Source organism: Niallia sp. Sow4_A1, from assembly GCF_052116745.1.
Taxonomy (GTDB): Bacteria; Bacillota; Bacilli; order Bacillales; family Cytobacillaceae; genus Niallia; species Niallia hominis.
The window spans coordinates 1-57,671 of the sequence record NZ_JBQKKM010000012.1 but is presented as its reverse complement, the minus strand read 5'-3'; the positions used below and the strand labels follow the sequence as shown (position 1 = coordinate 57,671).

Annotated in this window: 38 protein-coding genes and 3 pseudogenes (1 of these 41 running past the window's edge); 7 read left to right on the top strand and 34 right to left on the bottom strand. The window is 32.3% G+C overall.

Annotation, left to right across the window (positions count from 1 at the left end; all coding sequences use genetic code 11):
• Both ACTQ5K_RS08905 and ACTQ5K_RS08900 read right to left on the bottom strand, forming a co-directional pair.
• Positions 1 to 1,553, bottom strand: partial view of a dynamin family protein gene (locus ACTQ5K_RS08905; protein WP_251630011.1) — the 5' portion only. 736 nt of this gene lie to the left of the window's left edge; the window shows 1,553 of its 2,289 coding nt (coding positions 1-1,553); the start codon lies at positions 1,551 to 1,553; the stop codon falls past the left edge of the window.
• A 1-nt stretch (position 1,554) separates the two neighbouring features.
• On the bottom strand, positions 1,555 to 3,741 hold the full coding sequence (locus ACTQ5K_RS08900) for a dynamin family protein (RefSeq protein ID WP_251630009.1): 2,187 nt from the start codon (positions 3,739 to 3,741) through the stop codon (positions 1,555 to 1,557).
• Positions 3,742 to 4,491: 750 nt separating this feature from the next.
• Between ACTQ5K_RS08900 and ACTQ5K_RS08895 the strand changes: the two genes are divergently transcribed.
• Together ACTQ5K_RS08895 and ACTQ5K_RS08890 are read left to right on the top strand one after the other, a co-directional pair.
• Entirely contained in the window at positions 4,492 to 5,025 is a 534-nt protein-coding gene (locus ACTQ5K_RS08895; protein WP_251630007.1) for a hypothetical protein, read from the top strand.
• Positions 5,025 to 6,908: an SH3 domain-containing protein gene (locus tag ACTQ5K_RS08890; protein ID WP_251630005.1), complete on the top strand. Its 1,884-nt coding sequence runs from the start codon at positions 5,025 to 5,027 to the stop codon at positions 6,906 to 6,908. The genes ACTQ5K_RS08895 and ACTQ5K_RS08890 overlap by 1 nt, the downstream gene beginning before the upstream one ends.
• Positions 6,909 to 7,607: 699 nt before the next feature.
• Here ACTQ5K_RS08890 and ACTQ5K_RS08885 read toward each other — a convergent pair.
• Together ACTQ5K_RS08885 and ACTQ5K_RS08880 are read right to left on the bottom strand one after the other, a co-directional pair.
• Positions 7,608 to 7,853 (bottom strand): hypothetical protein, encoded by a 246-nt coding sequence (locus ACTQ5K_RS08885; protein WP_251630003.1) that lies wholly within the window; start codon positions 7,851 to 7,853, stop codon positions 7,608 to 7,610.
• Positions 7,854 to 7,891: 38 nt separating this feature from the next.
• Positions 7,892 to 8,623, bottom strand: coding sequence for a DNA sulfur modification protein DndB (locus tag ACTQ5K_RS08880; RefSeq protein WP_251630001.1), 732 nt, complete (start codon positions 8,621 to 8,623; stop codon positions 7,892 to 7,894).
• 80 nt (positions 8,624 to 8,703) lie between these two features.
• Here ACTQ5K_RS08880 and istA (ACTQ5K_RS08875) point away from each other — a divergent pair, with 80 nt between their 5' ends.
• Complete coding sequence (istA, locus tag ACTQ5K_RS08875; RefSeq protein WP_251629998.1) at positions 8,704 to 10,206, top strand: IS21 family transposase; 1,503 nt, start codon at positions 8,704 to 8,706, stop codon at positions 10,204 to 10,206.
• Entirely contained in the window at positions 10,203 to 10,946 is a 744-nt protein-coding gene (gene istB, locus ACTQ5K_RS08870) for an IS21-like element helper ATPase IstB (protein ID WP_251629995.1), read from the top strand. Before istA (ACTQ5K_RS08875) ends, istB (ACTQ5K_RS08870) begins: the two co-directional genes overlap by 4 nt.
• Here the strand turns inward: istB (ACTQ5K_RS08870) and ACTQ5K_RS08865 are convergent.
• From ACTQ5K_RS08865 to ACTQ5K_RS08795, 15 genes and pseudogenes are all read right to left on the bottom strand, one after another.
• The gene (locus ACTQ5K_RS08865) at positions 10,929 to 11,234 is read right to left on the bottom strand and encodes a hypothetical protein (RefSeq protein WP_251629993.1); all 306 of its coding nucleotides are present in this window, start codon (positions 11,232 to 11,234) and stop codon (positions 10,929 to 10,931) included. The genes istB (ACTQ5K_RS08870) and ACTQ5K_RS08865 overlap by 18 nt on opposite strands.
• 226 nt (positions 11,235 to 11,460) lie before the next feature.
• A pseudogene (locus tag ACTQ5K_RS08860) lies at positions 11,461 to 11,715 on the bottom strand (transposase); the annotation flags it as partial.
• 36 nt (positions 11,716 to 11,751) lie between these two features.
• Entirely contained in the window at positions 11,752 to 12,522 is a 771-nt protein-coding gene (gene istB / locus ACTQ5K_RS08855; protein ID WP_341098841.1) for an IS21-like element helper ATPase IstB, read from the bottom strand.
• The gene (gene istA / locus ACTQ5K_RS08850; protein WP_441993823.1) at positions 12,522 to 14,075 is read right to left on the bottom strand and encodes an IS21 family transposase; all 1,554 of its coding nucleotides are present in this window, start codon (positions 14,073 to 14,075) and stop codon (positions 12,522 to 12,524) included. Before istA (ACTQ5K_RS08850) ends, istB (ACTQ5K_RS08855) begins: the two co-directional genes overlap by 1 nt.
• Positions 14,076 to 14,193: 118 nt before the next feature.
• A complete protein-coding gene (locus ACTQ5K_RS08845) occupies positions 14,194 to 14,559 on the bottom strand; it encodes a hypothetical protein (RefSeq protein ID WP_396953899.1) in 366 nt (121 codons plus the stop codon).
• A gap of 58 nt (positions 14,560 to 14,617) precedes the next feature.
• Positions 14,618 to 18,877, bottom strand: a complete 4,260-nt coding sequence (locus ACTQ5K_RS08840; RefSeq protein ID WP_251629696.1) for a hypothetical protein — start codon at positions 18,875 to 18,877, stop codon at positions 14,618 to 14,620.
• A 14-nt stretch (positions 18,878 to 18,891) separates the two neighbouring features.
• Positions 18,892 to 19,722, bottom strand: a complete 831-nt coding sequence (locus tag ACTQ5K_RS08835) for a DUF4007 family protein (protein ID WP_285846668.1) — start codon at positions 19,720 to 19,722, stop codon at positions 18,892 to 18,894.
• A 4-nt stretch (positions 19,723 to 19,726) separates the two neighbouring features.
• Complete coding sequence (locus tag ACTQ5K_RS08830; RefSeq protein WP_251629693.1) at positions 19,727 to 25,000, bottom strand: ATP-binding protein; 5,274 nt, start codon at positions 24,998 to 25,000, stop codon at positions 19,727 to 19,729.
• A 5-nt stretch (positions 25,001 to 25,005) separates the two neighbouring features.
• Entirely contained in the window at positions 25,006 to 26,514 is a 1,509-nt protein-coding gene (locus ACTQ5K_RS08825) for a hypothetical protein (RefSeq protein ID WP_441131639.1), read from the bottom strand.
• Positions 26,515 to 26,528: 14 nt separating this feature from the next.
• A complete protein-coding gene (locus ACTQ5K_RS08820) occupies positions 26,529 to 28,250 on the bottom strand; it encodes a hypothetical protein (RefSeq protein WP_251629689.1) in 1,722 nt (573 codons plus the stop codon).
• 83 nt (positions 28,251 to 28,333) lie between these two features.
• Positions 28,334 to 28,558, bottom strand: coding sequence for a hypothetical protein (locus tag ACTQ5K_RS08815; RefSeq protein WP_251629687.1), 225 nt, complete (start codon positions 28,556 to 28,558; stop codon positions 28,334 to 28,336).
• A gap of 241 nt (positions 28,559 to 28,799) precedes the next feature.
• The gene (locus ACTQ5K_RS08810; RefSeq protein ID WP_441131641.1) at positions 28,800 to 29,585 is read right to left on the bottom strand and encodes a hypothetical protein; all 786 of its coding nucleotides are present in this window, start codon (positions 29,583 to 29,585) and stop codon (positions 28,800 to 28,802) included.
• Between the two features lie 69 nt (positions 29,586 to 29,654).
• Entirely contained in the window at positions 29,655 to 30,608 is a 954-nt protein-coding gene (locus ACTQ5K_RS08805; protein ID WP_441131642.1) for a winged helix-turn-helix domain-containing protein, read from the bottom strand.
• A 583-nt stretch (positions 30,609 to 31,191) separates the two neighbouring features.
• Complete coding sequence (locus ACTQ5K_RS08800; RefSeq protein ID WP_311298483.1) at positions 31,192 to 31,452, bottom strand: IS3 family transposase; 261 nt, start codon at positions 31,450 to 31,452, stop codon at positions 31,192 to 31,194.
• 108 nt (positions 31,453 to 31,560) lie between these two features.
• Positions 31,561 to 31,764: a transposase gene (locus tag ACTQ5K_RS08795; protein WP_251629682.1), complete on the bottom strand. Its 204-nt coding sequence runs from the start codon at positions 31,762 to 31,764 to the stop codon at positions 31,561 to 31,563.
• 696 nt (positions 31,765 to 32,460) lie between these two features.
• Between ACTQ5K_RS08795 and ACTQ5K_RS08790 the strand changes: the two genes are divergently transcribed.
• Positions 32,461 to 33,339 carry a phosphoadenosine phosphosulfate reductase domain-containing protein gene (locus ACTQ5K_RS08790; RefSeq protein ID WP_251629700.1) on the top strand — a complete coding sequence of 293 codons (879 nt, stop codon included), beginning with the start codon at positions 32,461 to 32,463 and terminating at the stop codon, positions 33,337 to 33,339.
• 30 nt (positions 33,340 to 33,369) lie between these two features.
• On the opposite strand, the gene ACTQ5K_RS08785 is transcribed toward ACTQ5K_RS08790, so the two are convergent.
• From ACTQ5K_RS08785 to ACTQ5K_RS08730, 12 genes and pseudogenes are all read right to left on the bottom strand, one after another.
• Positions 33,370 to 36,711 carry a hypothetical protein gene (locus tag ACTQ5K_RS08785; RefSeq protein ID WP_251629680.1) on the bottom strand — a complete coding sequence of 1,114 codons (3,342 nt, stop codon included), beginning with the start codon at positions 36,709 to 36,711 and terminating at the stop codon, positions 33,370 to 33,372.
• On the bottom strand, positions 36,712 to 37,575 hold the full coding sequence (locus ACTQ5K_RS08780) for a DUF4007 family protein (RefSeq protein ID WP_251629677.1): 864 nt from the start codon (positions 37,573 to 37,575) through the stop codon (positions 36,712 to 36,714).
• A 65-nt stretch (positions 37,576 to 37,640) separates the two neighbouring features.
• Positions 37,641 to 42,839 carry an FtsK/SpoIIIE domain-containing protein gene (locus tag ACTQ5K_RS08775; RefSeq protein WP_251629676.1) on the bottom strand — a complete coding sequence of 1,733 codons (5,199 nt, stop codon included), beginning with the start codon at positions 42,837 to 42,839 and terminating at the stop codon, positions 37,641 to 37,643.
• Entirely contained in the window at positions 42,840 to 44,528 is a 1,689-nt protein-coding gene (locus ACTQ5K_RS08770; protein WP_251629675.1) for a hypothetical protein, read from the bottom strand.
• Complete coding sequence (locus ACTQ5K_RS08765) at positions 44,512 to 46,257, bottom strand: hypothetical protein (RefSeq protein ID WP_251629674.1); 1,746 nt, start codon at positions 46,255 to 46,257, stop codon at positions 44,512 to 44,514. The genes ACTQ5K_RS08770 and ACTQ5K_RS08765 overlap by 17 nt, the downstream gene beginning before the upstream one ends.
• Positions 46,258 to 46,885: 628 nt before the next feature.
• Positions 46,886 to 47,491 (bottom strand): hypothetical protein, encoded by a 606-nt coding sequence (locus ACTQ5K_RS08760; protein ID WP_251629673.1) that lies wholly within the window; start codon positions 47,489 to 47,491, stop codon positions 46,886 to 46,888.
• Between the two features lie 235 nt (positions 47,492 to 47,726).
• Positions 47,727 to 47,855 (bottom strand): terminase large subunit, encoded by a 129-nt coding sequence (locus ACTQ5K_RS08755; protein ID WP_251629698.1) that lies wholly within the window; start codon positions 47,853 to 47,855, stop codon positions 47,727 to 47,729.
• Positions 47,856 to 47,911: 56 nt separating this feature from the next.
• Positions 47,912 to 48,289 (bottom strand): terminase large subunit, encoded by a 378-nt coding sequence (locus tag ACTQ5K_RS08750; protein WP_251629672.1) that lies wholly within the window; start codon positions 48,287 to 48,289, stop codon positions 47,912 to 47,914.
• Positions 48,264 to 48,680 (bottom strand): phage terminase large subunit, encoded by a 417-nt coding sequence (locus tag ACTQ5K_RS08745; protein WP_251629671.1) that lies wholly within the window; start codon positions 48,678 to 48,680, stop codon positions 48,264 to 48,266. Before ACTQ5K_RS08745 ends, ACTQ5K_RS08750 begins: the two co-directional genes overlap by 26 nt.
• On the bottom strand, positions 48,637 to 48,783 hold the full coding sequence (locus ACTQ5K_RS08740) for a hypothetical protein (protein WP_441993825.1): 147 nt from the start codon (positions 48,781 to 48,783) through the stop codon (positions 48,637 to 48,639). The genes ACTQ5K_RS08745 and ACTQ5K_RS08740 overlap by 44 nt, the downstream gene beginning before the upstream one ends.
• 127 nt (positions 48,784 to 48,910) lie before the next feature.
• Positions 48,911 to 49,660, bottom strand: a pseudogene (gene terS / locus ACTQ5K_RS08735) (phage terminase small subunit).
• Between the two features lie 87 nt (positions 49,661 to 49,747).
• Positions 49,748 to 50,134 (bottom strand): hypothetical protein, encoded by a 387-nt coding sequence (locus ACTQ5K_RS08730; protein ID WP_251629669.1) that lies wholly within the window; start codon positions 50,132 to 50,134, stop codon positions 49,748 to 49,750.
• 273 nt (positions 50,135 to 50,407) lie between these two features.
• Between ACTQ5K_RS08730 and ACTQ5K_RS08725 the strand changes: the two genes are divergently transcribed.
• Both ACTQ5K_RS08725 and ACTQ5K_RS08720 read left to right on the top strand, forming a co-directional pair.
• Entirely contained in the window at positions 50,408 to 50,587 is a 180-nt protein-coding gene (locus ACTQ5K_RS08725) for a hypothetical protein (protein WP_251629668.1), read from the top strand.
• Between the two features lie 1,017 nt (positions 50,588 to 51,604).
• Positions 51,605 to 52,724, top strand: a pseudogene (locus ACTQ5K_RS08720) (IS3 family transposase).
• Positions 52,725 to 53,255: 531 nt separating this feature from the next.
• On the opposite strand, the gene ACTQ5K_RS08715 reads toward ACTQ5K_RS08720, so the two are convergent.
• From ACTQ5K_RS08715 to ACTQ5K_RS08705, 3 genes are all read right to left on the bottom strand, one after another.
• The gene (locus tag ACTQ5K_RS08715) at positions 53,256 to 54,182 is read right to left on the bottom strand and encodes a DUF4435 domain-containing protein (protein ID WP_251629664.1); all 927 of its coding nucleotides are present in this window, start codon (positions 54,180 to 54,182) and stop codon (positions 53,256 to 53,258) included.
• Positions 54,182 to 55,519 carry an AAA family ATPase gene (locus ACTQ5K_RS08710; protein ID WP_251629662.1) on the bottom strand — a complete coding sequence of 446 codons (1,338 nt, stop codon included), beginning with the start codon at positions 55,517 to 55,519 and terminating at the stop codon, positions 54,182 to 54,184. Before ACTQ5K_RS08710 ends, ACTQ5K_RS08715 begins: the two co-directional genes overlap by 1 nt.
• Before the next feature lie 1,026 nt (positions 55,520 to 56,545).
• Complete coding sequence (locus tag ACTQ5K_RS08705) at positions 56,546 to 56,815, bottom strand: hypothetical protein (RefSeq protein ID WP_251629660.1); 270 nt, start codon at positions 56,813 to 56,815, stop codon at positions 56,546 to 56,548.
• Between the last annotated feature and the right edge of the window lie 856 nt (positions 56,816 to 57,671).

Sequence of the window (57,671 nt, the reverse complement as noted above, 5' to 3'; positions counted from 1 at the left end):
TGCTGAACCTGTCCGATTTTTTCATCAATGGCATCCATTTTATCGCGAACCGCTTGGGTGTCTTCCTCAATCTTTTGCAACGATTCCTTCAAATAGGATAGCTCCGTATGGTCACTTTTTTGAACCATTCTTAAGCCGACGTTTACAGTTAAATCTAAATCACCTGTATTTAGTTCACTCGCAAGCTGTTCTTCATTTATGCGAATGTGCTCGACGACTGATCGTAAGACATTTCGCTTTATGAGTTTTATGAAACTTTCCGCTTCTGATAAATAACGAGACTTAATTCGTTCATTTAAGCGGTCAAAATCATTTTTGAACGTTTCAAGGTCCTCATAATTCGTTAATTGTGATTGAAGCTGTGATGATAGAAGATCCATCTTCTTTTCAAATTTTTCTTCAGAGCTATCGATCAAATCTCTTATACTCCGCATGATTGTTGCTTTTTCATCACTTAATGCTAGTTTACGAGAATCAATTGATTCGGTTAAACGTCCAATTTCTTTTTCTACTGCTAAAAGATCAACTTCACCCTTTACAACTGCTAGCTTATTTGTCAGCTGTTGAACCACATCTTCATAGAACCTCTCAATTCGATTCAATGGCTGTGAAAGTAATTCATTCACTTTCTCACCCTTCGTCAAATAATCCCATAAGCGATTCTCAAAAGAGACAATTTCAGAAGCTGCTAGCCATTCAGCCTTCTTCCTGTCATCCTGAGTATTCTCAGCAATCCTTGAGTTGAGCGCCTTTAACGCACTTACTGGGTATACTTTTGCATGGTCCTTTGACACATTATGATAAGGATTATCCTGCAATTTTTCCTCAATGGATTCAACTACTTCAGCAATGGTTTGCTCTTCTAAATTCACTTCATCAGAACGATTTGCCACAAAGAAAATACGATCAATAGATTCATAGACATCACTGATAAACTCAAACTCTGTGCGACTACCTGCACGATTAATATCAAACAGAAAAATACTCGCATTCGATCGTCTGATTTGCTTTTTCGTGATTTCATCATGCTTGATATGAAGTGATTCCATTCCTGGTGTATCAACAATGACAACACCATCTTCTAGATAAAGAGAATCAATGTAAATATTGACATATTTGATTTCCTCGACAACTTTAATTTTTTTGCTCATCTCTGAAACATAGTCCTCTAACTCAGCGAATGGCACCGATCTTTGACTACCATTTTCAAAAAAGATGACTGCCTCTTCTTTTTGCTCAGGATGCTGTGAGGCATGAACAATATAATTCACGGTAGCGGTGGTTGGCTGCGCTTTACTTGGTAGCACTTTTTTCCCAACAATCGCATTAATAAAAGTTGATTTTCCTGTACTAAATTCACCAATTACAACCAGTTCAAACCGGTTATTTGTAAGGTTTTCCTTTAAAACTTGAAAGTCATTAATACTCGCTTTTACGTCAATCAACTCTCCTAGCTGCTGATCGATTTCTTGTGCAAACAAATAATTCTCTTTAACTAAATTTGTTACCTTTTCAATTTGATTACGAAATTGCAGGCGTGTCGTTTGCTCCATCTTAAAATTCCCCCTCAAGTAAATAAGCGTGCTGTCCTCTTATTTCCTTTTCCTCTACTGTCACTCGTTCACGAACATGCTTCTTGATTGTTTCATTAACCTCTTTGCGATCATTACTTAAATCCTTGGTGCATTCCTTATACACGCCGGTTGCCTGTTGATTAAGAACAAGGTGAAATTCCTCAATGCATTTCTTTGCATATTCTCGGTATGATGTGTGCAGATCCTCCATGAGGTCAATCATCTGATCTTCACTTTGTTCCTCTAACTTCCGTACTTCTCGGTCATGCATTCGCTTTAAACGCTCTTCCACTTGGAGCTTTGACTGCAGGCTTCTGACAGAACTACTTAGCTGCTCAAGCTTTCGTTCATACGTCCGTTCAAGTGATTCTTTGTCCTTAATCCACTTTTGTTGCCTTGAATCATCTCTCCCAGTTCTTTTCACTGTTTTCGTCGAAAATAAATCTAGGATTTTACCAAGACCTTTTCTTGAAACCTCCTCATAATAGGTATAGGTTTCAACCTTCGGCATCGCACCTAAACGCCTTGTTTCGCGCTCAAAATCCTTTTGAGTAGTCGTCTGTTCATAGGATTTCTCTGCGATTTTCTCCGATAATTGCTCAAGCTTTTGTTCAGCTAACTTTGATTCCTTCATTCGGCTAGTTTTTTCTTCTTCAAGCTTAAAAATCGGCTGAAATCTTTTATCCACTTGATTATCTTGGTTTACTTTAAACTGAAACTGGCGGTTCGTTAATTCATTGACCAATCTGCTAAATCGCGTTTCCGCTTTCTTTTTTTTCTGATTCGCTTGCATGATAAGTTCAATCACGACCCGATTGCGTTTCGGCACATATTCTTCTAACAGCACGGTATCACGATGGACAATTTGAATGAATTCATTATATTTTTTATTGGCCAGTTCGTTAATTTCTTTGTTTAGACCAATTATTTGAATTTTGATGTTTTTTACAAATAGGTCCATATCCTTCCAGTCTTTTTTTAACAAAGCCATTAAGTTGTTCTTTAATTTCGTTGAGATTACCGTTGCTTCAGACTGGAAAGATGGCGATATTTGCTCCACCCACCCCTCTTTTTTGTCACTCATTTCCTTCACGATTTGCTCGGTTTCATTTCTCATATAGAGAAGCAGCCCCTGCTCTAATTCATCATACTCAAGACGCATTCGCCTTACGATGTTTTCAATTCTCGTTTGGATTTGCTGGCGTTGTTCTTGCACTTTCGATTCCTGTAACTGCTTAGCTTGGGTGGCTTCATCTATATCTTGTTCAAGTCGCAAAAAATCTTTCTCAATCGATGTTAAGAAATCCTGTTGATATTCTTGTTTTTCTATGTATTGAAACAGCTTCTCTTCCAATGCAAGAATGCCACTGTTCATGACTAATGGTTGATAGTGCTCCATTCTCCCCTTGAGTGCATTTTTTGAGGATAGTCCGTATACAACAGGAGTGGATTTCATGATGCTAATTTTTTCAATCTCCAAAGCAATTGATTGAAGGTGGGTTACATGTTCTTCCTTAGGAACAACATCCAACTGATTGACGACAAAGAATACCCGCTCTTGATATTGGTTTATATAATTTAAGAGCCTAGCATCTGAGCTAGACACCCCTCTGCTTGGCATCAGATATATGATCGCTGCCGCTTTTTCAATTTCGTTTTTTGTGTATTCAAAGATTCTCTCAGTAATCCCATTATCACCTGGAGTATCGACTAGACAAATATGCTCTCCTAATAACGGAATCGTCCGATACACCTCTACGACTTCTATATTTGCAGCCACATCCATCTGTGTTTGTAAAAGGGTGGCATACTTTTTTAAGGTCTCTTGATTTCCGTTCAAATCCACCCACTCGACCTTACCTTTTTTAAACTTAACAGCCGCCTTGTTGACGCGTGAATCCTCTTTTTTGACTGAAAAAATCTTCGTTGTCACTGCCGTTGTTTCTTTAACACTCGTTGGTAATAAATTGCCGCCCATTAACGCATTAATAAAGGTCGACTTCCCCGTACTAAAATGACCTACCACAACGATATTATAAATTTCACTATTCATTTTCGCTTCAATAAACTCGCATTCTTGTTCTAAAAAAACGTCTCCAATCGATGCTTCCTTTAACTTTGCTAACTTCTCTTTTAGGAGTAATCTTCTCTTGTTCAGACCTAGCATCTACTTCCTCCTAGCCATTTATAACAATTCACATATTCTGTAAATCTACTATAGTACTAATTTATAATAAAACAAAGTAGGATATATGTAATATTATTTTTTCAAATCTTGTGACCTATAAACTATTTCATTATCGGATGAATTTATAATTGTTTGAGAAAACGGTGCCTGTCCCCCGCTACGCTCTCACCTCTATTCAGTTATCAAAGAACAATTTTATACGTTCATTATACATATTCAAATGGACATGTCATGTACTTAAAAAAATCCCCAAAAATATATTCAATACTTCCAAAGTAAATCTTTTTACTTATATTGACACAACATCGATAAAAAATTTGTCGAAAATAGACAAAAAATAGGAAAAATGATTGATTCTTTTCCTTTTTTTGTTACTTGACATTAAATCTAAATTTTATTCTCTTCTATATAAAAATAAATTAATTTCTGATCTATAGTTTACAACAATATAAACGCCGCATATATACTGCTAGATGAATTCCCTTATCCTCAGCTCTACTGTGTTTTTCCAAATTTATCTATCTTTCATTTTAAAATTAGCACATTATAGTATAATAGACTTATAACTAATTAACTATTCATTAAGTAAAATACTTGAAGAATGGGATGCAAAGCTAAAAGGACTTCACCTCTAAAGGATAAGCCAACCAGCTTTCATTAGTTGAGATGTTATAGTGCTCTTTTTAAGCATCAATTTTTATTCTATTGTAAAGGAGTTAAGACAAAAAAATGAACGACTTATTTGAATTTTTGTTTAGGCAAATCCCCTCTCTAAGGACAATCCGTACTATAAATGCTCCAAATATTATTGAGGACATAGCAAACGAAACTGTTAAATCTAACATACAAGGAGTTTTGGGAGAATTAAATGTTGATTTGAATGGTCAGCATGTTGAGATACATAACATTGTAGTAGGAAACTACCAAATAGAAACAGATGGTGGAGTATTAACAGCCATGGATCGTTCAGGTGAAGGAGAAACATTCTATGAATTTGATCATGCCGAGGCATACTCTCAATCAGGCTTATTTGGTCAGGAGAACTTTTTTGATGCTGATACACATCAGTTAATTGGACAGAGTGGCATGGACGCACTAGGACAGACAACCATAACAGTTCCTTCTTCTTTTGATCTAGATTTTATGAATACAATAGAAGCATTTGATACCTTCTCTTCAGCACAAGACTTTTCAGACCTTGCCGACTTGTCAGATTTTCTTGATAATTCGGATACTTTATTAGATTTACTGGACCTATTCTAATGACTACTATTTTTCAAAATCCTGCTCAACAAATCATGACTATGGAAGAGAGGATCAATAAAGAATTAAACAAAGATGCTGCTGAAGAAATCCTCGCATACGCTGAAATAAAAACAGAGCAAAAATATCAACAAATTTTTAACATTCTAGTTAAACGGGTAGATCGTATCAACGAAATCTATACAACAGAAACTAATAGTAAACAGCAGTATCTAGAGCGGATGCAGCAGTTTTTGAATATTACAAATCCTGCTTATCTGTCAGATGAGCTCAAACGAACCCTTTTCTTCAGTGAAATTGAAAGAGAGTATAAACAAATATATGAATTCTTTTCTAAAACCGATTATGGGAAAGTATTTCTTCGATATAAATTTGATTCCAAAGCGTTAAAATCAATGCAAGGAGGGATTCTAGCTGATGTTCATTTAATCCAAAAAAGTTTAGAAAACTATGCCTCGGTTTATGCAGAGCATATAAAGGTGATGAAAGGGATTAAAGATTCAGCTGGGGCGAAAATAGCGTTCCGAATAGGAACTAAGGTAGTTGGAAGCCTTCTTCTTGGACCTCTTGGTTCTATTGCAGGAGGAGCACTTGCCAAAGCCATTACAAATGATAATAACGCTATCGTACATTCCTACTCTCAAGTTCTTAATGCTTGGAGCGAATACTTAGAAAAACTAGATGAATTCTTACTCAATCTGAAACTTCGCTATAACCATATCCTCCTAACTTTGGTTGGCGGCTTGTTTGTACGTGTCTCACAGGATTTGAATGTATTTGATGTTGGCATTAATAGTTTATTCTTAGAGGAGTATGGCATTCAATACGGCATAAAATTGGAAAAATTAGATACATATAGAGTTTGGATGCAAAAGACCACTGAAGGAATTCTATCAAAAATGAAAGAAGGAAACTTTCAAGCAGCCCTTAGAGGATCAGGTGAACTTTATTCGTATATTGATAACCATCCAGTCTTAAAGTTTGAGCTATACAGTAATAACAAAAGTTTCTTATATATGGCTTGTTTGTATCGCTTTGCTGCCATTGCCTGCTTTGCCAATACTAGTAAAAATAAACTAGAGATTGTCCATCAGCTCTTTACCAATCAAACATTATTATTGCAGGATGAAGATTTAACCATTTTAGGAGTACCCACCCAGCTTGAGTTAGCTACTTTTTCTGTTCGTCAATGGCTTTTACATAATGAACTCGAAACAAAGGCAAATGTTTTTCCTGACTTATTACTAAAACTGATTAAGAGATATAATACGATTGGGTATTACGAAGGGGAACATCCTAAAGATACTTTTATTAACTTCCTGCTTTATGTTGGTAAATATCTTGTTATTAAGCATAAACAAAAAAAGTACGATGCTTTAACTGAGGAGTATGGAATACCAATAACACAGGTAAAAGAAATTATTAACTTTTATCGTAAAAATAACAAAATTCAACAAGATGAGATTACAAAATTTTCAAAGGTACTGATTGGATCTGCAAGATTTTGGTCCATCCTTAGATTTCTTAAAAAACCAGTCTTTATTTCGTCACTTTTATCTTTCATTCTAATCATAACCGTTGTACAGACAAAGGATACTTGGACCCCACTTTTCAGTCATTTCTCTGAAAAAAAGGAAGCCCCGGTTACTCATACTCAATTAAACCCAAAAATGGAAGTTCTAACAGTGCAAGTAGCTATGGCAAATGTTCGCAGCACTCCAAATCTTAAGGGCTCTGTTGTAACTTCCCTTGTAAAAGGTCAGCATTATACTGTTCTAGCTAGGAAGAAAGATGATGAAGGCATACTTTGGTATAAAATAGAAACATCTTCAGATGTGTTTGGATGGATTAGCAGTAAGATTGTGAAGGTCGAAAAGCAATAAACATGATATTATTAGGTTTTTAATTAACCCAGTATTATTAAAAATATTAGAACTTTTTTACTCTATTGAAAATAAATATTCCGCATTTTCCTTTTAATGTAAGATTTGAACTTATTTTAGATTTAAATTGTATTACTTATTTTAGCCATTGATAGTTTTTTATAATTTTACAATTAGATTTTATGAAAGTATGGGGAGGGCGCCAGTATTGGCTGTCCTTTCTTTTACTTGTTATTTTAAATTGAAGGGAGATATCTTTTAATTTAAACAAACATTCACTAAAGTTTGTTCTCTACACAACAGTAGTACAACTGAACTTATAACAAAAAAGTGCATCAATCCTCCTTAGATTAATGCACTCTTTACTATTAAAGAAACACAAAGGTAACAGATACTCATGACGATGATCCTATTTATTCATAATAGTTAGAATCCTTATGAATGATATGGTAAATCATTCTATGTAACCAGGAAATTCAATGTGATATCTTATAAAAACAGTAGTGCACTACCATCTTTGAAATTTCACTTCACCCCTTCTGGTTATATGTTACTCCAATCATTTTATTGTCTTCACATCTTTATATTCATAAAAAGCCTAAAGTTTGATGCAAATCCAAAAACGTTCTCCATACCAATGCCCTACAAATAGCACTTAATTACTTAAATGTTCTTACACCTTGGAAAAAAGCAGTTTGATTACTTTTTATATTCGTATCCCAATTCGATAGCAATCGCCTTGACTGTGGAATTGATAGCTTCCCTTGAATTTAGTATTTTACTATTAGCATTGATAATTTTTCCTTTAAACGTTGGATTCTTTAGTGACCAATCATAATTCATTAATCTGTCGATTTCTTGCTCTGCTCTACCCGCACCATACTCGTTAAAGACATAACCTGCTAAACGAGCTATAACTATTATTCCTGTACCACTCGTCAACATAGATTCATTTCTTAATTTTGGAGTTTCTTCTCGTTTTTCTAAACATGACTTAATATAATATTCTTTAGTTTCATAAAAAATTGATAAGCCCTATTTGTAAATACATCCTTTTGACTGGAATCTTCTTTAACTATGTTGGATATTTTTTCTTCTCCATTGGATTGAGAATTAAAACCAGATACTTCAATTACAGCATTTTTTACATTATTAATTGTATAAATGTCCTTGCTATTTTTAGACACACTTGTTGCCAATAGTTCTGTTGTATCTTCTAAATAGTCAACCATTTCTAATAAGTCAGCTACAATACCTGCAAGAGGATCTCTTGTGTTAAACAAAGTATTTATAGAAGCAGTTGTTTGCTTAGCATTTTTATTTACATCAACAAAATCTTGCCTAATCTTTCTTACGCTTTCTTCTACAACTATATTTAATAATAAATGGCTTTCTGAAATACACTCTGGAGCTTCATCAGCAAGTTCTTGAATTGCAACAGAACGATGATTACCATCTAAGCACTCAAACTTATAATTAAGAGGAAGAAAAATTAGTCCAGCTACTGAGCCACTCAAGGAAAAATTATAATCAGTATCAGCAAATGTAAATGGTCGAAATGTAAGTTTTCCATAAGAGACAAGAGTGACAGGAGGAATAGTATATTGTTCTTCCTCTTTAATATAATTTTTTATATCATCTTTATGCTTTTTATTGTTTAATGCAAAATAAAAGTACAGACTGTTGCGAAGAATTCGTACATAGCATGAGTGCATAAAAAAAGGCTTGCAAGCTCTTCCATCACCCTCTACTGTATTAGGTGTCGAAGCCAATACAGATGGAGGTTTAAGAAAGGATGCTAGCAATGCCTGAAATACATTATATCAAACATTTACGAGAGAACGAAGACTTAAATATATCAGAGATTGCAAGAAAGACAGGAAAGAACTGGAGAACTATTAAGAAGTATGCGGACGGTGATGTCCATTCTAAAGATGTAACACAAAAAAAGCGTGGCATGATGTATGAACAAGGTTACGGGGAAATTGTGGATGATTGGATTGAAGAGGATTTTAAACTAAGGAGAAAAGAGAGAAGAACAAGCAAAAGAATATTTCAACAGCTACAAAATGAACATGGATTCAAAGGATCTTATCGTACTGTATGTGAATATATTCAACAGCGAAAGCCACAGATTAAAGAGTCAAAACAAAAACGATATGAACGACTTGAGCACCCTGCGGGTGAAGCACAAGTAGATTTTGGGAATATGACAGTTGTAACAAATGGAGAATACAAAGACATCAAAGTATTAATTCTTAGCTTTCCTTACAGCAATGCAGCATTTGCTTATCCTCTTCCAGCGGAAAATGGAGAGTGCTTTTTAGAGGGACTCAAGCAACTATTTCAACAGGCTGGTGGGGTTCCAACATATTTAAGAATTGATAATCTCTCTGCTGCAGTAGTAAGTATTGGAAAAGGAGATAAGCGTACATATACAGATGCTTTCTTACGCTTTCAGATGCATTATAATTTTGAAGTACAACCATGTAATCCAGCGAGTGGCCACGAAAAAGGCAATGTAGAACGAAAAGTTAGTTATACCAGAAATAATTGGTTTGTCACAGCACCCATTATGGAGGATTTTCTACAGCTAGCAGCATGGTTACAAGTTCAAACAGTGGAGGATCGAAAACGCCTCCACTATGAAAAAGAAGCATCCATTGAGGAACTTTGGCAAGAGGACAGGAGCTTTCTTAAGGTATTGCCGTTGGAGGACCTGTCGGTCTTTTCATTAGATACTGCCACAGTAAATAAGTATGGGGAGATTTCAGTGGACAATGAGCGTTTTGTCTTACGAAAAGCTCATATGAAACAGGTTGTAGTGGTAAAGAAAGAGTGGAATCAATTCACGTGCTTTACAAATGATGGAGAAGTGATTTACCAAGAATATCGTCCATATATGAATACAACAAGGCCTATCCCTTGGAATGAGATCTTAGGTGATTGGGAATTTAAACCTCGTGCTATGCGTTATTCACGGTTCTTTCCCTATTTACCCGAAAGGGTACAGGCATATCTTCTCTTTAAAAAGGAAGATAGTAAAAAAAGAATCACTGGGTTACGTCAGCTGTTACAAAACTACTCTCTACAGCAAATTCATGAACTTCTTCAGCAGGAAGAACTCTTAGAAAGAAGCCCCCATGAGCTTGGCTTTCTTCTAGAGGCTAAGAATATTTCTTATCCGGAAAAGTGGGATGAGATGCATACCCCAGCAATTCTAGTAGATTATGAAACAGACCTAGGCCAGTATGACCGAAAGTTATGTCCATTACTAGAAGGAGGAATAGAACGATGATTACAGGTACATTGAGAGAGGCTTGTAAAACATTGCATTTAGCTCATGTAATAGAATCCTATGATAATATCCCATTTAAGAGTAAGGAGCAATATTTAAGGGATCTATTAAACTTAGAAATTGAATCGCGTCAAACAAAGAAAATTGCACGCTTAATGAAAAAGGCCAAATTTCGTGAAGTAAAGTGGCTGAAGAACTATGAATGGGGAGAACAAATCAATTTACCAGTAACTGTGAATAAGGAGCAAATTTGTGATTTACAGTTTCTTAATGGGAAACAAAATCTTCTCTTACTCGGTTCCCCAGGAACCGGAAAAACACACTTGGCAACTGCTTTAGGATTAAAAGCATGTGAACTAGGACATGAAGTTCGCTTCTTTCGTGTAGCAGACTTAGTAGCGCAGCTAGAAGAGGCTCTCAAGCAAGGGACTTTATTGAGATTAAAGAAACAGATTGAGTCATGTGAACTACTTATTCTAGATGAATTAGGATACGTTCCATTCCAAAAGCAAGGTGCGGAGCTCCTATTTCACATTATTGCTGATTGTTATGAGCAAAAAAGCGTAATTGTTACATCAAATCTAGAGTTTGGTCAATGGAACCGTATTTTTGGAGATAATCGATTAACCTCTGCCTTGGTTGATCGTTTGGTTCATCACGCTCATATCATTGCATTTACAGGAGAAAGTTATCGCTTACGACATGCCCTTTCTTCTGTGATTTCAGAAGTAACTATTTAGAAAAAAAAGAGAACTTGCAAGCCTCTGCACTTTTCGCCGCATATTTTTGTACTTGCCGCTTGCAAAAAACAGCTTTTTATCTAAGAAACGATTTTTAATATCTGATTTAATTACTTCTTTTCCCTTCTTTTTTACAGATGAAGTTTTAATATGATTTAATGCAGTATAAGGTAGCGTTACCGCAAACCACTCACGCTTTCCACTAATATATTTTATTGCAGGCAACATGATGGAACCTGTTGGTACTCCTACATTTGGATTTATCGCTTTAATTGATTTGCTATTCATATATAATCATCCTCCAAATATTCTATTTGAGTAATGGATGAACTGTATTTTTTTAATTGCATATAGACGTAAGAACAGTCATAAGTCACACGTATAGTTGCTATGGCCATCAACTCTTTACGCTTTAAGAATATGTGCTATACGCTTATTTAGAACCATTTATTCTAAAGGTTATTCCATTGAAACTCGATACCTTTTTAGAAAACGACTCCTGCCCCCCAGTACTTTATATTATTCGCTTGAGATTGGCGGCGAATATCGCTGTGGCTCCTTGAATTTCCATGCCAAATAGACCCGAGGATGATGCTGTTTCATAGCCGTGTCTGTGTTTTAGTTCACTATTTTTCACTTCAATTTTATAGCGAGTTTTCGCTAGGTTTTTAAATTTTTCCGTTTTTCGAAATGCCTCCTGGTCTTTATGTTCCGTTGATTCGATGGTGACAGAATAGGACTTACTTTTCGCTCCTTCTTTATAACACCCTGTAACCGTCAAGTAGTTTTGAACACTTTTTGCTAATTAATTTTGAACACTTTCTCTTTCAAAAATTGTTGTTCTATTCTTTATTCTGTAGCTGTCATTTTCGTTCATTTGAATAACCTCTACTCTATGTAATAATCGGTCCAATATGGCTGTTGTAATCCCTTGGTCTCCCATTAATTCACCCCATTCTTCGGGGCCCTTATTGGAGGTAAGAATAATAGAACTACGTTCATAAAGATGGTTAACCAGGTGGAAAAATAGATTTGCTTCCCTCTGATCCATTGCCATGTACATTAAATCATCAATAATCACCAAATCCGATTCTTTTATTCTTTTTAACCGCAATTTTGATTTTGTAATATATTCTTCCGTTTTTAATAAGTGTATGAGTTCACCCATTGTTGAAAATGCTACTTTAAATCCCTTTTGAATGGCTTCAACTCCTAATCCAATTGAAATATGGGTTTTCCCTGAGCCTGGGGGTCCCAATAAAATTAGATTGTATTGTTGTTCCAGCCAATTTAATTCACTTAATTGATTTAATTGGCGTGTGCTAAGCGATATTTGTTCTTCTACATTAAACTCATCAAGTGTTTTAAAATATGGAAAGCTAGCCCACTTTAATCTCTTTTGAATCCCTTTTTCTTCGCGTTTCTTCATTTCATGCATAAGAAGTTCATGTAAAAACTCTTGATAAGTCCACGATGATTTCTCTGCGTGTCGTAGTAATATTGGCAGCTCTTCAGCGGTTTCCACCATCCGAAGATGGCGGAATTGTTCTTGTAATAGTTGTACAGTGCTAGTCATTATGAAACACCTCTCATAATTTTCGTGTAATATTCTATATCCCTTGTTACTGCTGTAGCGGTTGTTGCGGGGCTATTTCTTTTAGCTTCGAGAGAAGCAGGGGATTCTACATCTTTTTCTTCCTTTAATCGGGTCAAATGCTGTGCAATATCACGTAAATCGTTTGCACTCCATAGCTGTTCTTTTAGGCAAACCGCCAGGGCTTCCTCTATTTGAGGGCGAAAATGAGTAATGGCATATTGAATGACTTGGAACTGATCTCTTACATACCTTGGATACTGCCGGGTTACTTCATTGACAAATTTTAAAGCCTTTTCTTGATCTTTGAATTGACGAACAATAGTCTCTTTATATGCTTGAATTCCTTTCGAGCGATCTCTGGTGTGTTGACGGTTCTTTATCAACTCACCTTTCCCATGACATATCGGATGCTTTGCTAGTATTTCGCCTTGAAGGTCTGCTCGAATAATGAGTTCCTCGCCCTGGGTTTCTATGTAAACCGTATTATCACCTCTTGGACGATAAGTTCCTAAAGGAACCGAATAACGATTAGATTGATATCTGATAATATTGTCCTTATGAACAGCTCTTGTTATACTATTTACAAGGTTGCTTTCGAAAGAAAGCAGGGAGGAGACTGGCGTTAAGTGTTGCTTTTCGAGGGCGTGCACTTCTACTGGTCTCTTTTTTGTTGTGTGATGTACATTGTAATTTCCTGTCCTCTTCAACCATGCTAAACATTTTTCATTCCAGGATTCTAGATTTGGAAATACTCTGTGTTTTGCAAAGTTCCTTTTTACATATTTCACTACATTTTCTACCTTCCCTTTACTTTGGGGATCTGCCTTTCTACAGAGGTAAATTCGGAACCCTCGTTCCTGCTTATATGCTTGAAATTCCCCTGTTAAAATTATATCTCCGGCATTTTCACTAACGGTTATCAAATGATCTTGATCATAAACAATTTCCTTCGGAATTCCTCCAAAGAATTGAAATGCTTTTTCATGACAACGTATGGTATCCCTAGTGGTAAAAGGTCTATCAAGCCATTCCACATATTTATAACGAGAATTAGAGAGTACAAAGGTAATAAAATATAGTTTAACAGGCTTTTTTCCCTGATTCTTTACGGTTATTTCTCCCCAGTCGACCTGAATTTGTTGCCCCATCGGTAGTTCCTCCACAGCTTCATGATCACGTACACGAACCACTTTTGGGATGTGGTAAATATCCCTTAATTCACTAACATACCCCCGAATAGTACTACTTCCAATTTTTATTCTAGGGTACTTTTCCTTTAACCAGTCCTCCACCTGAGCAGAAGAAATATCAGGATGTTCCTTTAGCCAACTTAATATAAGTTCACGGTGTGTATCTAACTTTTTCTCCCTACTCCCAGTTGATAACACCCACTCGGATGCTTGATTAAAATTCATGCTTAAATACTTATAAACTGTGTTTCTAGAAATCCCTAATTTTTTTGCAATAGCTGCTACTTTAAATCCTTGTTCCTTTAATTGATGAACCTTTATAAACAAATGTAACTTTTCCACCTTTCAAATCCTCCAGTAAACTATGATGACATAAAATCATAATAGACTAACTGGTGGTTATTTTGATAAAAAAGTGTTCAATTCTATCTGGCGGAAACTGTTGATTTTAGTTTAGCAGTTACACACCCTTCGCGGAAAGGACAAACTTTACATTTTTCAATATCAAAAAGGCACTTGATTCTAGGATTTTTATCTTGATTCTTTCTCTCCTCATATTTTTTTGGATAGCCATATGGCCTGCCTTACACACATAAATACCTGCATCTTTATTAAATGCAAATTCTTCTTCTTTTGTTCGTTTCCCATGTGTAATATGAGGGTGTAATTTAGAAACAAGTTCCAGATTATTTCCTTTCGTATAGCGAATATTATCCTTCTCCGAGTAAGCTGTATCCCCGATAACGGTGTCTATTTTCATTCCTGTCGCTTGGCTTTCCTTAATTGGAATATAGGGGTCAGACCCTCCCCCTGGACATTTGTCCATACGGAGGGTCTGACCCCAGGAATTTTTAAGGAATTTTTAGATGATTTGGAACCCCTACTTAATTTTGTACTATAACTTTAGCTGTTAATTTCTCATAACAATATAATTTTTGTTCATCAGAAAGGTTTTCAAATAAGCTTATTACAGCATCAACTGACAACTCATTAAGTCTTTGGTTGACCAGTTGTTTCACATTTTTAAGATCCTCTTTAGTTGACTCACTCAAAAAGGTTGGTATAATTCTTGTTTGTTCTAACCAAGTAGAACAATCTGATGCGTCCCAATTATCTATTTTAGAATGAATTTTTATATTATTATTAACCCATTTCTCTTCTATTTGGTCAATTTTATAAATATAATTATCCTTTAAAGTTTCTAGTATTGGTGAAAAGTCAATATCAGATTCAAAATTTGACCACTTATCTTTTAAAATCTCAATTTCAGTATAAAGGTTTTTTCTGTTATCTTTATAATTATTTAGATTAGTAACTTCATTTAAAAAGTTTTGAATATCATTTGCAGCTTCTTCAATGCCTTCTCGATCAACATCATTAATAGATTTACTTAAAATGTTTTTGGCTTTTGAAAGGAATTCTCTACATTCTCCTACATTTGTTAGCTCAAACATCGAGTCGTAAATATCTGATATTTCCTGAGCCAAATTTTCGAGCATCTTTTCAATTAAATTAATACGTGATTCAACTTTGTCAAAAAATTCAACCATATACTTCTTGTCTGCTCTGTCATTATTAAGAAGTTCAAGAATTTCTTGACCTGAATTTTTCATATTTACCAATTCATCATAACCAGATGAATTATTTGGTTTATTATTTTTCAAAAAGTTTTCGACAGTTTCATTAATATTTTCTAATTGTCTTACAATATTTAAATTATCTAGAATATCTTGTAGCTTTGTTCTTAATTTACGACCTTCTTCTTTATATCCATATCTTGTAAATGAAGCAATTAAATGATTAACCCATTTTTCAAAACCGGATACCTGTGCATAACTGATACATTTTAAACTGCTTAGCCAGCCTTCAAATTCTTTTTCAATAATATGATAACATCTTTCTGTCATATTATTTGCTTCTTCAACATGGGCTGAGTTGTATACATACCTGGTTGAATCTTGAACTGAACCATCAATTTCACTGCAACCATCTAAAACTTCAAAGATTTTTTTAAAATCTAATTCTTTACTACCAACTGATAATTTTGACCTTAACTCGCCAAAAACACGTGTGTTTTTATCGTATAACTTTAAACCCTCTCTTAACATAAGTTCAAGGTTTATTACCTTATCTTCAAGTTCCTCTGGTATATCTTCTTCAAGTTTTAGCTGTTCAAATTCATTTGATAATTGAGGACATTTATCAATGTCGTTATTTCGTTCAACCTTGTTATATAGATTTATATAACGTCCAGCCAATTTATCTGGGTCAACTTTTGTAATTGTAGTTTCAAACAAAGAAGAGAAATCTACTTTTTTATCTTGAAAAACTTTATTTCCCCATTCTTCTAAACGAAGTCTTTGTCCCTCAATATCCACTCTAATCTCTATTTTTCTTTGTGTAAGGTAAGTAGCAATTAATAATGCCAAGGCAAAATCATTTATTCCATAAGGAGGTTTTTGGTACTTCTCAAACACTTTATCAATAGCGAGTCTATCATTCTCTTCTATCAGTTTGTCAATATCTTCATAAATTTTTCTTACTTTAAGATTCGTCGGTGAAACAAACTGGTAATCATTATTGAATATCCCCCATGAACCCATTCGTCCTTCAAAAAGTACTGTTTCGATTCTATTTTTTATTTCTGTTGTTTCTGAATGTATTAATTGAAATGCTGCACCGGATAATATAAGTCTTCCTATTCTTGATAAGTTCTTTTTAGCTTTACCTAATGATTTATTTGAGAACTCAGTAAAAGGAAATGGGATAACAGCATGATATAATTCATCAAATAAAGCATCAAAATAGAGTTTTGGTCTTTTACTTGCTTTTTCTAACCCTGTTTTTGTTAATATTATTCGTTTTGAAACTAGTTCATTAAACCTATCTTTAACAATTCCCTTGGCTTTATATTTAAAATCAGGAATAAACTTACTGTATTTAACTTTTTCTTGTTCTGTAAATAAGTTTGAAATTTGGTAGTCAGTTAGTGCTTCTGAAAATTTGTTTTCTTGATCATCTAAAGCAAAAAAGCCAATAGGCATCTTATCAAATTCAAATCTCTCTAATAATGATGAAATAGAAGATAATTTTTCACTCTCAACTAAAGAAGGTATATATAACCACACCAACTTTCCTTTAGGTTTATCCGGAGCAGTTGAGTATTCAAAATCGTTTTTTAAGTTTAAGAGAAATGATTTGTTAACATCATTTATATGAACAATTTGTTGTTCAAATTGCCACTCACGTGTACTAATTTGATTTTTTCTCCCAAATGATGTTTCCATTGTATCTAATGGAAGAATATCATTAGATATACTATCCAATACAAGGCCAATATTAATATCTAATTTTCTCCGCTTCGAAGATAACAATCGTTTAAAATCATTTATACCTGTTGCATCCGCTATGAAATCAAAAACATTTGCGGAATCGTCATAACTGAGCACACCAAATTCATGTTCAAGTTCGCTAACCACTTTATCAATTTCAGCTTCACTGAGATAAGTACTATATTTTAAAGCTTGTTTTGTTTCTTCAATAGATTTAGTTTTCAACCTGCCAATTCTAACTATTAAATTGGCAGCAAGTACTTCTTTATGTCTTTCATCAAACTTATCACCATATTTAGTGAGAATTTGATTGTATAGAATACAATATTCACTTTGTTTTCTACCCTCTTGTTCGGCAGCTAATAATTCCTTGAAAAATTCTGACCTTATAATTCTAGTCGCTGGTATAAGAGGTAAATCTCCAAACTCGTTTATGAACGTATTTCCATATTGCTCAATTTGTCTCTCTAAGAATGTTAATGAAGACCTTTGTTGGAGCCATGAAGATAAATTTGAAAGCATCCAGGAAGTCAATGGATGTAATGGAAATATACCTTCTAATACAACCTTTTTAAAATGGATATACGATCCCCAAACACTTGATGTTGTAGCCTGTGGTTGCCACTCAATAAAATCTTCATGAAATTGTTTCCATTCCTTATTTTGCTTTTCGAATTTATCTGCAACTAAATTTTTAAAGTTGCTTGAATCTTTTCTCTCAATTAAATTAGCAAAAATAGTTTCAAGGTTTGAAGAAAGGTGAATTTTCTCACTTGCTTCATATCGACCAATATATCGATTTATATTTGCAGTTCTATCTACACGAGTTAAATAAGATTTTAAGTCCGATTGAATAAAACCTACAAATACAATTTTATCCCCGCTATCTTGTATTGATTCATAAATTTGTTGTAAAGCAGAGTCTCCTGCTCTTGTAGGATAAGAAGAAGCAAATTCAATGTATCTACCAAATTCATCAAATAATACTATTACTTTATTAAATTTCCCTCGATCTCCACAAAGAGTTTCTGCAATCTTTGTTAAAACATCCCCCGCAGAAACTCCTTCATCCCATCGAATGTAAATTCCATTAATATGATAATATACGGTATTAATTACTTCAAATGCATCAGCATCTTGAATAATATTTTCAATCAAATAAGTTTTTAAGTCCTCGTATTTTTTATCATTAAATAATTCATTTGCATACTTATTATATAAATCGTCATAATTATCAAATGTATTATTAACAAAATTCTTTGCAATATCATATGATTTTGTTAAAGTCTTTAGAAAATCATCATTAACATTATGGAGTTTTAATACTTTTTGTGTAGCATTCAATACTTCGTAATTTAAGTTAAAATCTTTCATACCATTAAGGACTAACACTATATTTGGTTTTAATGAATGTGAATTTAATTCAGAAGCTACATTTTTGTCTACTTTTGTTATATTATTTAGAATAATCTTTTGAAGCTTATCTTCTCTACTAAATAAACTTGCAATAGTCACTGCTAGATGGGATTTACCAGTCCCGTAAGGAGCAATAGTCATAAAAAAATTTGAATCTGTACTATCGCCATAAAGTTTATTTGCAAGAATATTTGTAAATGATGCTGTATCAACTAATCTATGACTTTTAAATGTAATGTCATCTTCCCCAACCCCAAAATATTCAGGGCCATGAAAGACAAAGCTTTTAGATACTTCTTCTTGCTTTTCATAATTATAAAACCAATCAACCTGTACTGCACCATTAAAATATAATTCTTTTTTAAAGCGAATTATATCTTTTAATTGTAGTTGCATAAAAAAACCACTCCTTATATTAGAAGACTATATATTTTTGATAACAAAGATTTTGATGAAACTTGTCGGATGTATGTCACTGGAGTTAACTGAAGGTTTATTATTATTAACCTTTCTTCTTGAAGAATTTCTAATGATTCATCTAAGCTTGTATCATCCCATATAAAAGGGTTACCGAAACCTAATTCATTAACTAGCGTATCATAAGTAACCTCAGTTTGATTAGGTAATACAATTTCCCAGTTACTTAGTAAAAGATATCCATAAAGATATTTATAGGATCTGTCTACATGATGGGACTTAAATATGTATTTCCCTTCAACAATTTCCAATAAATTCAAATCTCCAAAACATCTATCTTCTGTATAACATGTACGAAAAGGAGTTATATTAACATCTTTTACTTTAAAAAATTTATTTAATGCTGATTTAAGAGAATTATTAGTGATTTCCATACCCTGATTTTTAACTACTTGGTTGAAAATAAATGACCACATTTTAGCCCTTGAGTTAAGGCGAGATAAGTTATAATGACACAAAACATTAGATAATTCTTCAATTAAATAAGGGTCTTCCTCACAAACTATTTTCCCAAGTGGAGTTAGTTTAATCCTATATTTAGAACCATCTTTTTCAACAGCTATTAGGCCCATTGCTTCTGCATAATTTATATGTGGAACTACTTTCCCTGATCTTTTACCAGTCGGTATTGAAGTATTTTGAGAAATTTCTTCTTTAGTAAAATAATTATTATTATTATTATGAATAGAAGCGAATTGCACTAGTTGTGCAATCGCTTCTTTTTCTGGAGCAAAAGTCTGATGAAAATTTAAAGGTAAACTCATGTTATCATATCCTTTCACTTAGAGGAGTTACATTTACTACCATAGGTGATATCCTTTCGAGATTACCACTTTGTCTTAATTCAGGTCCAGAAACAATACATTGACCTTTAGGAAGGTTTGATAAACGTTTTGCCCATTCCTTTTTCTTTTGCGTATCGGTACTTAGGAAAGAAGCTATATCATTTATTTCTGTTTCTGGAGGAGAAAAATACACCTTCTGGCTTGCATTTTGTAGCCTTTGAATTTCATCTTTATTTAATTGCCCTTGCATAAACTGGGTTGCATACCAACCTGACCAACCAAATTTTCTTCCTTCAGTCAGAATTTTTGCACTTGGAGAGTTTTCACTGTGATCGAGATTTTGAGCCTCATCTAGTATTACAGGGAAAGGTTTAGACTTATCTCCATGTGATAAGTTAAAATTCCATAAATCCCATAAAATGAATTCAGTAACTATTAATTGTACTTCGCGAGTAAAACCAGATAATTGAACAATGAAAACAATACCCTCTTTCTCCCTATGCTTTTCCCAATTATACTCTGATTCAGCATCAAAAGGATTCCTATCAATTAAAGGTTCTATTTTTGCTAAAACTGTTTTTGCATTTGTTGAACCATCAGCTTCTAACTCATCTTTCAGGTATTTGAGACTCATTTCGTCTCCATATTTTTCCAAACCTCTCATTGTTGCTCTATAAATTGCGTTTGCTTGTTGATCACCCATTCCTTTGTAAACTGCAGAAAAAACACTTTTCATTCTTTCTGCAACGTCTGTATTATCTTCCTCCTTAAACAAATCTTCATCTATTTCCTTCTGATTTTTCTTGAATGGATTTATTGGAAACTGTTTTAATTGAATATGAAATTGTTCAATTCTGTCTCCTAAACTTTTTTTAAACTCAGGTTCTAGCTTAGATTTCTTAAAGCCATCTGTATAATCAAAAATAATACTAGAAATGTTATTTTGCGCTAACTCAAGTAGCATACATTGCATAAAATACGTTTTTCCTACACCTGATTTCCCAGAAATTAATATATGTCTATTTTCTAGTTGAGGATGACCGTATTCCCAATAAATTTTACGTTTTGTCCTTTGTTCTTCACCTAAAAGAATTCTGATGTTTTCTAAACTAGTTATTGATTCATTTCTTCTTTCTACTTTTATTTCTCCATTATCTTTTACTCTATCAGTTTCATTATTTATTCCTTTTGAATCATCAGTAGAATTTTCATTCTCAACTGGGATAGCTTTTTCTTTATGTTTTCCTACTACTCCTGTGTTATATGGTTTATCTGTTTTTTTTGTTAAAGTATGGTCTTTTCTAAACTCTTTTTTTACTGTTATTACAGATGTATTTCCATTTAAATCATCTAAATTAATCTCTTTTAATTTATCTATATTTTCTTTCATGACAACATCGTTGCCCTCTTTATCATCAGCAACTAATGATAACTCTAGGCTTGAAGGATTCTCAAAAGAAATCTCGGTTCTTAAATTTGGAGGTAATAGTTGAGATTGTACATATAATTGTCCAAAAGATAAATGTTGACAATTAACACCAGTACCTTCAAGATTGAAATTTCTTTCCTCTATAACATTACTGTTATAATCTAACCAGTAAGTAATTAAATTGGTACTCCAGTTAATTTTGAATTTACCATCTAAGATTTTTAATAAGTGTTGATTTAAATTTAAATTTAAATTTGTATTTTCTTTTTCACTTTCAGAAATATTCATTCTTGAGAAAGCTAGCATCCGATAAAGCTGTGAAAACCAATACCTTCTGTTATATTCTTTAGAAGAAGGATTAAATTTATCCATTAAATGGACTATCCCATTACTTAACTGCTGGATTCCTTTATTAATATGAGCATCGTTGTATTTAGCCATTTTACACTCAATCAATGTTGCATCTATAATTACCATTTCTTCTTGAGAATGTTTATTAATTTCTATTTTCAGGAAATCAGGCCTGTTAGGTTCTCCATAAAACCAATGTTTGTAAGTATCTAACGAAATATAATTTTTAATTATTTCATTTTCGTTACTTATACTCATATCTAAACTTTCATATGACAATAAGCTTGATAAAAAGCTATGGATTTCATAATCATAAGGATTTAGAGCTTTCAATATTTTTAATCCGTCAAGTACATTTGATTTCTCAATACAATACTTTGCAGATAAATTGCACTGTTCATATGTCCAAGATGGAAAAAGTGCTTTAAGTCTTCGTGTTAATTTTTCCTTCAAATCCAATCTTACTTCCGGTCTAGATGAAATGGTCATATTTAACTCACCGAAGGTACCTTCACCTGTTGAGAAGCTAATTACATTTTTTTCATTTATAAAAGCTTTATCTAACCCAGAATCTAGTGTAACAAGCCATCTAGACTTTAAGTGAAGCAATTCAATTATTTCATTTATTTTTTCCGGAAGTACTAACCCTTTCTCGATTCTATAGGTATCTTTAACACTATAAGGTCTTTCTATCCAATGTAATAATTGTGTATGATAGTATGATGCTTCGAACTGCTTTTGGCTTATAGAGATGTTTTTTGTTAAATTCTTTTTTAAAACAGGAATTGGATGAAACACCATAGGAAACCTTGTTTCAGAAGGTTCTATAGATTTTTCACCTGTTCTTTCATAAATAATACCGCTAGTCTTTAGAATATTATCTAAAAATGTAATATCACTTTCAAAGAGTTGAGTCTCAATCTCGTCAATTAGAATTTCATCAAGATTAATATCATTAAAATATGTTTCGATATAAACTGGATCATGTTCAGTAAAAAAGTTATCCAGCCAGAAGTTTACATAGTTCCTTCCTTGGTTATAGCCACTTTTTGCAATTATTTGAAGCCTCAAATGTATTTTGTGATTAATACCGGCTAATTCGTTTACAAAGTTATGTAGTCCTGCAATTACTGGCTGTAGGTTTGTAAAATTTAAAAATGTAATTTTTATTGAATCGGTATGCGCTGGATATGTTTTAACGTACTCATTTATTTGTTCAGTTATTAACTTCGATAGAGCTGTATCAGAAATCATTTCTTTCGTATCAAAATCTTCATCAAAAACTAAATCCTCATCCAACATAGATTGGGTATTTAACGCGATGTCTGATGTTATTTCACCATGTAATGCAAAATATCCGAAAACCTTTTTTGGAATACGTGAATCATCTTTATCTGAAATAATAGTATCGACAGCAGAAATAATTGTTGACTGTTTTTCAACTTCCACTATTTTTTTATAAATTGTTGAAGTTGATACATTTTCATTATCAAATACTTCATTTATTACTATCCCTAATCCACGTCTTTGAAAAGATTGCTGCTCAATTATTTTCTCTAATAATGCAGGGTGATAAGGTGGTATTATAGCCCCTTCAAGCCTTAAAGAAGATAAAGCTATATCCTTATTAGATACTATATAAAATAAATTTGAAATTAAGTTTAAATGATCTTTTTCAACAGAATTTAGATCGTTAATAGATTTTGATATTTCTTTTGCAATCTTTTTATAGACATTAATAAATTTAAACGCATGGTCATTTTTAGCCGGATTAATCAAATTATATAAGCCATTTTCAAATAGTGAATTTATAAAACTTTCAAACGGCTTAACTAGGTGAATCATTTTAGAGTATATGATCCCGTTCCTTATATCTTCAGGTAAAGTAATTAGTACATTTATCAAGCTAATATTCATTCCGTTTAGTTGAAAATGAAATGATTCTTTGTCTGTACATTCAAGTAAGCCACCGAGACCTTTAATATAGAATATAGGAAGTAAAGGTGAATCTTGTCCTAGCTTAGTATTGATTTCTTTAAGGTGTATAAATGTTTGAAACCAATAGTCATTTGTATTAAATATCCACTTGTATTCATACTTTATATCTTCACCGATACGTATTTCAAAAATTATATTTGAAAGTTTTTGATTCGATGATGCAACATTTATATCTGTATCAGCAAATCTATTTATATCAAAGAACTCAACATCTTCAGAGTATTTAATGAACAATTTATCTTCTATTTCCTCATTTAGATATTCTAAAATTCCATTGGTAAACAAACACAAATTAGACCATTTTTCATATTTATCTTCATCATTGTTAAGTGTATTAGCAAAAGTAACATTCTTAACTAAAAACTCTAAACCTAGCTCTTGACCAATTGAAAATTTTTCAAGATTACTGTGTTCTTCCATTAATGTATTTATAATCATCTTAGAAAAGGCTTGAAGAGGTGCTCCGTAAATAGATGTAACTTTATCCTTTTTCGTCTTTTCTTTACTTATTTTTATATCAAGAATTTTATTAATAAAATTAAAATCCATTCTTGAAAGTTTAGGCCTAAGAATATCTACTTCTTTACCTTGAAAATAATCAAAAATCGCTTTTTTAAAGTCTTCAAATGAATCGAACTCCTTTTTTATTTGTTCCTCATTTTCTAATATCAAATCACTGTTATTTTGAACAAATTCTTCAAACTTTTTCTCTAGCTTAACAAATTTACTTTTGCTTAAACTATCTTTATATTCTGATCTATTGATAAACTTAGTTACCTTGGAAAGCAATTCAAATTTCCTGCCTTTTTTTAACTTAGTTAACTCTTTATCATCAATGGAATATATTGATGGTAAACCCCAATCAATCCATAACCTCTTAGCCAAAACATTTACTATATCTTTAGCTTCGAATATTGATTTACTTTTTAATTCTTCAACTATTTGACTTAACTTAAAAATATCCTTTGGAACTATTCTAAATAAAAGATTAAGAAAATTATTTATCATATTTACTTCATCTTTATCATCTAAGTCAATTAAATCTGAGAACCAATTAGAGTAATTGTCACCTAAACTGTTTTCAACAGCTTTTGGTGAAATAGTGAAGAAATCATTTAGTCCACCTTTATCCTCAACATTTTCAGTTCCCATTAGGAAAACAATTCCTGATAGTCCTTGAGTCCACTCATTTCTCCATTTAGTCATTGAATTTTCTTTATCGACGTAGTTATTTTCATAAAAATCGGAAATGAATTTATCATATAATGGATTTTCTTCGTATTCTTTAAACTGTTCAACTGAAAGCTTTGCAGTAAATTTAACATCTTTTCTTTCAGCCTTATTTTTGAAAATAGAACAAAGATTAAGATAAATAGATGGATGAACAAAATAATCTAATCTAAAGAGATGCCTATTTGATCCATTACTTTCTATTTTACTGTCTATTATTTTACTTATTTCGTTTATGTAAACGTTCATTAAAATCACCCCTTAAAAGGATTTTCTACAATTGATGTTGCATCTGATAAATCCCTTAAGAATCCACTGTCTTTCAAGGCTTGTTGAAATTTTTCTAAGTTTTCATCAAAAGGAGAAAAATCTAAATTTGGCTCTTCATTCCAATGTATCTTAGCCTCTTTTGGTCCAATAATTATTTTATAATGTTCATAACACTTCTCTAAAAAAGTATTTAGAAGCATTCTTTCCCCAGGTTCTATCAAGACAATTACTATTAACTTAATAAGGTCCTCATTAAAACTAAACCTCATATTTGCTCCCTTTGGGGGAACAATAAATTCGATATCTTTTCCTAGTTTTCTTATTAATCGATTGGTATCTTTCGATGCATCTTCATAAATATCTGGCTCAGATCTTTTTCTTTTTGCGTTTTCTATATACGTAGCAATATCAGCTGTATGAACAGCTCTAAATACATTTTCTTCTATTCTTAAATAAGATGAAGTAGCTCTTTTTCTTATTTGGCCATTTGGATTATTAGTTAGATCTATTATCCACTCCAGATTATCTTCATTTTCTAACTTTTCTGATGCCTGAAGACACATCATTCTCATTATCTGAAATATAATTAATGTTCCTAGAAGATCTATCTTTTCTAACGGATTTATAAGAGAATTTAATAAATTTCCCAGCTCCTTTACTGTATATACTGCTCGTTTCTTGTAATTGGCAGGAATCCACTCCATTGTCTTAGTAATAGGTGGACTTACTTCTGTGTGATTTGGGTAGTGATAATCTTCCCAAGAGCCTTGTAAAAAGTTAGAAATTATACTTAATTGGGGGATACCTTTAATTAATTCGCTTAAAAGTTTCTCCAGTTCTTCTTTTGATTCATTATTCTCAACTAATCCTTGTAGAACATGTAAATAATAAACTTCTCCACCTCGAGCCATAAAACTTCTTCTGTTAAATTCAAAGCCATAATCAACTTCGTCTAATTCATTTCCATATACTAAACTTTCCCGTTGTTCTTTACTCCCTATTGCTTCACTAAAAATCAGCTCTGGTGCAACAGGTAATAATGATTGCGCAAACCAGGACCGTTTCCCTATAATTGCATTAAATCCATAGAGAAGATCCTGAAGTATATCTAAAATAAAGTCTTTATCTAGACTAGTGTCTGAAATAGTAATTTTATTTTTTAAATAATCTCTATGATCATCAAGTGCATCTATATCAACATCAAACCTTTTATCAGGTTCACTTCTACTTAAAAATACAAATCTTTTTAATCCCATTCTTGGAAAGGGATAATATACAAGTTTTTCTTCTTTAAGATGAACCGGAAAGGAAAATCCTTCATCTTTTGTTTTACCCTCTGCACCTTTGTTCGAAATAAATACCAATAAGAATTCTAACAAATACTCATAGAAAGTCTGATCTCTAAATAATCTCTGTCCATAAGTTTGTATTTGGATATTTTGTTTTTTTACATTTTTATGGTTTCCCGAAGGAAAGACACTACTTTGCTCCATTATCTTCACCTCAACTATTCAACATACATTTCATTATTATCGACTTCAATAGAAATAACCTTCGGGCCAACATTTGTATGTACTAAAACCTCTGTCGTAATGATATCTGTATCATCATACCTATATGTCTCATAAATTCTAGATTTCATTGTATCAATACCGTGACTTAAAGAAGGATTTATTTTCGTAGACACAGCACCTTTCGAAATTTTATCCAAGTAATCCAATAACATAAGTGAAATAGAAAAAGTTTCATTGATTTTTGCAAATTTTATTTCTAAAGTAAAATGATTCTCATCCATATCAAAATTTGAGTATTTTGGTTCTTGACTTAATTTAATCTCTCTTTTTTCAATTTTCCCCTGAAGCAATTGTACATTTTGAAATCCGCTTCCTAATCTAACTAGCGGAAGGTAAATAACATCACTTACATTGTAGCCATTAAATGATCCAACAAATAGAAAATAAAGTGTTTTAGTTATTTTATTACGTAATACTCGAGTTTCACGCATCCCAATTTTTTTATTTCTAAAATGTAGGAAATCACTAAAAACAGGTGAGAAAAGACTACTAAATAAGCTAGATATAGACTCTTCATCATATTTACCAAAAAGGATTTGCATTCTCCTTAAAGCCTTTCGAAGCTCATATGGATCTTTTTCCGTTAGTAAGTTTAATGAACTATATGTATAATGTCTGTTATACTTTTCCCAAATAGGTTGAGCAATTTCACGTGCTTCATCTGTTAAGAATGAAAAATCATGTTTTACGAAAAAGGAATAATCGTTTTCTAATTCTTTTGAGTCCAATTTTAATTCTTGTAACTCTCTAATTGCCTTTATTTGATTTGCATCATCGTTGTTATTTATTCCAATATAACCAAAAAATAAGTTTGAAGAGTTATATCGAAATTTGTCTTCAAAGGTATAATCAGGTAAACCATTTCCATCTATATCACTACAAGATAAATTCCCGGTAATGGAAAATGAAAGGTGGGAAAGAATTTGCCTTACTGTAAGCCTTCTATCATTTTCAAACATCCATCTATAAAAAGCACTAATGACATGATTTACATTTTCGATATTACCACTTAATGTTTTATAGTTACTATAGACAGGGCATTTGGTACTATTTTGACATTCTTGACAAGGCTCCCACAGATCTTCTTCAAGTAGATTGTTAAATATTTTTGGTGCTAAAATGACATTATCAATACGGGCCATATTAATAAGAAGTATCTCGTTTCCTGCAACTTCTGTTTCAGTTCCATCATTGTTATCCATAAGTTCTAATAATTTCATTTCTACTTTATCACTATTATAAATTCTCTTAAAAGTATTCAGTAATGGACCTGTGTTAGATACAAGAATCGACGAATTCCCCTCTCCTTTCATATTTAGAGATTTCTTTAAAAGTTTATTTTGTTCATCCTCCGATAGTTCACTCATATCTTTTACATAAAAAAGAGATTTGGATAACTCTTCAGAATATATTTCATCATGTATTTTAAGGTCTTCATTGACTTTAATTAATTCAAATTGTCTTAAAATTTGATAAACTAAACTTGTTTTTCCGTCTCCTGCATGACCAGTCAGAATAATTGAAATAGGTTTTTCTTTTAATTTTTTTGCTAAATAGCCCCCTAGATTTCTTTCAACCCTTATTTTTTCATAGAACGGATTTGTAACTTGAGCTTCTGCTAACGCGTTTTCATTCGAACTATTTGCATTATTCAATGAATTTAAATATGAAATGTATTCATTGTCCATTTAATCCACCTCAATCTGATCGTTTATCCTTACATTTATAGATATTAAATTTATTCTTCATTGGCTTTGAGTTCCTGCCTTTTTCTTTCGAAGTCTTCTTCGGCTGCATGTTTCCATTGAGCTTCTAAAATCATATCAGACCATATATCTAGCGGTAAATTTGTTTTATTATATAGTTTTAACAACAATTGTTTTAATTGAATATCATTATAAAGACCATCGTAATAGTCTAGATATATAGCTTCAAGATTTTTGCTAATTTCTTGGATTTTCATTATTTCCTCCATAAAAATTCCAGTTGATAGTTATATTTTACCATAGATAAACTTAACATTAATAGTCCATAGTCTTTCAATAAATCATTAGCCCATTTTTATAGAAAAATACGCTCCACTTATAAAAAAACTTTTATTTTAAATATTTCATTAAGCTATTTATCTGAGTAAAGAAATGCCCCCTATAATTGAGACATTAGATTAAAAGGAAATAAAAGTTTATAGTGGCTACCCAGTTCTTTTACCTAACAAGCTCTCTCATCCAATCTATAAGCCCTGCATAGTCCTCCTCTAATACAAACCGTTTCCCTATTTTTTTCATTTCACCATCTCTTTTGAATGTTTGGTTCTTTAGTTGGCGAATTTCGTCTGCGTGTTTCTCTATGACAACTGCCATTTGTACAGTATCTTGGTAAATTTTATTCATGTCCCAGCATTCGTTTGGTATTTTTTCTGCAATGATACTTGAGCCAGATTGGTTGCCAAAGTGTACATTCCATTTGTAATGAAGAACACATTTAGTAAAATATTTATCTTGAATGACTTTAAACCAAGCACCCTGGAATACACCGGATAATTGAAAATTTGGTGAATAACGGTGATGACCGTTGCAGCCGGCTAATGTTGTGACGCCTGCTAAGTTTAACATTTTTACCATCATTGAAACTTGTGGATCTAAGTCTAATGCATTTACTTTAATGCCAAATCGTCTTTGTGCAAATGCTCTCCAACGGTAATGGTAACCTTCCATCCTAACTGGAAACTCCTGACCACGAACATTCATAATTTTTTTCATCATTGAAATAGGTAGACGGTTCAACAAAACTTGAAATTTGTTACTATCAACCCAAAATGTTGGAATGTTCAAGTTGCTTAGTAACTGACACACCATTTCGATATCCTCTTTAGTATTTTCTTTGGTTAGTACGATATTGTCGTTTTTCATTACAATAAACAATCCTCTCATTTGTAATGCCTCTGCTACACGCTCTGTTCCATTCATTAATTCTAATTTCATTAAGTTCATACTTATCATCCTCCTGTTTTCTTTGTACCCTAAGTATAAATAAAGACCAGTTACTATTTCGTAACCAGTCTAACGGAGGACAACGGATTGAATGTCAGATCTCCATACGTAACCATCATTTGTTGTGACTAACACGGACTCTGCTATATCTTCACGTCCCATTGCTTGTGATACCTTTTTTCGGATACTTGCTATGTACCTCTTTACCGCTGAAGCACTTACTTTACGATCATCCCATACAGATTCTTCAATTCGCTTTTTCGGGCAAGATGTCATCGAATGATCCATTAAATAACCGAGAATTTCTGCTTCTTTTCGCTCCAAACGAATATCATCTTTTATAGCACGAAAAAATTTATTTTCCTTTGTTAAATCTAATACCACACATTTCCCATCCATCGCATCGTCTATAACAGCCGTATAATCTTCTCTTGAAACAAACTTTCTTTTTTCATTTATCTCTTTTAATAAAATAGGTTCTCTGCGATTTTCTTTGATTCGATCAGAATATAATTCAATAAACCAGTCATGATCCGTATGTACATCTAATTTCCTTGCTTCTTCGAACAATTTTAGTGATTTTGAAATATACCCAAGTCTTGCATAACCAAGTGCCAAATTACAAAGTAGTTTAATCTGTTTGCTGCTGGTTATTCCTTTTTCTAAAGCTTCATTGCCATAAAATAAAACCGCTTCCCATCTTCTTTTTTCCTTAGCTAATACGAAAGACAAATGGTAAAATGCATCTGGTTTATTCGGTGCATGAATAGTGGCTAATCGCAATGTTTCATAGGCCCTAAGTTGGTTTCCTTTTTTTATTTTTTCGTCACGTCCTACTTCTAAATAAAGTTCAGAAAGTGTTATGGAATAACGAGGTTCCCTCTTATCCATTTGAATAAACTGTTTGTACAGTTCCACACCTTCTTCTAGCCAAGCATTGCGCTCTACACCTTCATCCAATCCATCACGTTCAAGCCAGTTATCCTCCCAATCTAGTAATTCCTCAATCGTATTTATTCTCATCCTAGTCACACCCTTTTATAGAACTTAGAGAAACCCACCTAAGAAAATTTATCAAAAACATCCATTTTAAATTTAATTAGCATAATCAATTCTTTCAAAATGAGGTTCACGTAATGTTAAGTGAATATAATCAAAGTATTCTGAATTACGAAAACGCCACCATAAGCCTGTGAAAGAAGCCCTTTTATTCATTGGAATATATAATATCTGATTAGTAGGGTTAATAATGGTATGGACAGTCTCCTTTTTTAGCCTTTCTGTTGGAAAATCTATAGCTAATTTAATTCCTTTTTTGAAGAAATATCATTTCAACTAACTTTCGTTACAGGCACATCTATGCCCCTTCAGATTATCGTTCAGGCAGTATAGCTTTTATCCTTGTTCACACTGTTTTATCTCGCCATTCAGTCGTGATTTGGTCAGCTGATCAACTTATGGCTTTACTGGCATGCTATTTTCTCCTTTGACTTTTGTCTCTGGATAAACCAGTTGATAACAGAAGTTTTGGTATTATTCTGCTGCATTGCAAAGTCCAGATTCATCAATAATCCCTTATGGGCGCACTGTACGTGATATCCGTTACCTATGACTGATTGGGTTTACTTACTTTAAATTGTCGGTCTAATATATTTTCACTGACTGGATGCTTATGTCTAGAGTTTGTAGTAGCCTTGTATTTTTTGATGGTATAAGACTTCCAATTATTCTTTGTCATGATACGAGAAACGGTTCGTTCACTTACCTTCATGCCACGTTTATTCAAGGTTTTGGCAATTTTAACACTACCATATCGTTGCTTAAATTCTAGTTGGGGATAACTTTTCCTGCTTTTTTCGTTGATCACTTTTTGGCCGGTTTAGCCACTTAAAGTAGCCGCTTTTCGAGACTCCCAGAATCATGCACATCTTCTCCACTCGGTATAGGGAGCGATTTTCATAGATGAATTCAAACTTTACCGAGGGCTTTTCGCGAAGTAGTGCATCGCCTTTTTTAAGATTTCATTTTCCTCTTTTAGATCACGTAACTGTTTTTGTAAAGCTCTCATTTCCGCATCAGGATTAGAAAATATTTGTGCTGCTTTTACTTCTAGCTGCTGACCAAACTTCTTGATCCAACCATGCAAAGTATTCGTATTTACGCCTGTTTCTCTTGCCACTTGTGCTACTGATTTATTGTTTTCTACGATATACTTTACCGTTTCTTTTTTAATGTTTCATCATAACATTTTCCATTTCCTCTAGCCATTTAGACACACCTCATTATAGTTTGTATTTCTATTATAACAATCTGTGTCTATTTTTTAGTCTAGCATCACAATATTTTTTGCATCAAATCCTAAGGTGAAATTTCTATATCATGTTTAATCAGTATATATACTATCTTTATTGTTTTTATCGACATATTAAGTTAATTTTTTACAAGATTAACAATCCTTCCATGTTATTACTAATGAAATACCTATAGATTTTTCTATATAAATCCCTTTTATTTTTTCAACATAAGCACAAAAATGGTCAACCTCTTTTCCTTGCGCTGATTATTACTGCTTAATAGGGGATTGTTCACGAAGACCGATCCTTTATGTCGATTTTATAAGTTGGATATATATATAAACAATATACAAAAACATTAAATTACTTTATCTCACTGCCCTTTATGCTCGGTAATGGCTTTAATTTAATTTTCTACCACTTTATTTCAATTTATTAATCTCTTTTTTTGTTAAATCATTCTACAAATAAAAACAATTTTTTTCAAATTCTACTAATATAAATGTTATAATTAATTGTATACTAAAAAACAAATTAAGAATTGTTTAACAGCCATTCAGTGAGGTGCAAGAAAGTTGAATATGAATAACGTTAAAACACAAAAAACATCTGATCGCTCTGCCTTAGGTGTTTTAAAAGCTGGTACTAATTCAGCAGAAACTAGTCGGAAAGCAATTCACGTGGCTATGTTTAGCGGCGGTGCATCTTCTGCATACGTTGCCTATCATATTGTTCAAAAGTACGGTAAAGAAAACTGTGTGTTATTTTTTACTGATACACTTTGGGAAGATGTTGATAACTATCGCTTTATGGAAGAAGTTGCAGAATATATTGGTATGGAGATTACCACACGTATTGATGGCCGGACACCTGAAGAAGTTTTTCATGATGTTCGTTTTTTGGGGAATTCTCGTATGGCAAAATGTTCAGAAGAACTGAAGGTAAGACAAACATTGATTTATCTTGAGGAACTTCGTGATGAGCATAATTTCGAGCCTATCCTTTATTTTGGTATTGGTCCTCATGAACAGCATCGTGCAATTAATTTACAAAACTTTTATGAACATAATCCAATTGAGCCAATTGAAACACGTTTTCCAATGATTGAAACATATAAAGAAGATTTAGATACAAAAGAAATAATACGAGACGAGTGGAAAATTGCTCTTCCTCGCATGTATGGTCTTGGTTTTTCTCATGCTAACTGCGCGGGACGCTGTGTTCGAGGTGGTCTTGGTCATTACGCTTTACTTTATAAGGTATGGCCGGACCAATACGCTGAACAAGAGGCTATGGAAGAACGATTCCGCGAAAAATTTGATAAAAATGTATCAATTTTGAAACGAGACAGTCGTGCTTTTACATTAAGAGAATACCGTGAATTAATGGAACGTGACGGTGTTGAAAAATATCTAAACGAAAAAGACGATACCATTCCTTGTGTATGCTCTTATTCGTAAAAAAAGCTCATCCACTAAGGGATGAGCTTTTTAGCTTTCTAATTCAGTTAGTAGTTTATAAATAATAAATTTCACTTCATCAGGAGAAATTGTTCTTCCACCATTTTGAATAATTCGGCTTACGTTGCTGTAAATTGTTTTTCCTTTTATAGACATCTCTACTTCTTTAATCTTCATAACTGTTTGATCACCCGTTACAATTTTCACCACTTTATCGTCTTCATGAAGTACTGTTAATTGTTTAATAGCAGAAATAAATGAATCGTAGGTAATATCAGACCAGTCCTTCAAATTAACGCCAACAGTTTTCTCAATCAAGTAAGTTAACCAATCTTCTGCTTTATTTACTTTCTTAATTGTTTCTGCTAGAACAGGATTTTCTTTTATTAGAGACGTGTTCTGCTTTTCCCATTCATTCCATTTTTCAACAAACCAAGTATCAAGTACTGTTTCTTCAATTTCTTTTCTTACGTTTATTAAATGATTTTCTAAAACTTGTTTAATGACAATGAGTTCTTGTCTTCCGCTGTCTTTTAATACTTTTTCAATGCGGTACGCAGCTTCTAGTGGATCTGTTTCACTATGACGAATTGCTTCTTTAAAAAGAAGAATATCTTCCGGTTGCATACCTGTAATTTGTGTAAATCGAGGCAATTTTCTAAGCCAGGACGTTAGAGAATCAAATAAAACAACAGGTTGAACAGCTAATTGCCCTTCAAAAAAAACTTCATTTAATAACTTTAAAGTATTTAATGTTTGTGATGAAAGTTGATAAATTTCATATTCATAAAAATCTACTCCCTGATCTAATACTTGGTACATTAGTTCAGCATTCATTTGACTGACATAAAAATCATTTGCATAAAAAGCCATTTGATCCCAATAATCCTTCAATAAAGCTGTTACTAAAATTGGGACAAGTGGACCACGCATACCAAATGGTTCACGAAGCAAAATATTATATAAATCTGTTATTTTCCCACGAGGATGTTGCTGAACAAACTCTTTTAGCCGTTTTCTCATCAAAACTAACTCTTTATTTTCTAAGTGATCTAGAGCGTAAAAGTTATAATTTTGATTTTTTAACAGCGTAGCATAAATTAAATAGTCTGGACCAAAACCTGTGATAGAGAATTTTCCATCAAATGCAGGATTGATTAATTCACTTAAAATCGAAATGGCTGCTTTTTTCTGCATGCTAGTTACACTACTTTTGTTAAAACCTTCATTCCTTACTTCTAGCGTATGCGGAAATCTTGTATACATCCATTTACTTATAAACGATTCTAAATCCTCTTTTGAAGTGAAAGGCGATAATTCTTTGCCATTAAAAATCCATTTAAGTGCCTTTTGATCAAATTTTTGCAATGGTTGTAAAAGCTGTTCAATATCATATTGTGCATTTTCAATTCTAATTTCTATCTCTGATTTTAAATTTTCATCTTGTTGCAAAAGTTCCTTATTGTCTAACAACGCATGTAGCACGATGAAATGGTCAATTTTTTCTTGAAGTATCTCTACATCAAGCGATGGAATACAAAAAAGAATATTTTCTTTTTTCTCTTCTTTTATTGTCTGCACTACTTGGTTAAATTCTTCATTGTCGCGATATAGTACGTAGACCAGTAAGCCATCACCGATAGAATGTACAGTAGAAAGTTGTTCTTTCCAGCTAAACTTTGCTTCAATATAACGAGTCATACTTTTATCGCTATTATAAGCAAGGGGCAAGTAATATTTATTCAAAAAAATACGATCAATATACTCAATTCTTCTTAAATCGTTAATAATAGTTGATTGCTTGTACTCATTTAAAAGAGCTTCAAATTCTACAAGAGAGCCACTATAAAGCTCATATGAATTAGCAAATCGATTAAAGCGAATTAATTTAGTATTCGTTAACTCGTTTACTGCTCGTTCGATTTCTTCTAGAGATAATCCTAAAGCAAACTGTAAGAATGATTTTGTAATCGGAAACGGTCGATTCACAATATTAATTAATGTCACAAGTTTCACAATTCGTTTTGCCTCTATTATAAGACGATAACTCATTGCCATACGATAAAATCGAAGTTCTTCTATTAAGTAAAAGGTTGACTCATCCGGATAAAAATAATCAAATAATTGATCAGCATAGTACCAACTCGAAATTTCGGAAGTCCTTTCATTGTCTGCTAAAAAAGTGTATAAAGTTCGTTCATTTTGTCCTAAGATATTAGACAACGTAGGCAATAAACGGATGGTTAGTGGATGAATTGGCTGGCATCCTTCTATGATTGCTCCATCAACTTCTGAAGATGTCATATCTGGAAACAAATTGTGTTTCAATATTTCATTTCTTAGGTAATCGAAATCCTCTACTAAAAATAAATTGCCACCTTCTGCTGTTCTTACGCTTTCTAAGATTTTAAAGGCTGACCGGTAAAACAAAGCGGGATCGCTTTCTAAACGATGGTCAACAAATCGTTTTTCTACTCTCTCGAGTTCAGATTTTGATAAGTTATTATTAGATGAAGCATACTGCCTCAAACCAGTATGCGTTATAAAAAGTAAGCCTAAATTTTGTATTCTATTCGAAATTTCGGCTAAATCTTGAAGTCCTTGCATTGTTTGATAAATGTTTGATTGATTAACCGTTTGTAAAAAACGACCGAACTCATCATATACAAGAAATATACCAATCTTTTTGGCTTTAAGCTGCTTTAAAATGTATTCTAATTGCTCTAAAAAAGACACATTACTTTCACTTAAAAACACAGCACCTGACGTTAGATGCGGATACATTTTTTTAAATTCAACAATGTATTCCTCGTCCCCTGTTTTAATTTGAGAAAGCATTTCAGGCAAAAGGATATTAAGACGATTACAGTATTCTTCTAAGCGTTTGTAAGTTTCTGGATACTCTCTTTGCCACAAAGAAACCATTTTTAAAATTTGTTCACTGTCGCCCTTTAGAGATATAGATACATCCTGCTCTTTTATTTGATTGATAACTGCTTCTAAAACAATTTGATCAAAATCACCAGACTTTCCAGTGATTGCAACTGGAATCCATTTTAACTCTTTCTTATTAAAAACTTCAGTTAACATTTCATAGGACTCTGGGCTAACCATTTTTACATTTTGTAGAAAATCCTTTACTTCTTTACTGTTTTTCCGAGCCGAAATTAAAGAAGCGGTTAATGCCCCCACCATTGATTTTCCGGCTCCATACGGACCGACCATTAAATGTGCTTTTTGCTCGTCATTCAAAATTCCTTTTAAAATAAAAGCTAAAATATCGATTTGGTTTACGTTAGGAACAAATTGCTCAAAAAGCTCTGCTTGTCCTATATCATACATAACGTTAATACTTGATTTAAACTTTGTCACTTATCTCACCTCTTCTTCATAAAAAGCTTGAATATAGGTGATAGGATCAATTTGCTCCTTGATTCGTACAATATCCAAACGATTAGTTCGAGTAAAAATAATTGGAAACTGTTTTTGCATTTCTTCAATTGTTTCCACAATCGAACTTCTATTCAAGTTGTAAACTTTTCCCCATAATTCCGGTGCATTTACTAAATCATCAATGCTTATTTCATATACATCATGTTTTTGAGTGTAGATCAACAAACTAGCAAATAACAACTGATAGTTCTTTGCATCAACTAATGGCATTTTTGTATAACTAGTCCGAAGTGTTTGAACAATTAACCCTAATTCTTCAAATGGGCTTTTTATTACATCTTCCGGTGTAGCATTTTCAAAGTTTTTCATTAGATAAGTTAAAAATAAACAATCAATATCTCTTTTTAAAGAGTTAGTAGACACTAGTTTGTCTTGCGTATTTTTAACCCAAGCTTCTAGCGCTTCTAAAACTGAATTTCGGTCGAAAACATCTTCTTTAAAATAGTTGAAAAACCAATACCATGTTGTTGCTATTTTTTCATTAGTAGTTAAAAAGTAATGTAACAGTCCTATTGTAAATTTTTTTTGCAAGTGAGGATCATAATTTTCTACTATTAATCCAAAATCTGTTAAATGTTGTTCAGTTATAGAACTTTTTATATCCTTCATTACATTTGTAGCATTCATCCAATGGCGAACAGATTTCGCCATGTTTTTCCCAATTCCGAGACGCTCAAAATGATCATCTTCATAAAAAAAACGAGGATTTTGTTTTACCTCGAACATTCCTTTATGAAGCCACTGAGGGCGTAAATAAAAGCTCTGATGTTGTCCAAATCCCATATTATGTCTACCACCTTCATGATAAAACGAATTAATCTCAAAAGAGACTAATTCGTTTGGTCTTTCTAATTTTTAAAATAATTCATTAAAGAAACAAACGCTTCATGATGAAGAAACGGACTTTTTCCTCGCAATGGATCGCTGTTTTTCTTTAACAAGAAGTCTCCTTTTCCCGCTAAATTCTCAGCACCACTTGTATCTAAAACAACATTCGAGGCTACTCCATCTGTTACTTTTAAAGCAAGTCGAGCCAGTAAATTGTTTTTAATTGTTGTATTAATAACTTCTGCTTTAGGGGACTGTGTGCAAACAATCATATGCAACCCAGCTGCACGTCCTTTTTGACCAATTCTAGAAATCATCGTTTCAATTTTTTTCGCCAGCTCTTTATCTTGAAGCATAAAATCAGCAAATTCATCAAAAACGATTACAATACGCGGAAGCTTTTCTTCACTGTTTCCTTGTTGTTCTGTCATATCGTTATATTCTTTCAAATTACGAATGTACTGCTTACTAAATAAAGTATACCGAGCTTCCATTTCTTCAACAAGAGTATTTAAATAAATAACTGCTTCTTCAATATTTGTTAATACATGACGTGTATGCTTAGTACCTTGAAATGGAATAAATTCTACTTGTTTTGGATCAATAAAAACAAATTGAAGTTCTGAGAAATCATACAAACACATCAAAGCAAAAACAATTGAATTCAAACTAACACTTTTACCGCTTCCTGTTGATCCAGCCACAAGCATATGTGGTTCTGTACCATTGAAATCAACAGTCATAACATTATTTAACGGGTCAAGTCCAACTGGAACAATAAATCCTTCTGTTAACTTTTCTTCTGAAACTTGTTCTCTGACAAGGTGCATAAACCGATCAAAATAAACAGTTTCAGGTTCTGGACGGTTAATATCAATATTGATTCCATTCTTATCATTAAATACAGTAGGTGCAGAATCAATTTTCAACCATAAAGCCATGTCTTTTGCTTTTTTCTCAACAGAAGTAATACTTTGGTTAGGAGGAATATTACCAATCACCCGAATAACGTTAGCACCAACAAGCGTACGATCTACTGTTAATTTAATGTTATTCAAATTGAATTTCGTCCGAAGAATTTGTCCATATTGCCTGCCTAGCTCTTCATCGGCTTTTGTTTTCTCCCTATCATTTTCAATCGTTCTCACACTTTTTAAAGCTATCCGTTCAGGATAACAGTGTTCTTGGTCACCATCAGTTGAAGGAATAATAACAGCTGGTGGATTTACTGGCATTCTAAGGTCATTTCTAGAATCCTCTTCGTCTTCTGTAGGATTTTTATCCTCGATCTCGTCATCTTTGTCACTATCTTTTATTTCTTCATCATGTTTCACGATAATATCTTTTTCATCAAGAAATGCCTCAAATGAAACAGACTCTTCAACCAACTGACGATTGGATTGCTCCGGTTCTTCATTTTCAGCTTTTAACGCTTCTAATATATAAGAGCGTGTAAATGTTTTAGTTACAATATCATTATTTTCTAATACATCTACATAATGACCCAATTCAATTTGTTCCTTAGTTTCAAATGGAACATCTTGTGAATAGATATACGCATTAATCTCTTTTTCAAATAAAAATTGCACATTTGTATTTGAATTATTTTTTAAGTTTTCTAATATTGCTAATTCTTTTTTATTGTATGCTCTTGTTTCTATCAACAGCTTGATAATCGTACCAAGCCTCATTTCTTTATCAACGGCCACCATTTCAAAATCAAAAAAAGTTTTCAACACTTTTTCGCCGCTTAGTAGCTGTTGGGCTGCATCAGCTACTTCTATTTCATAGGAATTGAAGTGAACTAATTTTAGTTCAACTAACTTAAAAGAAATCAAATATTTTTCTTCTTCTGGATTATATTGTATAGATACCTTAAGTAAATCAGGGCGTTTCTGGTTTCTGCGGAACCAATCAAGTTCATCACACATACACCAAAGAACTACTTCATTATCTTTTACATTTTTTTCACGCAAAACGGTTAGGTAAACAGATAAAAGCTCATGAATAAATTTCCCAGGTCCTAGCGATCTTAAAACAGAACCACCGGATAATTGCTTTACCTGATGAATTACATCCCGAACGACACTTTCATCAATAGCTTTAATTGATAAAAGATCTTTTAATCGATTTGATAACCGTTCATGATAATAATAATTCTCCGTTTGATCCATAAAACGCTTAATTGATTCAGATGAAGAAACAAGCACTTTTACTTCTTCTTTTCCTTTACGATCAATATGATATCTGATAATATTTGCTTTATTTGTCACTTGGCTAACAAGCATTGGATCCATATATTTATCATATGTAACAACCCAATTGAATTTTTCATGAACTAAATTGTATAAAGCATTTTTTTCCGTATGAGTAATTTGAATATGTCCTCTCAATACTTGAGTAACATTGCTTTCGCTAACAGTAATACCACTTTGCAAAACATATTGTAAATCATAAAAGCGCTGCAATAACAAAGGCTGACTATCAGAAATATAATTGATTAATCTTGTTCCTTCTTCTGAAGACCGGTAACCTGTTTCATCAACAAATTTCCAAGCTGTATCTTCTAAACGGCAAGTTTTTAACGGACGCTGATGAAAACTTTTTGGCACATTTAAATTATGTTTTTGACCAAAATAATCCACAAAAATGGCAATATCAAAATCAACCATTGATTTTGTTAGTGTTTTTTCAAGATTTCTCTCAGAATGATGAGGCATCACATTAATTTCAAGCTGAGGCAGTCCTCCTAATAATGGAAGAGGCGTAATATACTCTTCTTTCGCACTAAGCCATTGATTTAACTCATCATATAAAACAGCTGCTTTTGATGGACTATGCAGAGTGACATTTAATTTTTTGATGTCCCCTTTTTTCAAAAGCATTTCAATTGCTTTTTTAACATAATCCAAGTTTGTTACATAGAGGAATAAAATATCTAAACTGTCTGCAGCATATGGATAAATTCGGACATAATCTTGTGCAATCTTTGACATTTCATTAGCAAAGTTTGCTGCTTGATTTGAATCACTTTCTTTCAATTCCTCTATGACATACATACCTTGTCCATAAGCTTCTTCTTGTTCAAAGAAAAATACATTTTGATCACCGGTAGACAAATAAGCTGGTGCTAACTGAGAAAGCTTATTTTGTTCATATGCTTTGTATTGCTGAATGTCTTCAATCGTCCGGGCAGGATTAAGACCATGAGAAGTATCAGAAAGGTTTTCAATTAACTTGCCAAAATGCACAAGCTTGTATCCATATGCAATAAAACGTACTGGATTAAAAATCGAAATAATTTGTTTTGTAATTTTCTTAACGCTCGATAAGTTAGTGCTTTCTGTGAATTCTACAACACCCATTTTATTAAGAAGACCATGCACTTTTCGAACAGCTTGAACATCTGAATACGTGTTTTTTAAATATTCCTCTATTAAGGAAGCTGTCTCTTCAAGTAATTGTCTTGTCCAGCCTTGTTCAATAGAACGTTGAACCATAGTTAAATACTGTTTATTAAAAGTTGAAAAAGCCTCAATATGAGGAATTAATTTTCGATCACTTAACTCACTTGCTGCTTTTATTTCTTCCAATTCTTGTTCAAAAAATTTCGTGTTTTTTTGCAATGAATCTATTACCACATACCCAAGTTTTCCATTATGAGCAATCTCATCATAAAAATCAAAAAAGCTATTGTTCTCTATTTGAAAAGCTGTAGTTTCAATTTTAAAATTAGTAGAATCAAGCTTTTCTTCATTCCTCATTAAGTTAATATCAAATGATATGAGTTCTGGTAATTGAGTAGCTTCTGAATCTTCTTCATTAATTTTCTCTATTATAATGTTATTCGATAATAACGAAATTGCTTGAAGATGATAATTTAAAAAATCCAAGTATGCTTTCGGTACTACTTCTTTTGATGTTTTTGAAATTTGAAAAGAAAGTTTCCCATAAAAATCTTCTTCCTCAACTTTTTCTATCATAACTAGCATTTCCGAGAATAAACCTTCTAATAATCCTACATACTCGGAAGGATTTTCAAGCTTGTTTTCCACATTGACAATAGATTTAATGATTCCTTCACGTTCAATATGATCGGCAAACTCTTCGCGAAAACTCCGAACTGCTTCAAGGTCTTTTTTTTCTAAAACTGCTTCTACACCCGCATCAAACTCTTGTTCTTTTTTCCGCTTTTCTTTTTCTAAATGTTCAACTTCTTCTCGCGTGCTAGCTTGTTCAATTTTTTCACTGTAACTTGTTAACATACGATCACGAACATTTATAAGTCGATTCTTGATACCAGTAGGAAATTTAAAATTAAATATTTTTTCAGCAGCAGAATAAGGAACTTCTAAAAAGTCTTTATTTTGCTGGTACACAAATTCAGAAGCTTTTTCTAAAAGCTGTGCCTCTTTCCCTTCAAACAAATCCCATACGTCACTTATATAACCATTTTCTTGTTCATTTTGAATAAACAAATCTACACTTATTAACATTTTCTCAGGATCTAAATAATGAACATTGCTTTTACGTAAATGACTAAGTAAGTAATTTTTTTGAATTGATTTTTTTAAAATCGCTTTGTTATCTGTGCGAATTAAATCATCTTTAAACAATCTTAACTGATCTAAAGACAGACCGATTCTTTCTGACATCAACAAATGGTTTGCTTGTAGAATAACTTTTTCTAAGAAGTTTAGCATCAACGACAACTGAGAGTCCGTTACAGTTTGATAGACAGATAAAAATTGGAGCAGTTCATTGACTTCAGACACGGATAAAAGATCCTTATTCGTCAGCATGTCAGAAAGAGCTCTAAAGCCTTGCTGTGATAAAAGTTGTGATTCATCCACGGAAACAATATCTTTTAAACTTTGAGCTTCTGGTGTTTTTTTATTCATTAGCAGGATAAGTGCTTGTCCAGATCGAATAAAGTTACGAAGCCACACACTTGTTTCATGACTTTGACATGCAAACCGTTCAAATCCATCAATAGGAGCAACTGTTTTAATAACCGGATCATAGGATAAAGCAATTTCAGATTGCAATTCGTTTATGGCATTCAAAATTGCTGGGCTATATTCATTACTAATATTATTTATTTTTAATAAAACTTTTTCTGCGTTTTTTGTTTTGTTTTCTACTAGATACGATTTAATATACTCTGCTATCCAGTAACCTAGAAGGAGCTGTTTATTAATTGATTGTGTTGCATCCATCTAATATACTCCTCCTTCTTTTGCCATGTACGGGTTTCTAATAAGGGCTGTTGCATCAGAATATTCCTGTAATAAGCCATTTTGTTTCAATTTTTGCCTTAATTTTTTTTCATTATTTTCAAAAGATCGCAAATTCACACCTTCTCGTTCATACAAACCAGAACGTTTTGCTTCTTCCGTCCCAATAACAATATTGTATCTCTCATATAGCTCAACCATAAAGTCATGAAAATCCATTTTTTCTGCTTGTTCTAATGTTGCATATACAAGGCTACATAAAAACTGATCAGACAGCACATATCTTGCTCTTACTCCAGGTCCTGTTGTAATAAATCCTCCATCTCTTGCTAGAGTTCTTGTGATCGGAAGCTGCTTTTTTGCTAACTCATCACGTGAAAATTCAATAATTTTTAATTTTAGCATTTTTATTGCTTGTTGTTCATCAGGATTTTGAATCGCTTGAATCAATGCTTTTTTCTTTGTTCCATGAACCGACTTGTACTCTATTTGCTTTAAAAATTCTTCGTATCTATCTTCTTCTTTTTTAGCTTGACTTTGCCCAGCTTTTTCTTTCCATTCACGCAGTTTTTCTACTGCCGTTTCCTCAGGAAGCAACTTGCTTAAACGAACCTCTGTATAAGCGTCAAACCGTTTTTGAATAGATGTTTCATGCTTACTATGTGAATCTTGAGCTAGACGCTTTACATGGGAATCCTGACCATCTAAACAATCAATAAAGTAAATGTTTTGTTGTTCACTTTCCTTTTCCGCTTGATAAAGCATATACCGATGCAATTGAAAACAAATAAGCGATGTAAGAAGCCCGAATAACTCATATAAATCAATATCTAGTTGTAACAGCGCATTGAGTTCTACAGCAAAATGATGATAGATTTCTAAGTTATTATCTGGAAGCTTAGGATATTCTCTTGTTTTATAGTTAGGAATAATTCCTTCTAAAGAGGGATCCTTAATAAGCGTTGCTGGATTTTGAGGATGCTTTAAATCAATTTTATAATCGTCTCCTAAATTCTCACAAATACGATCTACTACGCCTGTAATACTTTTATTTTGACGCATAATTGATTTTAATCTGGATTCAATTTTTTTTCGTAATTCTATATCATTTTCTGTTCCATATGTAATCATTAAATAATATAGTTCTCCACCTCGCGCAAAAAAGTTACGTTCAAAAGCCGTTTTTTTACTTTGTTTATTTGTTCGTAATTCGAAGTAAAGAAGAGACTCGTGCAATGGAAATAACATTGTCGCATACCAGGATCGATTTAGCATTTTCCCACTAGAAGTGGTCATTTGAACGGTTAAATTTTTAAAAAACGACTGTAAATCCTCAAGTTCTGAAGAATCTATCCCTAAGTCATCAATAATATCTTTTTTTCTTTTTTCATCAAATTCGACATAATTAGAAGAATCATCTTTTGTCTTAGCGCCTTCTTTTGATCCTTCAAAAACAAATTTTCTGAATTCCTCCATTTTTTTTCGAGCATAGTATTTGTTGCCAAACTCATATTCAGTACCAGCCATAATATTTAAAAACTCAAGCGTATATTCAGGACCGCGCTGACCATCTTTAAAACGATGTCCCCAAATTTTTTCAGAAATTTGACTAGAAAATTGAATATTTTCTTTTGCGGCTTCCATCTCATTCACTTCACCATTCATATTCATCTTCCTCTTCTTCCTCTTGTTCTGTCTCATCATCAGTTTGAATTTGTATTTCTTTTAAAACAAATGCTCCGTGAGACGTATCAAATTTTAAAATTTTCAACACAGAACCTTCAGTCTGACTTAAAGAAATTAACTTATTTCTGAAATTATTTAACAATATTTCAATGTCTTCTTTTAAGACATTAAACATTCCTCCATTTGCTAAACGAAGTAAGTATTCAAATGTTAAGAGGTTAATGTTTAATGTGACACCTTTAATTTTCATCGTGAAGTAAGATGCCTTACGATCTAAATTTAAATCGCTTGGTGAAACTTCAAACCTTATATCTCCCGAATTAATAACATCATGGACAAATAAATTTTCAGAAGTAACATATAGAGCATGAGAAGGAGAATAAACCAACCTCTTAGAAAAGTATGTGTTTACTCCTGATACTAAATCTCTTTTTATATCTAACGACATTTTTTCCGGTGATTTTAAAATATCAAGGAATATTTTGCGATAGCGATAAGGAACTAACTTTTCAATCGACTTGCTACTTTTATACTCAAAATAATACTTTCTACGAAGACGAGGCAACCATTTTTCCGCTATTTTTTTTCCTTCATCTTCATCAGAGCGGTAATTCAAACGGTATTTTCTTAACTCTTCATAAAAATATCCATATTCCGTATCAATACTTTCTCCAAACAGTTCCTGATGTGAAAGGCTAGTTTCTTGATTAGATAAATCGCCATTCATAATAAAGTCATCAATCATAGAATCTGATAAATACCCTGGGTCAAATGCTCTCATTTCTTGAATTCCAGCAATTTCTTCAAAAACTTCTTTTGCAATGTTGTGCCCAAAAAAGTTTTCATAGTATACTTTTTTTGCTTGTTGTTGCAGTTCTTTTGAATCCGAATTATGAATATCTCTGCAATATAAACCGCCTGTATGTGTATAAGCTAGATGAATAAGCAATTCTCGCATTGTCATATGTCCATGTTTACCATCTAAAGAACGATACACACCTAACAGGCGACCAGCTGTTTTTTTAGTTGAAAGCGCCCGATGATTATGATTAATAATGCACTGTTTTTGTTTATTACATCCTGAACACACTTGCCAATTCTCTTCCTGATTCCATTCACTTATAATTCGTTGTGCATAAACAGATGAAGAAACATGAAGTAAATTAAACACTTGTAATTGATCAAACTGCTGCTTATGTATTGGTGAAAATTGTGGAATGATAACTTCTTTAAGATTTGTCAATTCCGGGTATTTTGTTAAAAAATATGTAAGCTTTCCTTCATTAGCAGCAATTAAATAATAAATTTTCGTCAAACTATGTAATGATTCTTGCAATCTTTTTAACTCTTCAAGGATTATATGATCCTGTAATTCTGATAAATCTTTAATAATCCTAATTGTATAATTATTAACAACAAACTCGTCAATTCCACTTTCTGGCCACCCTTGAAAAGTTTTTTTAGAAATTGCTTCATATACATTACGGCATATACGTGTTTTTCCATCACCTGCATTACCAGTAATGATGACAGAACGAGGTGCTTCTTGAAATATATTGATAATTTGTTGATTTATATTTGTATCAATATTGTATTGAATAGTAGTAGTATGTTCATCAAAAATTTTTGAATAATCTGCAGTCGTTAAGTCATACTGTTGCATGAAGTTCACAAAAGGATTTATCTTTTTTTCTAGTTTTTCAACTTGTTCCATTTTACTTTCACCTCTAGTTGGCATATCCACGATGTACATACCAAATAATTACATTTACTATTTTTATATTACTATCTTACCATATAATCCCGTAATTTTCCTGCTCTTTTGTGTGATTATTTCCAAAAAAGACTGAAACAGGTATTATTCTAAGTTCCCTAGTGGAACCGTGAATAATAGTTATTTTCACCTAACAAAGATGGCAGAAAACCAATTGTTTTAAATTCTCTAATTTCTTTTCTTTAAAAAACAAGGTTAGCTATGCCAACCTTGTCTACAGTCTGAAAACTTGATATATTATTTTTTTCTTTTACTTGCTATATTTTAGATACCTAGAATGATATTAAAAATTAATAGTTACTGAATTTATTGATTTATGTACTTATTCTAAATATTTTTTAATATTGAAAATAATTCAATTTTTCTGTCTAGTCCCATTTCCTCTAAATTATTTTTCAACCTGCTTTTTGTTCTATAGCATCTTTTTGGATAATGTTATTCTTTTCTTTATAAAGTTGACCTTTTTACCGCTATCACAAATAGAGAACACGGTGTTATTTAATTAATTACATCATTATTTGTACATTCCTATTAACTTTTCAAATTTCAAACCAATATTGCATTTATTTTAATACGATTTTCTTGTTATATTACTTCCTGTACCTGCAAAATACTCATTTTTATTTCTCAGTCCATCTATATTTGGACTATGGAAATATTTAAATTTATCTGCTGCTATAAAATCATTCTTTTTTGCTTTCTCAATAATTTTATGAATTATGTTTCTATCTTGGCTTGATGAAGATAGAGGATTACGACTTGTCACAATAATGCTATAGTACATCCCTTCTAACTCTTTGCTTATAAAAGTAGACGTTGATTCAATGAAAATATCACCGCTTAAAATTTTTGTAAATGGTAAATCTAAAAATACTGTCCAACTTACCAATTTATTTTTAGGACTAAAACCTATTTTTAATACATTATGAGGTAACTCCTTAATCACTAACCTATCCGGAACATAACCAAAGGAGAATTTTATATACAAGTCTTCTGCTAACTTAATAAACCCTTTATTATTAACTTTAAAATTTAATGTAGAAATTAAAAGTCCTGAATGATCTTTACTTGACAAAAAATCCAATTCCTCATATTTCAAAGCAACTTGTAAACTATTCTTAACCTGGTTCCAATTAATACTTAAAGGTGAATTCTCTTTTGTATTATTGTGCATTAATTAATCTTCCTCCCCTTACTATTTACACATTAGTCAATTGGATAAAATTTCACAAGAAAATTATACACTAAAATAATAGTATAATAGTATAATAGTCTGAATTTTAAATTTTCTAATCATTTCAACCATCCCATTTTGATTCACTCTCATACACCTTAACATCATATTTTTTGAAAAATTATTAATATTTCTCATAACATGATTACGTTTTTTCTATTAATTAGATTAATTTTCATAACGCATCAATTAAATAGTTGTATTCATCAATTGGTTTATTGATAAACTTACCTTCTTTATTTTTATCCCATACATAATTAGCTAATTCCATAGCAAAGTTTGTACAATTTGGGTGAACGTAAATGGTAAATTGCTGCAGGAACTGAATACCTGCTTTTACACTGTCCGGTCCTTTTTCAGCTAGCTTAATCTCTTACGTACACCATAACGCCTAATCTCTTCAATACTTTTCTTTTCTGCTGCATCAGCAATAATCATTTCCTTGCTATAACCCATTCTTATAACCTGTTCAGCTATTTCATTATTTATTAAGCCCTTCTCATACATTTCATCAAATAGATAAATCTCTCTTGCTTTAACATCGACGAGAGCACATGATAATGTACTTGGGTCCACTGTAAATCCAAAGTCCATACCAAAAGCAGATTTAATGCCAGATCGCTTAATAATTTCATTTTTATCGAATAGTTTTTCATGCCAATTGGTGAATATAGCACCTTCGGCAATTCCCCATTCTCCTAAGCCTTCTATTTTATAACGTCTTGGGTTGTTCTCCAAATAATACTCTATCATCCTCACCAAGAAACTCATTACACATGTAATTGGTTGTCATGGCTAGAGTATTATCTACTTGAACGTCAAAGAATCTCCGTTTAAGCCAGTGCTTTTCATTCCAGGAATTAAAGCTGATGCTGATCTGCTTGAAGTAACCAGGAGGCAATTCACCGCGGATAGACATATCCACTTTGTCAAAGTCATCCTCATTTAATATTTGGTAGGCTTCTTCAAACCAAGCAAAACACAAATAACCCACTTCAACCGTAATAGAGGTGATACTCATCGGGTCATCTAAACCACGAAAAAGTATCTTCTGGCCAGTAGGTTTATACCTTATTTCTAATGGACTAGTTGTACAGTGAAATAAATGCTCCACTCCCAGCTGTCGCATTGCCCATTTCAATATGAGCGTAAGTAGAATCCTTATGATCCTTGAACACTTTACGAACAACCAATAGATTATATAGCAGATACTCAATTATCCTATAAATCATATTTAATGCTGTTGTTGTAGATTTTTTTGAACCACGACCGCCTTTAACTACTCGGTAACGCCCTTTATAGTTCCAGTACTTCCCGTATCCCTTACCAACAACTTTTTTCAAACTTATTTTGATTGGATTAGTCATCATCATTAAGATCGTTCACAATCATCACACTCATACCAGTATCACCATTGTTAGAAGAGGCCTTAACTTTTTCAGTATCAGCTCGAATCTTATCCATTTGCAGATTCATCATTTCTAATCTCATACGTCTTTCATCCGCTTCACCTGCAATTGTCACAAACTGTTTTATTAAGGATCTTAACTCTCCCATTGCTCTTGATTGTGCATTTAAGAAAGTAGCGTGGCGATCCCATGCAAACTGAAACTCTTCTTCTATAACTGTCTGTTCAACACCGCCACCCTCTTCTTCAGGGCGTGGATAATATTCATATTTAGTTTTTTTCAACTCTTTAATCATTTCATGCTTATCCTGCACCAGCATAATCTTTTGCGCTCGAATAATAGTGGCATACTGTATTTGGTCCCATATTAACTCTTTTGGAGAACACTCATTTATATGCTCCATTATTTCTAATGTTTCATCAGGAAGAAATTTAGCAAAGAGTCCATGAGTAACAGCATTGGAATTACCTTTAAGAGCGGCACCACCACTATTGCCTTTAGCATTAATATTTCCTTTTGGTGCACCTCGTTTTTTTGTGTGCACACTTTTTTCTTTGGGTGCATCCCTATCTCAATTCCAACCATATCGTTTTTTCCATGACTTTACAGTATTAATGGAGACACCATATTTCTCTGCAATATCCTTATATTCCATGCCCTTGACATAACCTTTCTCAGCTTGAACATATTTTTCAGCCATGCTACATCACCTGCCACCTCCGATATTTATGTTTGTTTTGGACAAAAGAAAAAGCATCCCAATTCGGATGCTTATCATTCAATCTATTTAGTTTCTTATCCTTGCAGTACTTACTCTTTTAACATAGGAAGAAAAATGCTTATGTAAGAATTCCAAGAACTTATTATCCTCAAAATCAACTAATTTTTCATCAAACACATAAAGCTCAACTGCATTATCACTATGTAAATATATCCTTGTTAACCCTCTTGTACCATCTATCTTATATGGAATATTAAGTTCTCTTAACTCTTGCTCATCAATATCACCTTTATTATGATCCATTGCTACATGCAGAAAGTTTTTAGTAGCATCTAACATCATCCATCGTTTACTCTGTTCATTAGGAATAAATGCATTGACTCTTTCTTGCTTAAATCGTTCTTCTTTCAAAGAAAAATCAAATCTAATACTAGGAATATTATCTTGAATCACCTGAATTAGCTTCTCTCTGAGTAAAAAAGTATCTATGTAAATTCCCCCTTAAATTTATTAGATATACTATTCGACAAAAGGAGATATTTTCCTGCAATTAACTTTTCATAAAAATAAATTATATAAAAATTCCTTTGAATTATAAGAGTAAATTATAATCGTCTATAAACCCTTGATACAACTGGATTTACCCATGATATCCCCATTGATTTTCTTACTGGAATCCATTAAACTTTTTATTAAAGAGAGAGGCCTCTATTTAGGAGGTTTACAATGCTAAAAGAGCTATTTTTTAAAAAACTAAGAATAAAGATATGGATTAACGACAAACCTATTTTAATTATTGATATCTATTTAATCATTTTGTTTATCATACTATTGATTCTGCTATATACAAAGGGCGATTCAAATACTATAGAAATGCTTGAAACATTGAATAAATTGCTTGAATAATTACCAATTAAAACGACAAAATATGGTCTCTCTCCCTCAATGAGGGGGTTGAGACCTTAAATAAAAATAAATTATAAATGTGGTTTTAGATTTTTATAAAAATAAATTAAACCGCAACGAAAAAGACATCTTCCTATTTGAATCGGTGTCTTTTTTACTTCATCTGAGATAACCACACCCCCCTCGTGGTGCATGGCCATACATAACTATATACTTCACCTTTACAGCTTTGGATAGCAATTTTCAATAAAAATAAATTATAAAATGCAGGTAAGGATTTGCATCTTACATGATAAAAGGGTCGACCACGTTTATGCTCCAGCTTATCTTATTTACCGTGTGGTGTAGGTTTAAAAGGCCTCTGGCAGAATATAAAAATAAATTATAATACCGAGAAAGGTGAAGTTCTCGAACAAAAATAGAGGAAACAGCTTGTTAACTGCCTACCCGTCCTGCCTTCCGTTTTACACTGCCACTTTTTCTCCGTGCAAAACTTTGGAAAAAGTCGTATTTGTGCCGATTTGCGCCTTTATGTCGGAACGAAGCTTGTCCACAGAATCTCTTGAAATTTCTAAATGAACCGCTATCTGCTGCCTTGTCACTCCACTTAGCATGCAATCATAAACAATTCTTAATATCTCTCTATCTAGAACAAACAAAAAAGGCGGTGATATTATGGAAATTACTTTATCTCATTAATTCATTTGAAAACATTCAACAAAGGTTGGTCAACTATCCGAAAAAGCTTTGAATCAAATATTATTCCACATAAAGGAGATTTTATTTCTGATAGCATTTGGAAAGCTGACGATGAGCAAGAAATTTTGTCCGTTATTATTAATTTAATTACTTTTAAATATTCTTTATTCGAATGTAAAATCTTATGAACTACACTATGCAATTCCGTATGAATAACCCCATGCAAATTAGCAAGACTGTTGGATAGTCTATACTTAGTTGGACAGATATTTTAAGGTCAAGTAGAATGCGAATAAGACAATCAGAGGAGAATCTACCATGACCAAAAAAACACGCCGAACTTTCACCGCCGAATTTAAACAACAAATGGTGCAACTATATCTGAACGGAAAACCAAGAAGAGATATTATTCGTGAGTATGAGTTAACGCCTTCTTCACTAGACAAGTGGATTAATCAACATCAAATGTCCGGGTCCTTTCAGGAGAAAGACAATTTAACTCCTGAATAAAAAGAACTAAATCAATTACGTAAAGAGCTAAAACAGCTACAGATGGAGAATGATATTTTAAAGCAAGCAGCGCTGATACTAGGACGAAAGTAAATGTGGTAAAGAACAATCAGCACAAGTACTCGATATCAGCAATGTGCAAAGTCCTACAACTTTCAAGAAGCACTTATTATTATGAGACAAAGGAAAGACCGTCAGAGGATGAGATGACAACAAAAATCATCGAAATCTTTCACTTAAGCCGAGAAAACTATGGAACTCGTAAGATAAAGGTAGAATTTAAAAAACAAGGATTCATCGTTTCTAGACGCCGAATTGGCCGGATTATGCGAGAACAAGGTTTAGTTTCAGCTTACACAGTAGTCCACTTTAAACCGCATTCTGCCAAGTGTAATGAATCGAATCAGCAAAATGAATTGGATCGGGAATTCCACCAAAAAGAAGAGTTAACAGTAGTCGTAAGTGATTTAACATACGTAAGGGTCGATAAAAAATGACAATACGTATGTGTATTTGTTGATCTCTTTAATCGAGAAATTATTGGATATAGTACGGGCCCGCACAAAGATGCAGCACTTGTATACCGTGCCTTTTCCTCCATTAAGAAGGACTTGCGAAACATTCCATATTTCCATACAGATCGTGGAAATGAATGTAAACATAAGCTGATAGATGAAGCCCTAGAGACATTTCATATTACGCGATCATTAAGCAGGAAAGGCTGCCCATATGATAATGCCGTAGCAGAAGCAACCTTTAAAATCATCAAAACAGAGTTTATCAGAAAAAGACATTTTACTAGTTTAGAAGAATTATCAAAGGGATTATAAGGCTATGTCAATTGGTTTAATTACATCGAATTCATGGAACCTTGGATTATTTAAGCCCAATCGAATATAAATGGAAACACCTTAAAAAAGTTGTCTAGTTTTGTGTTGACATACCAAATGTATCAATACATTATGTAAGTGAAAGGTTAGGACATAGTAATATTGATACAACTATGAAAAAATATGCTCACTTACTAAATGAACGACTTATTATAGATGAACAAGAAACAGTTTATATATTCGATAAGATGGCAATATAACTCTCTTGATAACAAAATTATTAGTTATTCTTTGGATTATTGTAATATTAATAGTAACCAGCCACTTACAGTATTTTGTAAGTGGCTGGTTTTTATTTCTTTAATCATATGATTGTGACGAGAAGATTGTCTTCCGCAATCACACCGATTGTGGAGATTCATTATCTATAGAATAGTATCGTTGTACTTCGCAGCAAAAAAATTGTAATTTATAGCCCCTGTATCACTATTTACTATTTGAGAAGAGCCTTAAAGCTTCTTAAAATTTCTATACTTCTATCCGTATCTCGATTTTTTCAACTTCATTAAAAGTAATACTAGTAATATTCTTAATTGTTGGTTTAAAATAAGGTTTGGTGAAAAGATTGATTAAACCTCAATAAGATTCATTTTTTGATAAAGTTCTTTAATATCTTCCTTAAAAAGGTTTACATCATTCAAATTTGACCATTTATAAAGATTCTGAAATAACTCGGTCTCTATAAAATATCTTGCTTCATAAGACATAATAAATGAATCTTCAATAGTATTATAATCAGACAATGACTTTTTAGTGCTTCTAAGAGCTTTTTTTAATAATAAGAATATAATATTTGATAAATCATGCCCATTTACTAGTTGCAGAAAATCGTATTCTTTGTTTGATAACTCGTCAAACTTCTCATGCACTAACTCTTTATCAGCTACTTGACTAGATCTACTTAATGAATAGTTATAAACAGTATTAATTAATTCTTCTTTACCTTTAAACTGTAATGTTCTCTCATCTATAAAATTTTTGTATTTCAGTGTATTACCATCTATATTTTTTGGCTTAAATGCCAATCCAAAACTATGTAGGTAATTCGCTAGTTTTAATAAACCTATTTCTTTAGCGATATTTAACAAAGTCGCCCTTAGATCTCTTCCATTCAAAAACTCTTCTAACTTATCCTTTTTAACATAGATATATAATAGCGTCTCTAATGCTGGTGATTTAAACATCATTACTTCGCTATCATGATAATCTGTTGAAAAAACACTTGCTATTAACAGGTCTCTCTCCGAAATTTTGGAGAAATCCGTATCTACTATTCCTATTTTTTCTTCGAACTGTCGTTCCTCTAAAATTTTTATAACTTCTATAACTTTTTCCTTACCCCCAACTTGTTTAATTTCTACTGTATCACCAACATTTATGAATTTATTATATAGATTAAAATCTTTCATACCCTCAACAATTAAATATGTCCCATTAAATGTGGTATCTTGCATTATTGCATTTGCTGTTCTCTCGGGTGTCATATGCTCAAACATTACTCCACCCCTAGTAATTCAACTTTTAAATCCCAATTATTTGATATAATATCTGGGGAATGTGTAGCTATAAGAATATCTAGTTTATTTAAATTGTGTATTTCTTTCAAATCTGAAATAAATTTATTTTGCCATGAAATATGTAAGGATATTTCCGGTTCATCGATTAAAATTAAAGAATTAGGAGTAGTATTAAATATCAAGTTATAAAATAAGATTAACTCATTTTTTTCTCCAGAAGAAAGTTGTTCTAAAGGAATTTCTTTATAAATATCTTCTTCTTTTAGCACGGTAGATTTAAAAACAAATCCCTTATCTTTATTTACATATAACTTTTTATGTTTAAATCTTTCATTAATAATGTTTAATAACAATCTGATTTTTTCTGCAATTTCATCAAATATGCTTAACTTATCAAAACTATCCCTAACATATAACATAAGAACATTTTTCACAGTATCTTCTGGTTTATCTATTAAAAGAAGATCCGAATTTTTATCAGTTTCCACTAACCCAACTTCATCAAGTAAACTACGCTTATCTTCTAGAGCATTAAGTTCATAATTCAAATCTTCCTCAGATAAATTACGATTACCTTTTTTTAATTCGTTAACTAGTCTATTAGGGTATGTTCTATCTAGTTTGGAGGATAACTCTGTAGACTCTGTTAATTTTTGTTTTATCAGTTCTGTTAACTCTTTAGAATATTTTTTAACAGTTTCAACGGGCGCTCTATCAGGGTTTTCAAAATTGTAAACTCGTTGTGTTTCTATTAAAGAGACCTGTACTTTCTCAAATCTATCAACAAACCACTGAGGTAAATCTAAATCTTTAATAAAGAAATTATGAAAAAGCTTTGACTGGTTTACACCAAATTTTTCAATAATTTCTAATGAATTATAAAGTTCCCCAGTTATTTTATGCTGCCATGTGTCAGAGTTAAATCTTCTTAAATTATTACTCATCCTTACTATATTTAATGCTTCTCTTCTAATTCGTTCTGGTGAATATACATCCAAATCTATTAGAAACGTCTCTTTTTCTTCAGTACCTTTTCCTTTTTGATTAATAGAAAGTACAATTTCTTTTTCTTCAGACTCATTTTTGAAAACTTCCCAAGAAACATTATCTTCAAATTTTAGAATAAGACTTTTATATTCAACATTTAAAAGTTTATAAAACTCGCCTTTAAAAAATGCCTCTACCACTTCTAAAATTTTTGTTTTTCCTAATCCATTCTCACCAATTACAATTGTTATTCCTCTATCGACATTTAATTTGATATCATGATCAAATATACCAAATAACTTTTTGATAGATATTTCTTTTAATTTCAAGATAATCCCCCTCAACATTAGCAAAAATTGTAATGTTATGCCTTAATCCAAATATATACATTATAACTTAAAGATAAGTATATATCACTATTTATTCTTAGTTTTATGCCCCTCAATCTTTCTATCTTATATTTTCAAACATAGCTTATCGAATTAACTGGACGCTTATTGAATACCTACTCCGATAAATATAACCTCTTAAATGAAGTACATTCTTTCATAAACGAAATTATTTACTGCACAGTAAGAGTCTACTACGTGTTACAAAAGGTTAATCTTTCCCGTTTGCAGAAAACCTCATTTTATTTAAAATCAATTAAATTTTTTTAACCTCTAAAACTATGGTTTTATATCTTTTATCACCAAAAGCATTGCAGTGGTAAACAGTCTGTCTTTTAGGTACACTTATTGTCATTTGGTGGCAGGCATTATGTCATAGGTGGTACATTTCAATGGCTGTATTCAGATAAAGTAATGAAGTTTATATCTCACGGAGATGTTCGTAAACGTGATGGTGTCGCAACGAAAAATGGGTTCCCAAAAGAGTAAATTTACGTCCTAATAATACATTATGCACAGAACTAAAGGTGATTATTTAATGAGGATCTATTTGCATTTTTTGTTGCATTATTTTTTAAAAACGTATCGCTTTCTATCGTTTTCTTACATAACAAAAAAACTCACAAATGCTGATATAACAACATTTGTGAGTTTTTCATCTTAACTTATATTCACTAGGTAATACCGGTGATCAGGGTCGAACCGACACTCCAGAAGGAATACGATTTTAAGTCGTGCTAGTCTGCCAATTCCGCCATTATACATACCCATCAAACAGTAGTAGGATTAACACCTATTTTAACGTCAGGTAAAGTTACTTTAATTTACTTAACCATTAGTTCTAATCCTAAACGGCTATTAGCTAATATTATTTCCTGCGTCTCTTGAAAAAAGTCATTTACGCTTAGTGCTATAGTTAACATGTCAGGACTAGCAATATTATGCGCAGATAAACACAATGCACAGTCATATATAAAAGTCTCCTGTTTTATCATTGTCTTCAGCATAACTTTTTTCTACATTAGCACCCGTATTTCTAAAATACCATGTTGGGTGAGCTACTTTTTCTTCTTCTGTTGCTAATTTTAAAGATGGATTTTGATAAAGAGTAGTATTTTCTCCAGTTTCTGAACGCGTAATAATATTGCCGCCCATATATGTGTTATCAAGACCTATAAAATTAGCAAATTCCCATCCTTCTTTTCCCTCTCCTCTTTGAGAATTTCCATTTATCATCGTTCCTACTAGATTTGCGGTCACGCCCCATGAAAACAGCTTTTGTTTAGTATAGAAACCGATATCTTGGTCGGTTATGCTATCTCCAATGTGTTATTAGGTTATCTTTCTTCCATTTTTAGCAGCCGATCAACGATTATTATTTATACATCTCGATAATACACTTTATTGCACTCTGTTTTTTGCTTAATATAAAAACGAATATTACTTGTTAGTTCATCATAATTTAAAAGATAATCCTCATAAATACATTTATTTCTAGGTTTACCATCTTTTTGTTTAGTTTGGGTTAACTATGGACTTCTATTGACTTATTCTAACCAATTATATATATGAGGATTTGAAACTCTAGTATTATCACTACTATACATCTCTTTCATCACTTCTTGATAATCGGCAAATGCCTTAGAATGTTTATAATCATTATGATCAATAATTCTTTCCAGACATTTGTATGCAATTCCTTTAATCTTGTGTTTTGGAACATTTATGTAGCGTTCACTTTCTATTGTATCATTAACAAATTTTTCAATTAAAGTATTCCATTGCCTTTTGGAATATCTTCCGACTGAAAATGTTGTATAGAACTCATTACAGGAATTCGTTAATAAAGCTCTAAATATCTCTGGTCTTAGAGATTCCTTGTAATTACAATTGAAATGATATATTTTTTTATCTTGTTCTTTTTTATTTATATCTTTATATGCTTGGCTAAAAGGTAAAAGCTTGGATTGCCCTTTGATACGTAAGCGTCAAATAGACCCCACCTATGTTTTAGATGGGGCCTGGGTTATTATTTAGTTAAGTTTTTTAAATGAAATACAAGACACTGGTAGTGTCGTTGACCAAGGAAGTA

Bases quoted from the DNA above. Each gene is read 5' to 3' on its own strand.
- ACTQ5K_RS08900 (WP_251630009.1), bottom strand. From the start codon at position 3,741: ATGCTAGGTCTGAACAAGAGAAGATTACTCCTAAAAGAGAAGTTAGCA.
- ACTQ5K_RS08895 (WP_251630007.1), top strand. From the start codon at position 4,492: ATGAACGACTTATTTGAATTTTTGTTTAGGCAAATCCCCTCTCTAAGG.
- ACTQ5K_RS08890 (WP_251630005.1), top strand. From the start codon at position 5,025: ATGACTACTATTTTTCAAAATCCTGCTCAACAAATCATGACTATGGAA.
- ACTQ5K_RS08885 (WP_251630003.1), bottom strand. From the start codon at position 7,853: ATGTTGACGAGTGGTACAGGAATAATAGTTATAGCTCGTTTAGCAGGT.
- ACTQ5K_RS08880 (WP_251630001.1), bottom strand. From the start codon at position 8,623: ATGCACTCATGCTATGTACGAATTCTTCGCAACAGTCTGTACTTTTAT.
- istA (WP_251629998.1), top strand. From the start codon at position 8,704: ATGCTAGCAATGCCTGAAATACATTATATCAAACATTTACGAGAGAAC.
- istB (WP_251629995.1), top strand. From the start codon at position 10,203: ATGATTACAGGTACATTGAGAGAGGCTTGTAAAACATTGCATTTAGCT.
- ACTQ5K_RS08865 (WP_251629993.1), bottom strand. From the start codon at position 11,234: ATGAATAGCAAATCAATTAAAGCGATAAATCCAAATGTAGGAGTACCA.
- istB (WP_341098841.1), bottom strand. From the start codon at position 12,522: ATGACTAGCACTGTACAACTATTACAAGAACAATTCCGCCATCTTCGG.
- ACTQ5K_RS08845 (WP_396953899.1), bottom strand. From the start codon at position 14,559: ATGGACAAATGTCCAGGGGGAGGGTCTGACCCCTATATTCCAATTAAG.
- ACTQ5K_RS08840 (WP_251629696.1), bottom strand. From the start codon at position 18,877: ATGCAACTACAATTAAAAGATATAATTCGCTTTAAAAAAGAATTATAT.
- ACTQ5K_RS08835 (WP_285846668.1), bottom strand. From the start codon at position 19,722: ATGAGTTTACCTTTAAATTTTCATCAGACTTTTGCTCCAGAAAAAGAA.
- ACTQ5K_RS08830 (WP_251629693.1), bottom strand. From the start codon at position 25,000: ATGAACGTTTACATAAACGAAATAAGTAAAATAATAGACAGTAAAATA.
- ACTQ5K_RS08825 (WP_441131639.1), bottom strand. From the start codon at position 26,514: ATGGAGCAAAGTAGTGTCTTTCCTTCGGGAAACCATAAAAATGTAAAA.
- ACTQ5K_RS08815 (WP_251629687.1), bottom strand. From the start codon at position 28,558: ATGAAAATCCAAGAAATTAGCAAAAATCTTGAAGCTATATATCTAGAC.
- ACTQ5K_RS08810 (WP_441131641.1), bottom strand. From the start codon at position 29,585: ATGAACTTAATGAAATTAGAATTAATGAATGGAACAGAGCGTGTAGCA.
- ACTQ5K_RS08805 (WP_441131642.1), bottom strand. From the start codon at position 30,608: ATGAGAATAAATACGATTGAGGAATTACTAGATTGGGAGGATAACTGG.
- ACTQ5K_RS08790 (WP_251629700.1), top strand. From the start codon at position 32,461: ATGAATAACGTTAAAACACAAAAAACATCTGATCGCTCTGCCTTAGGT.
- ACTQ5K_RS08780 (WP_251629677.1), bottom strand. From the start codon at position 37,575: ATGGGATTTGGACAACATCAGAGCTTTTATTTACGCCCTCAGTGGCTT.
- ACTQ5K_RS08775 (WP_251629676.1), bottom strand. From the start codon at position 42,839: ATGGATGCAACACAATCAATTAATAAACAGCTCCTTCTAGGTTACTGG.
- ACTQ5K_RS08770 (WP_251629675.1), bottom strand. From the start codon at position 44,528: ATGAATATGAATGGTGAAGTGAATGAGATGGAAGCCGCAAAAGAAAAT.
- ACTQ5K_RS08765 (WP_251629674.1), bottom strand. From the start codon at position 46,257: ATGGAACAAGTTGAAAAACTAGAAAAAAAGATAAATCCTTTTGTGAAC.
- ACTQ5K_RS08760 (WP_251629673.1), bottom strand. From the start codon at position 47,491: ATGCACAATAATACAAAAGAGAATTCACCTTTAAGTATTAATTGGAAC.
- ACTQ5K_RS08745 (WP_251629671.1), bottom strand. From the start codon at position 48,680: ATGCGACAGCTGGGAGTGGAGCATTTATTTCACTGTACAACTAGTCCA.
- ACTQ5K_RS08740 (WP_441993825.1), bottom strand. From the start codon at position 48,783: ATGATTTATAGGATAATTGAGTATCTGCTATATAATCTATTGGTTGTT.
- ACTQ5K_RS08725 (WP_251629668.1), top strand. From the start codon at position 50,408: ATGCTAAAAGAGCTATTTTTTAAAAAACTAAGAATAAAGATATGGATT.
- ACTQ5K_RS08715 (WP_251629664.1), bottom strand. From the start codon at position 54,182: ATGTTTGAGCATATGACACCCGAGAGAACAGCAAATGCAATAATGCAA.
- ACTQ5K_RS08705 (WP_251629660.1), bottom strand. From the start codon at position 56,815: ATGATAAATGGAAATTCTCAAAGAGGAGAGGGAAAAGAAGGATGGGAA.